The 52,698-nt window shown below is 64.6% G+C and carries 60 protein-coding genes, 1 pseudogene and 1 riboswitch (1 of these 62 only partly in view); of the genes and pseudogenes, 29 read left to right on the top strand and 32 right to left on the bottom strand.

What is annotated here, in order from left to right; all coding sequences use genetic code 11:
- The 3 genes from JQ591_RS34750 to JQ591_RS34740 all read left to right on the top strand — a co-directional run.
- Positions 1-517 carry the 3' portion of a 2-hydroxyacid dehydrogenase gene (locus JQ591_RS34750; RefSeq protein WP_211400459.1) on the top strand. It extends 410 nt beyond the left edge of the window, so 517 of the gene's 927 nt are visible here — the last part of the coding sequence; the start codon falls outside the window, past its left edge; the stop codon is at positions 515-517.
- A 9-nt stretch (positions 518-526) separates the two neighbouring features.
- Positions 527-2,395 (top strand): ABC transporter ATP-binding protein, encoded by a 1,869-nt coding sequence (locus JQ591_RS34745; protein WP_211400458.1) that lies wholly within the window; start codon positions 527-529, stop codon positions 2,393-2,395.
- Positions 2,396-2,663: 268 nt separating this feature from the next.
- Complete coding sequence (locus JQ591_RS34740) at positions 2,664-3,575, top strand: helix-turn-helix domain-containing protein (RefSeq protein WP_211400457.1); 912 nt, start codon at positions 2,664-2,666, stop codon at positions 3,573-3,575.
- A gap of 4 nt (positions 3,576-3,579) precedes the next feature.
- Here the strand turns inward: JQ591_RS34740 and JQ591_RS34735 are convergent, their stop codons facing one another.
- Together JQ591_RS34735 and JQ591_RS34730 are read right to left on the bottom strand one after the other, a co-directional pair.
- The gene (locus JQ591_RS34735; protein WP_211400456.1) at positions 3,580-4,506 is read right to left on the bottom strand and encodes a catalase family peroxidase; all 927 of its coding nucleotides are present in this window, start codon (positions 4,504-4,506) and stop codon (positions 3,580-3,582) included.
- Between the two features lie 114 nt (positions 4,507-4,620).
- On the bottom strand, positions 4,621-5,844 hold the full coding sequence (locus JQ591_RS34730) for a polyhydroxyalkanoate depolymerase (RefSeq protein ID WP_211400455.1): 1,224 nt from the start codon (positions 5,842-5,844) through the stop codon (positions 4,621-4,623).
- A 181-nt stretch (positions 5,845-6,025) separates the two neighbouring features.
- Here JQ591_RS34730 and JQ591_RS34725 point away from each other — a divergent pair, with 181 nt between their 5' ends.
- Positions 6,026-6,682 (top strand): glutathione S-transferase family protein, encoded by a 657-nt coding sequence (locus JQ591_RS34725; RefSeq protein ID WP_211400454.1) that lies wholly within the window; start codon positions 6,026-6,028, stop codon positions 6,680-6,682.
- A 279-nt stretch (positions 6,683-6,961) separates the two neighbouring features.
- Here JQ591_RS34725 and JQ591_RS34720 read toward each other — a convergent pair whose 3' ends face one another.
- On the bottom strand, positions 6,962-7,186 hold the full coding sequence (locus JQ591_RS34720) for a hypothetical protein (RefSeq protein WP_007595594.1): 225 nt from the start codon (positions 7,184-7,186) through the stop codon (positions 6,962-6,964).
- A 184-nt stretch (positions 7,187-7,370) separates the two neighbouring features.
- Between JQ591_RS34720 and JQ591_RS34715 the strand changes: the two genes are divergently transcribed.
- From JQ591_RS34715 to JQ591_RS34700, 4 genes are all read left to right on the top strand, one after another.
- Positions 7,371-7,724 carry a hypothetical protein gene (locus tag JQ591_RS34715; RefSeq protein ID WP_211400453.1) on the top strand — a complete coding sequence of 118 codons (354 nt, stop codon included), beginning with the start codon at positions 7,371-7,373 and terminating at the stop codon, positions 7,722-7,724.
- A 216-nt stretch (positions 7,725-7,940) separates the two neighbouring features.
- Positions 7,941-8,867, top strand: a complete 927-nt coding sequence (locus JQ591_RS34710; protein ID WP_211400452.1) for an SMP-30/gluconolactonase/LRE family protein — start codon at positions 7,941-7,943, stop codon at positions 8,865-8,867.
- A 117-nt stretch (positions 8,868-8,984) separates the two neighbouring features.
- The gene (locus JQ591_RS34705) at positions 8,985-9,578 is read left to right on the top strand and encodes a GNAT family N-acetyltransferase (RefSeq protein WP_211400451.1); all 594 of its coding nucleotides are present in this window, start codon (positions 8,985-8,987) and stop codon (positions 9,576-9,578) included.
- A gap of 17 nt (positions 9,579-9,595) precedes the next feature.
- The gene (locus JQ591_RS34700; RefSeq protein WP_211400450.1) at positions 9,596-11,242 is read left to right on the top strand and encodes a GMC family oxidoreductase; all 1,647 of its coding nucleotides are present in this window, start codon (positions 9,596-9,598) and stop codon (positions 11,240-11,242) included.
- A 1,856-nt stretch (positions 11,243-13,098) separates the two neighbouring features.
- Here the strand turns inward: JQ591_RS34700 and JQ591_RS34695 are convergent.
- Both JQ591_RS34695 and JQ591_RS34690 read right to left on the bottom strand, forming a co-directional pair.
- Positions 13,099-13,941: an AAA family ATPase gene (locus JQ591_RS34695; protein ID WP_007600695.1), complete on the bottom strand. Its 843-nt coding sequence runs from the start codon at positions 13,939-13,941 to the stop codon at positions 13,099-13,101.
- 106 nt (positions 13,942-14,047) lie between these two features.
- On the bottom strand, positions 14,048-14,293 hold the full coding sequence (locus JQ591_RS34690) for a GlsB/YeaQ/YmgE family stress response membrane protein (protein ID WP_007613712.1): 246 nt from the start codon (positions 14,291-14,293) through the stop codon (positions 14,048-14,050).
- Positions 14,294-14,416: 123 nt separating this feature from the next.
- Here JQ591_RS34690 and JQ591_RS34685 point away from each other — a divergent pair, with 123 nt between their 5' ends.
- The 3 genes from JQ591_RS34685 (at position 14,417) to sseA (ending at position 17,038) form a co-directional block, all read left to right on the top strand.
- Positions 14,417-15,592 (top strand): vWA domain-containing protein, encoded by a 1,176-nt coding sequence (locus tag JQ591_RS34685; protein WP_211400449.1) that lies wholly within the window; start codon positions 14,417-14,419, stop codon positions 15,590-15,592.
- A 45-nt stretch (positions 15,593-15,637) separates the two neighbouring features.
- Positions 15,638-16,051, top strand: a complete 414-nt coding sequence (locus tag JQ591_RS34680) for a rhodanese-like domain-containing protein (protein ID WP_211400448.1) — start codon at positions 15,638-15,640, stop codon at positions 16,049-16,051.
- A 132-nt stretch (positions 16,052-16,183) separates the two neighbouring features.
- A complete protein-coding gene (gene sseA, locus JQ591_RS34675; RefSeq protein ID WP_211400447.1) occupies positions 16,184-17,038 on the top strand; it encodes a 3-mercaptopyruvate sulfurtransferase in 855 nt (284 codons plus the stop codon).
- Between the two features lie 56 nt (positions 17,039-17,094).
- On the opposite strand, the gene JQ591_RS34670 is transcribed toward sseA, so the two are convergent.
- Positions 17,095-17,961 carry a hypothetical protein gene (locus tag JQ591_RS34670; RefSeq protein ID WP_211400446.1) on the bottom strand — a complete coding sequence of 289 codons (867 nt, stop codon included), beginning with the start codon at positions 17,959-17,961 and terminating at the stop codon, positions 17,095-17,097.
- A gap of 323 nt (positions 17,962-18,284) precedes the next feature.
- Between JQ591_RS34670 and JQ591_RS34665 the strand changes: the two genes are divergently transcribed.
- Positions 18,285-19,475, top strand: a complete 1,191-nt coding sequence (locus JQ591_RS34665) for a L,D-transpeptidase family protein (protein WP_211400474.1) — start codon at positions 18,285-18,287, stop codon at positions 19,473-19,475.
- A 162-nt stretch (positions 19,476-19,637) separates the two neighbouring features.
- Positions 19,638-20,606 (top strand): NAD-dependent epimerase/dehydratase family protein, encoded by a 969-nt coding sequence (locus tag JQ591_RS34660; protein WP_211400445.1) that lies wholly within the window; start codon positions 19,638-19,640, stop codon positions 20,604-20,606.
- Between the two features lie 4 nt (positions 20,607-20,610).
- Here JQ591_RS34660 and JQ591_RS34655 read toward each other — a convergent pair whose 3' ends face one another.
- Both JQ591_RS34655 and JQ591_RS34650 read right to left on the bottom strand, forming a co-directional pair.
- A complete protein-coding gene (locus JQ591_RS34655) occupies positions 20,611-21,573 on the bottom strand; it encodes a D-2-hydroxyacid dehydrogenase family protein (RefSeq protein ID WP_211400444.1) in 963 nt (320 codons plus the stop codon).
- Between the two features lie 104 nt (positions 21,574-21,677).
- Positions 21,678-21,893 carry a hypothetical protein gene (locus JQ591_RS34650; protein ID WP_211400443.1) on the bottom strand — a complete coding sequence of 72 codons (216 nt, stop codon included), beginning with the start codon at positions 21,891-21,893 and terminating at the stop codon, positions 21,678-21,680.
- A gap of 232 nt (positions 21,894-22,125) precedes the next feature.
- Between JQ591_RS34650 and ettA the strand changes: the two genes are divergently transcribed.
- On the top strand, positions 22,126-23,775 hold the full coding sequence (ettA, locus tag JQ591_RS34645) for an energy-dependent translational throttle protein EttA (protein WP_007613699.1): 1,650 nt from the start codon (positions 22,126-22,128) through the stop codon (positions 23,773-23,775).
- A gap of 7 nt (positions 23,776-23,782) precedes the next feature.
- Positions 23,783-25,009, top strand: a complete 1,227-nt coding sequence (locus tag JQ591_RS34640; RefSeq protein WP_211400442.1) for a lytic murein transglycosylase — start codon at positions 23,783-23,785, stop codon at positions 25,007-25,009.
- A gap of 85 nt (positions 25,010-25,094) precedes the next feature.
- Here JQ591_RS34640 and JQ591_RS34635 read toward each other — a convergent pair whose 3' ends face one another.
- Both JQ591_RS34635 and JQ591_RS34630 read right to left on the bottom strand, forming a co-directional pair.
- Positions 25,095-25,379 (bottom strand): hypothetical protein, encoded by a 285-nt coding sequence (locus JQ591_RS34635; RefSeq protein WP_211400441.1) that lies wholly within the window; start codon positions 25,377-25,379, stop codon positions 25,095-25,097.
- 212 nt (positions 25,380-25,591) lie between these two features.
- A complete protein-coding gene (locus JQ591_RS34630; RefSeq protein WP_211400440.1) occupies positions 25,592-25,936 on the bottom strand; it encodes a hypothetical protein in 345 nt (114 codons plus the stop codon).
- 135 nt (positions 25,937-26,071) lie between these two features.
- Between JQ591_RS34630 and JQ591_RS34625 the strand changes: the two genes are divergently transcribed.
- From JQ591_RS34625 to bfr, 3 genes are all read left to right on the top strand, one after another.
- Entirely contained in the window at positions 26,072-26,374 is a 303-nt protein-coding gene (locus tag JQ591_RS34625) for a hypothetical protein (RefSeq protein ID WP_211400439.1), read from the top strand.
- Positions 26,375-26,536: 162 nt separating this feature from the next.
- The gene (locus JQ591_RS34620) at positions 26,537-26,809 is read left to right on the top strand and encodes a (2Fe-2S)-binding protein (RefSeq protein ID WP_007600718.1); all 273 of its coding nucleotides are present in this window, start codon (positions 26,537-26,539) and stop codon (positions 26,807-26,809) included.
- Between the two features lie 131 nt (positions 26,810-26,940).
- The gene (gene bfr, locus JQ591_RS34615; protein ID WP_018454135.1) at positions 26,941-27,429 is read left to right on the top strand and encodes a bacterioferritin; all 489 of its coding nucleotides are present in this window, start codon (positions 26,941-26,943) and stop codon (positions 27,427-27,429) included.
- Between the two features lie 84 nt (positions 27,430-27,513).
- Here bfr and JQ591_RS34610 read toward each other — a convergent pair whose 3' ends face one another.
- The 5 genes from JQ591_RS34610 to JQ591_RS34590 form a co-directional block, all read right to left on the bottom strand.
- Positions 27,514-28,116: an MSMEG_1061 family FMN-dependent PPOX-type flavoprotein gene (locus JQ591_RS34610; RefSeq protein ID WP_211400438.1), complete on the bottom strand. Its 603-nt coding sequence runs from the start codon at positions 28,114-28,116 to the stop codon at positions 27,514-27,516.
- A gap of 31 nt (positions 28,117-28,147) precedes the next feature.
- Positions 28,148-28,582 (bottom strand): DoxX family protein, encoded by a 435-nt coding sequence (locus JQ591_RS34605; protein ID WP_211400437.1) that lies wholly within the window; start codon positions 28,580-28,582, stop codon positions 28,148-28,150.
- 41 nt (positions 28,583-28,623) lie between these two features.
- Complete coding sequence (locus tag JQ591_RS34600) at positions 28,624-28,968, bottom strand: hypothetical protein (protein ID WP_211400436.1); 345 nt, start codon at positions 28,966-28,968, stop codon at positions 28,624-28,626.
- A gap of 160 nt (positions 28,969-29,128) precedes the next feature.
- Positions 29,129-30,205, bottom strand: a complete 1,077-nt coding sequence (locus JQ591_RS34595) for an alpha/beta fold hydrolase (RefSeq protein ID WP_211400435.1) — start codon at positions 30,203-30,205, stop codon at positions 29,129-29,131.
- Between the two features lie 167 nt (positions 30,206-30,372).
- Positions 30,373-30,780, bottom strand: coding sequence for a nuclear transport factor 2 family protein (locus JQ591_RS34590; RefSeq protein WP_249137997.1), 408 nt, complete (start codon positions 30,778-30,780; stop codon positions 30,373-30,375).
- A gap of 142 nt (positions 30,781-30,922) precedes the next feature.
- Between JQ591_RS34590 and JQ591_RS34585 the strand changes: the two genes are divergently transcribed.
- The 3 genes from JQ591_RS34585 to JQ591_RS34575 all read left to right on the top strand — a co-directional run bounded on the left by JQ591_RS34585 (position 30,923) and on the right by JQ591_RS34575 (position 32,292).
- Complete coding sequence (locus tag JQ591_RS34585; protein WP_211400433.1) at positions 30,923-31,615, top strand: ArsR/SmtB family transcription factor; 693 nt, start codon at positions 30,923-30,925, stop codon at positions 31,613-31,615.
- A 98-nt stretch (positions 31,616-31,713) separates the two neighbouring features.
- On the top strand, positions 31,714-31,980 hold the full coding sequence (locus tag JQ591_RS34580; RefSeq protein WP_211400432.1) for a DUF2277 domain-containing protein: 267 nt from the start codon (positions 31,714-31,716) through the stop codon (positions 31,978-31,980).
- A gap of 96 nt (positions 31,981-32,076) precedes the next feature.
- Complete coding sequence (locus JQ591_RS34575; protein WP_211400431.1) at positions 32,077-32,292, top strand: hypothetical protein; 216 nt, start codon at positions 32,077-32,079, stop codon at positions 32,290-32,292.
- Positions 32,293-32,301: 9 nt separating this feature from the next.
- On the opposite strand, the gene JQ591_RS34570 is transcribed toward JQ591_RS34575, so the two are convergent.
- The 3 genes from JQ591_RS34570 to JQ591_RS34560 form a co-directional block, all read right to left on the bottom strand.
- Positions 32,302-32,820, bottom strand: a complete 519-nt coding sequence (locus tag JQ591_RS34570) for a collagen-like protein (protein WP_211400430.1) — start codon at positions 32,818-32,820, stop codon at positions 32,302-32,304.
- Positions 32,821-32,932: 112 nt separating this feature from the next.
- Positions 32,933-33,181 (bottom strand): helix-turn-helix domain-containing protein, encoded by a 249-nt coding sequence (locus tag JQ591_RS34565; protein ID WP_211400429.1) that lies wholly within the window; start codon positions 33,179-33,181, stop codon positions 32,933-32,935.
- 223 nt (positions 33,182-33,404) lie between these two features.
- On the bottom strand, positions 33,405-34,172 hold the full coding sequence (locus JQ591_RS34560; protein ID WP_211400428.1) for an SDR family NAD(P)-dependent oxidoreductase: 768 nt from the start codon (positions 34,170-34,172) through the stop codon (positions 33,405-33,407).
- Positions 34,173-34,283: 111 nt separating this feature from the next.
- Between JQ591_RS34560 and JQ591_RS34555 the strand changes: the two genes are divergently transcribed.
- Positions 34,284-34,769, top strand: coding sequence for a J domain-containing protein (locus JQ591_RS34555; protein WP_211400427.1), 486 nt, complete (start codon positions 34,284-34,286; stop codon positions 34,767-34,769).
- A 4-nt stretch (positions 34,770-34,773) separates the two neighbouring features.
- Here the strand turns inward: JQ591_RS34555 and JQ591_RS34550 are convergent, their stop codons facing one another.
- The 4 genes from JQ591_RS34550 to JQ591_RS34535 form a co-directional block, all read right to left on the bottom strand.
- Positions 34,774-35,409, bottom strand: coding sequence for a hypothetical protein (locus tag JQ591_RS34550; protein ID WP_211400426.1), 636 nt, complete (start codon positions 35,407-35,409; stop codon positions 34,774-34,776).
- A 96-nt stretch (positions 35,410-35,505) separates the two neighbouring features.
- Entirely contained in the window at positions 35,506-35,757 is a 252-nt protein-coding gene (locus tag JQ591_RS34545; protein ID WP_106945287.1) for a hypothetical protein, read from the bottom strand.
- 238 nt (positions 35,758-35,995) lie between these two features.
- A complete protein-coding gene (locus tag JQ591_RS34540; RefSeq protein WP_007613673.1) occupies positions 35,996-36,256 on the bottom strand; it encodes a hypothetical protein in 261 nt (86 codons plus the stop codon).
- Positions 36,257-36,410: 154 nt separating this feature from the next.
- Positions 36,411-36,794: a RidA family protein gene (locus JQ591_RS34535; protein WP_211400425.1), complete on the bottom strand. Its 384-nt coding sequence runs from the start codon at positions 36,792-36,794 to the stop codon at positions 36,411-36,413.
- A 469-nt stretch (positions 36,795-37,263) separates the two neighbouring features.
- Between JQ591_RS34535 and JQ591_RS34530 the strand changes: the two genes are divergently transcribed.
- On the top strand, positions 37,264-37,698 hold the full coding sequence (locus JQ591_RS34530; RefSeq protein ID WP_211400424.1) for a hypothetical protein: 435 nt from the start codon (positions 37,264-37,266) through the stop codon (positions 37,696-37,698).
- Between the two features lie 171 nt (positions 37,699-37,869).
- Here the strand turns inward: JQ591_RS34530 and JQ591_RS34525 are convergent, their stop codons facing one another.
- On the bottom strand, positions 37,870-38,580 hold the full coding sequence (locus tag JQ591_RS34525) for a glutathione S-transferase family protein (RefSeq protein ID WP_211400423.1): 711 nt from the start codon (positions 38,578-38,580) through the stop codon (positions 37,870-37,872).
- Between the two features lie 291 nt (positions 38,581-38,871).
- Between JQ591_RS34525 and JQ591_RS34520 the strand changes: the two genes are divergently transcribed.
- Positions 38,872-40,320 carry an outer membrane protein gene (locus JQ591_RS34520; RefSeq protein WP_349630428.1) on the top strand — a complete coding sequence of 483 codons (1,449 nt, stop codon included), beginning with the start codon at positions 38,872-38,874 and terminating at the stop codon, positions 40,318-40,320.
- A gap of 110 nt (positions 40,321-40,430) precedes the next feature.
- The gene (locus tag JQ591_RS34515; protein ID WP_211400421.1) at positions 40,431-41,159 is read left to right on the top strand and encodes an SDR family oxidoreductase; all 729 of its coding nucleotides are present in this window, start codon (positions 40,431-40,433) and stop codon (positions 41,157-41,159) included.
- 361 nt (positions 41,160-41,520) lie between these two features.
- Here JQ591_RS34515 and JQ591_RS34510 read toward each other — a convergent pair whose 3' ends face one another.
- Positions 41,521-42,042: a mismatch-specific DNA-glycosylase gene (locus JQ591_RS34510; RefSeq protein ID WP_211400420.1), complete on the bottom strand. Its 522-nt coding sequence runs from the start codon at positions 42,040-42,042 to the stop codon at positions 41,521-41,523.
- 135 nt (positions 42,043-42,177) lie between these two features.
- Between JQ591_RS34510 and JQ591_RS34505 the strand changes: the two are divergent.
- Positions 42,178-42,662 (top strand): annotated as a pseudogene (locus JQ591_RS34505) (DUF4262 domain-containing protein).
- An 81-nt stretch (positions 42,663-42,743) separates the two neighbouring features.
- Here the strand turns inward: JQ591_RS34505 and thiC are convergent.
- The 6 genes from thiC to JQ591_RS34475 all read right to left on the bottom strand — a co-directional run bounded on the left by thiC (position 42,744) and on the right by JQ591_RS34475 (position 48,414).
- On the bottom strand, positions 42,744-44,642 hold the full coding sequence (gene thiC, locus JQ591_RS34500) for a phosphomethylpyrimidine synthase ThiC (RefSeq protein WP_211400418.1): 1,899 nt from the start codon (positions 44,640-44,642) through the stop codon (positions 42,744-42,746).
- 289 nt (positions 44,643-44,931) lie between these two features.
- Positions 44,932-45,540, bottom strand: a complete 609-nt coding sequence (locus tag JQ591_RS34495) for a thiamine phosphate synthase (RefSeq protein ID WP_211400417.1) — start codon at positions 45,538-45,540, stop codon at positions 44,932-44,934.
- On the bottom strand, positions 45,527-46,309 hold the full coding sequence (locus tag JQ591_RS34490; protein ID WP_211400416.1) for a thiazole synthase: 783 nt from the start codon (positions 46,307-46,309) through the stop codon (positions 45,527-45,529). The genes JQ591_RS34495 and JQ591_RS34490 overlap by 14 nt, the downstream gene beginning before the upstream one ends.
- Positions 46,310-46,478: 169 nt before the next feature.
- Positions 46,479-46,676, bottom strand: a complete 198-nt coding sequence (gene thiS, locus JQ591_RS34485; protein WP_027570647.1) for a sulfur carrier protein ThiS — start codon at positions 46,674-46,676, stop codon at positions 46,479-46,481.
- Entirely contained in the window at positions 46,667-47,692 is a 1,026-nt protein-coding gene (locus JQ591_RS34480; protein WP_211400415.1) for an FAD-dependent oxidoreductase, read from the bottom strand. The genes thiS and JQ591_RS34480 overlap by 10 nt, the downstream gene beginning before the upstream one ends.
- Positions 47,680-47,808, bottom strand: a riboswitch (TPP riboswitch). Its footprint overlaps the gene before it by 13 nt.
- 51 nt (positions 47,809-47,859) lie before the next feature.
- Positions 47,860-48,414: a lytic transglycosylase domain-containing protein gene (locus JQ591_RS34475; RefSeq protein ID WP_211400414.1), complete on the bottom strand. Its 555-nt coding sequence runs from the start codon at positions 48,412-48,414 to the stop codon at positions 47,860-47,862.
- Between the two features lie 244 nt (positions 48,415-48,658).
- On the opposite strand from JQ591_RS34475, the gene JQ591_RS34470 reads away from it, so the two are divergent.
- The gene (locus tag JQ591_RS34470) at positions 48,659-48,871 is read left to right on the top strand and encodes a hypothetical protein (RefSeq protein WP_211400413.1); all 213 of its coding nucleotides are present in this window, start codon (positions 48,659-48,661) and stop codon (positions 48,869-48,871) included.
- Between the two features lie 2 nt (positions 48,872-48,873).
- On the opposite strand, the gene JQ591_RS34465 is transcribed toward JQ591_RS34470, so the two are convergent.
- Positions 48,874-50,199: an ATP-binding protein gene (locus tag JQ591_RS34465; protein ID WP_211400412.1), complete on the bottom strand. Its 1,326-nt coding sequence runs from the start codon at positions 50,197-50,199 to the stop codon at positions 48,874-48,876.
- A gap of 1 nt (position 50,200) precedes the next feature.
- Positions 50,201-50,941 (bottom strand): response regulator, encoded by a 741-nt coding sequence (locus JQ591_RS34460; protein WP_211400411.1) that lies wholly within the window; start codon positions 50,939-50,941, stop codon positions 50,201-50,203.
- Between the two features lie 180 nt (positions 50,942-51,121).
- Between JQ591_RS34460 and JQ591_RS34455 the strand changes: the two genes are divergently transcribed.
- Positions 51,122-51,682, top strand: coding sequence for a hypothetical protein (locus JQ591_RS34455; RefSeq protein WP_211400410.1), 561 nt, complete (start codon positions 51,122-51,124; stop codon positions 51,680-51,682).
- Between the two features lie 213 nt (positions 51,683-51,895).
- Positions 51,896-52,444, top strand: a complete 549-nt coding sequence (locus JQ591_RS34450) for a PRC-barrel domain-containing protein (protein ID WP_211400409.1) — start codon at positions 51,896-51,898, stop codon at positions 52,442-52,444.
- Positions 52,445-52,698 lie beyond the last annotated feature (254 nt).

The following is a 52,698-nucleotide window of genomic DNA, read 5'->3' as shown; positions in this document are numbered from 1 at the left end:
GATGGGTCTTGGCCAGCTCGGCCAGGCCGTGGCCGAACGCCTTAAGGCGTTCGGCTTTCCGCTTCTCGGCTGGAACCGCTCGCCGCGCGCGATCGACGGCGTCACTTGTTACGCGGGCATGGAAACGTTGCCGGATTTCCTTGCGCAGACCGACATTCTCGTCTGCCTGTTGCCTCTGACCAATGAGACCCGCGGCATCCTGAATACGGACCTGTTCGCGCTCCTGCCGCGCGGCGCGTCCCTCGTGAACGTCGGCCGTGGCCCGCATCTGGTCGAAGCCGACTTTCTCGCGGCGCTCGACAGCGGTGCGTTGTCAGGCGCCGTCCTCGATGTCGCCGAGCCGGAGCCGCTGCCTGCGGGGCACCCCTTCTGGAGCCACCCGCGCATCCTGCTGACCCCGCACAATGCCAGCATGACGATGCCGGATACGGCGGTCGATTTCGTGCTGGACGTGATCGCACGCCACCGCCGCGGCGAGGATTTGCCGGGGCGTGTCGACCGTAGTCGTGGCTATTAGGACATCGGCATGAGCATGGGCGCAAGCATACCTGACCACGTCGCCGCCCACGCACAGGCGCCCGTGCTGTCGGTCTCAGGCCTCACCACGTGCTTCCTGCGCGAACGGCAATGGATTCCCGTCGTCCGCGACGTGTCGTTCGATATTGCCTCGCAGGAAACCGTGGCCATCGTCGGCGAATCCGGTTCGGGCAAGAGCGTCACCGCGCTCTCGATCATGCGGCTCATTCCGAAGGAGAACGGCCGCATCGAGGGCCGCGTCACGCTTGCCGGCCGCGATCTGCTCACGCTGCCCGAAGCGGGCATGAAGGATGTTCGTGGCAACGAAATCGCCATGATCTTCCAGGAGCCGATGACGAGCCTCAATCCGGTGCTCACCATCGGCTTCCAGATTGCGGAAGCGCTGATCCAGCACCGCGGCCTGTCGCGCGCGGCGGCGGAGGTCGAGACCATCCGCCTGCTCGACCGCGTGCGGATACCTGCGGCGAAATCGCGCTTCCACGAGCATCCGCATCGCTTCTCCGGCGGCATGCGCCAGCGCGTGATGATCGCGATGGCGCTGGCCTGCAAGCCGAAGCTGCTGATCGCGGACGAGCCGACCACCGCGCTCGACGTCACGATCCAGGCCCAGATCCTGGAGCTTCTGAAGGAGCTTCAGCAGGAAGAGGGGATGTCGATCCTCTTCATCACCCACGACATGGGCGTGGTGGCCGAGATCGCGGACCGCACCGTGGTGATGTATGGCGGCCAGGCGGTGGAGACCGACGATACCTCGCGCATCTTCGCAGCCCCTTCGCATCCCTATACAAGGGCACTGCTCGCGGCCGTGCCACGCCTCGGCTCGATGGACGGGCGGACGCGGCCGATGCGTTTTCCAATCGTCGACAAGGTGACGGGGACCTCGGACGAGCCGGCGGAGACGCCCGATACGGTCTCGATTGCGGAGCGACCGCTGCTCGAAGTCTCCAATCTCACGACGCGCTTTCCAATCCGCTCGGGCTTGTTCGGCAAGGTCTCGGGCCGCGTCCATGCGGTCGAGAATATCTCCTTCACCTTGCGCGCCGGGGAGACGCTGGCGCTGGTCGGCGAATCCGGCTGCGGCAAGTCGACGACGGGCCGCTCCATTCTGAAGCTGACGGAGCCGGACAGCGGCACCGTCCTGATCGACGGGCAGGATGTGCTGACCATGAATGCCCGCACCTTGCGCGACTTCCGCAAGCGGATGCAGATCGTGTTCCAGGATCCGTTCGCGAGCCTCAATCCGCGCATGTCGGTGGGAACGGCGATCGCGGCGCCCTTGCTTGCCAACGGGCTCGCCTCGGCGTCGCAGGCGCGGGAGAAGGTCGCCGACCTGCTCGTTCGCGTTGGTCTCACCGCCGACATGGCCGCGCGCTTTCCGCACGAATTCTCCGGTGGCCAGCGCCAGCGCATCTGCATTGCCCGCGCGCTCGCGCTAGGACCGAAGCTGATCGTCGCGGACGAGGCGGTCTCGGCGCTCGACGTTTCGGTCAAGGCGCAGGTCGTCAATCTGATGCTGGACCTTCAGGCCAGCATGGGACTTGCGTATCTCTTCATCTCCCACGACATCGCGGTGGTCGAGCGCATGAGCCATCGCGTCGCGGTGATGTATCTCGGCGAGATCGTCGAGACCGGTCCGCGCGAGGCCCTGTTCGGCAATCCGCAGCATCCCTATACGAAGAAGCTGATGGCGGCCGTGCCGGTGCCCGATCCAGCGCGCCGCGGCACCAGGCGCGAGGCCGCCAACGACGAGATCAGAAGCCCGGTGCGCGCGCCCGACTACCAGCCGCCGGTTCGACATTATCGCGAGGTGTCGCCGGGCCACGTCGTCCAGGTCTGGGGCGAGGAATGGTCCGCCTGACGTGACGACTGCGCGTCATTTCCAAAATGCACGATGAAATCGCGCAGCCATCTGCCAGGCAGGTCAACGGTGTTGTCCTTCGCCCTGCCGGTCCTTTGACATCACGCTGAAATCACAATGAAATCATCGCGTCGCGGCTCGGTCGATCCGTCTGCCGCGACGGCTTCGTGTTATGCGCTGCGGCTGGACCGTCGGCCGGCGATCTCCGATAATGCGGGGATCTCGGGAAGGCCGGCGAAGACGTGCCTTTACGGATGGATTTACTAGAATGACACAAGCAGGCGTTTATGGGCAGAGGCTCGGGCAGGGCCTTCGCTCGAAGCAAGCACCGGTCCTGATCACGCGTTCGCTGCACAGCGCCGAGCTCGCGGTCACCGAAGTCCGCAACGACGGTCCGACGCCGGATATTTCCGGCTCCCTGGCTGCGGAAGATGCCTATCTCGTCAGCCTGAAACTCCGCGACTATCCGGATTGCGAATGCTGGGAGGAGGGCCGCTGTGTCACCAGGGCGGATGTTCGCGCAGGTGCGACCTATCTGTACGACCTCAAGCGCGACCCGCGCTATGTGATCGACAAGCCGTTTCACTCGCTCTTCTTCTATTTGCCGCGCTCGGCGCTCAACGGCGTTGCCAGGCAGCCCGGCGGACCGCGCGTTGGCGAGCTCAGCTACGAGCCCGGTGTCGGTCATGACGACGAGGTCGTTCGACATATCGGCGCCTCGTTGCAGCACGGACTGCGTCGGCCCGACGAGACCAACCAGCTTTTCGTCGATCACATGATGCTCGCGCTCACCGCCCATGTCGTCCAGACCTATGGTGGGCTGAAGCCAGCCGCAGAACCGAGCCGCGGAGGTCTCGCGCCATGGCAGGTGAAGCGTGCGTGTGACCGGCTCGATTCCGATCTCTCGGGCAAGATCGCGCTGCAGCTGATCGCGACCGAGCTTGGCCTGTCAGTCAGCCACTTCTCGCGCGCATTCCGGATCTCCACCGGCCTGCCGCCGCATCAATGGCTGCTCCAACAGCGCGTGAAGGCGGCCAAGCAACTGATGACGGTCCGCGACTTGCCGTTGTCCGAGATTGCCATCTCGGCCGGATTTGCCAATCAGAGCCATTTCACCCGGGTGTTCTCGTCCCTGGTCGGCGTCAGTCCGGGCGCCTGGCGCCGCGAGACGGGCAAGTAGCGTTTCAGCGGCGCTTCGCCAGCGAGATCGTGTAGGCGGTGCGGCGCGCCGCAAAGATCTCGTCCGGCGGATGGCCGATGCCGTCGGCAAGATTGACCGGATTGAAGATGGACCCGTCGCAGGCATCATTGGCCTCGAGGCTGGTGATGACGATCGTTCCCAGCCGCACCTCCTCACGGTTGTCCTCGTCCGGCCATCGCTGGGTCACGTCCATGGTGGGATCGCCGGGACGGTCGAGCAAGGCCATCACGTTGAAGCGGACATCGCCGGCTGCGATCCTCCGCGCGAGATCGTCATGCAGGAAGTCGGCGGACTTCGCCTTGGCCTCATCCTCGCTCAGCGTGATATCGCCGCCGACAGGCGCGAGCTTGAACTTGATGAAACGGGTTTCGGCCTTGGCGTTTGTCGCGGGAAAAGCGTGCACGCCCCAATAGGTCGTGCCGGCAAAGCTGCCGGGCAGCCGGCGTGCGGCGATGTAATTCGCCTGGTTCAGTGTTTCAGGATTGGCCGCGGAAAAGGCCCGGACCTTCTCGATATCAGGCTTGCCGTCCTCGCCTGGAGCGCGCGCCTTGAGGAAGGCAAGCATCTGGTCGAGCGTCCGTGCAAAATGCACCGGAGCGCTTTCCAGCAGGATGTCCGAGCGATGGGCGTCGTCGCCAAGCCTGAAGCTGAAGCCGCGCAGCACGAAATTGTTGGTGTCGGTCACCTCGGGATTGCCGCCGCCGACCGAGAAGCGCGCCAGCACGCGCGACGGTTTTGTGAAGCTCAGCGATCGCGTGATCTCTGCCGCGCGGTCGGACGGAGCATAGGTGCCGCGCACGCATCGGCCCTTGGCGAAGCTCGCACGCACCTTCGGCGGATTGCCAGCGATCGCCTTAAGTGCGTCGACGATCGCGGCCGGTGTGGCGGCAGGGTGTGGCAATTCGGACATGGCTTGGCCTCCGGCGCGAGCGGCATGTCCGTGTTCTAGGCCTGGTGCAGCGCCAGCGTCTTTCCCAAAGCCGCGCTGCTTTGTCCGATCCTGCTGAAGGAATTCGGCGGGTCTTCAGGAATTCACGTGCACGAAATCCCGCAGCAGCGGATAGATCTCGTTATTCCAGCGCTTGCCCGAGAACACGCCGTAATGGCCGACGCCGGCCTGCATGTGGTGCACACGGCGATAGGCGCGCACGCCGGTGCAGAGGTCTTGCGCGGCCAGCGTCTGGCCGATCGAGCAGATGTCGTCCTTCTCACCCTCGACCGTCATCAGCCCCATGCGGCTGACGGCCTTGGTGTTCACTGGACGTCCCCGATGCATCAGCTTGCCCTGGGGCAATAGGTGTTCCTGAAACACGTCGCGCACGGTCTCGATGTAGAATTCGGCGGGCAGGTCCATCACGGCGAAATATTCGTCGTAGAAGGTCTTGATGCTGGCCGCCTTCTCCTTCTCGCCCTTGGCGATGTGGTTGGCGAGGTCCATGTGCTGCTTGATGTGGCGCTCGAGATTCATCGAGACGAAGGCGGTGAGCTGCACGAAACCGGGATAGACTTTCCGAAGCGCGCCGCGGCACTGCACCGGCACGTAGTTGATCAGGTTCTGCTCGAACCAGTCGATCGGCCTGCTCTTGGCGAATTCGTTGACCCTGGTCGGCTGGATGCGCGTGTCGATCGGCCCGGCCATCAGCGTCAGCGTCGCCGGCCGCGAGGGATGATTGCCCTCGCACATGATCGCGGCGGCCGCGAGCGCCGAGACCGAGGGCTGGCAGATCGCGACCATGTGCGGGCGCGGGCCCAATTGGCCAAGGAAGTCGATGAGATGCTCGGTGTAGTCGTCGAGCCCGAAACGGCCCTCGCTGCGGGGAATGTCGCGCGGATTGTGCCAGTCGGTGATGTAGACGTCGTGGTCCTGGAGCAGCGTCTTGACGGTGCCGCGCAGCAGCGTCGCGAAATGGCCGGACATCGGCGCCACCAGCAGCATGCGCGGCTGCTCGCCCACGCCCTCCTTCTTGAAACGCAGCAGCGAGCCGAACGGGGTCGCGTAAGCGACCTCCTCGGTTACGGCGACCTCGCGGTTGCCCACCATGACGCTGTCGATGCCATAGGCGGGGCGGTGATAGGTGAGGGTGGAGCGGGAGATCAGCTCCAGCGCGGCCGACAGCCGGCCGACGACCTGATCCGATAAGCCCTGCGGCACCAGATTGAGGAATTTGAGCGCGGACGAAGCCCCCGACCGCCACGGCGCCGTCAGGTCCATATGGTTCTGAAAGGCCTGATAATACATCGACATCATACTGAAACGCCCACTTGTCCCGTGTTGCTATGCAATATCGAAGCCAAACCGGGATGGGCCGTCCTCGAGATTGGCACGTCGCTTGCTGCTCTTTTCGCGGGAAGCACAGGCGGTGCGCATCCCCGCAGACCGGGCGGGGTGCAGGTCACAGGCGTGAGTCACAGGCGTGAGGGAAGGCCACATGGCGAAGGCAACACTGACCATCAGCAGCAAGAACTATTCGTCCTGGTCGCTGCGTGGCTGGCTGCTGACGAAATTTTCCGGGCTCGATTTCGAGGAGATCGTCACTGCGCCCGACGACGCGTCGGCGCGCGCCGAAATCCTGCTGTTGTCGTCGTCGATCCTGGTGCCGTGCCTGCGACACGACGGCGCGACCGTCTGGGATACGCTGGCGATCGCCGAATATCTCAACGAGGCCATGCCGGATGCCGGGCTGTTGCCCGCGGATCGCGTCCAGCGCGCGCATTGCCGCTCGATCTGCGGCGAAATCCATTCCGGCTTCACCACCTTGCGCGCCTCGCTGCCGGTCAATTTGAAGGGGCACTTTCCCGGCTTCAAGATCTGGTCGCGCGCGCAGGCCGATATCGATCGCGTCTGGTCGATCTGGCGCGACTGCCTGGAGAAGTCGGGCGGGCCCTTCCTGTTCGGCGAGAGGCGCACCATGGCGGACGCGATGTACGCCCCGGTGGTGACGCGCTTCGTGACCTATAACGTCAAGCTCGAGCCGCAGCTGCAGGCCTATGCCGATACCATCATGGCCATGCCGGAGATGCGGGAGTGGATCGCGGCGGCAAGGGACGAGCCGGCCGAGATCGAGGAGCTCGAGGTCGAATATTAGGCAGGCCTGGTGCCACCTGCCTGTTTTGGGGGCGAGCATCCAACCGCCGCACCCGGCAGTCATGCCATTGAAGCCGTTAACTTTTAGCGCCCGTGGCCGGCTGGGCCTGCTCACGCGCTGCGCAGATATTGTATGCGCGTGCTGTCTCGTTGCGACATCTAGCCGTGAACAGGCGCGTACAGAACCCTACGGCTGATTCGGACGTGATTCGTTCGGGCCGCGTTCCGAAGGTTAAGGCTGGACGCGGCCCCGTTGCATTTTGAGACAGATGTCGGTGCTTCAGGCCACGCCCGAATGCTTCATGCGCGGTACGCGCCAGCCGATGACGGTGGCTTCGACCGCGACACCGGCCGTGTGGTTCTGCCAGCGTCCCTCGACATAGCGGCAGGCGAACGGCAGTTGATACGTCCCGCTGTGGTCCTCGCACAGCACTTCGACTGCAAGGCCGGGCGGCGGTTCTCCGGCGCCGTCGAATTCCGCCAGTCGTCTGTCGCGCGTTGCCATTCCAAAAATCTCCCCTAAACAAAGCCGCGGAAGGAGGGCCCATTTCCTCCGCGTGCAGATCATCGCTCCCCGTCCGAGGGAACAGCTGCAAGCTCAACGCGAGAATGCGGTGCGAGTGTGGTAACCTCGACAGGCTGCGTGCAAAAAGCGCACATTGCCGTGATTGATTTGACGGGGAACCAGCATGCAGCTTCGAAGCGCCGGCGTCTGTTTCGCGATGTTGCTGCTCGCCACGCTGGCGATTGCGCCGGTCCGCGCGCAGGACGTGCCCGGCATCGAGATCTGCACCGTCGAGAAGACCATGGAGCGCCGCACCAGCTGCCTCCAGAGCAACGTCGACTTCCTCCAGAAGACGATCACCAAGCTGAACCTCGATCACCAGCAAAAGCTGGATGCCGCGGGTCGCCAGATCGATGCGTTGAAGACGACCGTGGCCGGCTTGCAGAAGACGCTCGGCGATCTCCAGGCCGCGCAGGCGAAGATCGCGGAGGATGTGAAGAAGAAGCAGGACGCGCCGCCGCCGAAGGATGCGAAATGAATGTCGTGTCCCGGACGCGGTGCAGCCTGTAACGCTGCTCTACCGAACCGGGACCGTGAAGCAGTAGCGCGCAACGCTGGCATACCATCCCGCTTGCTTGGCAAGCCCCGGTGACTTTGTCATAACCGCTGGCAAATCTTGCCTGTGGGGCCCGTGCCGGACATCCCGTGCAAGTCATAACAACAAGTCATAACAAGCAGCCGGGAGGGTCCCCACATGTCCAACGTCCGCGTTCTCGCCACCGACCTCGAATTTCCCGAAGGGCCGGTCGTGATGCCGGACGGCTCGGTCGTGCTGGTGGAAATCCGCGGCCAGCGCCTGACCCGGGTCTATCCCGACGGCCGCAAGGAGATCGTCGCGAAGATTCCGGGCGGCCCTAACGGCGCGGCCCTCGGCCCCGACGGCAAGATCTACATCTGCAACAATGGCGGCTTCTCCTGGATCCCGACCCGCAACATGATCATGCCGGGCCCTCAGCCGGACGATTATCTCGGCGGCTCGATCCAGCGCGTCGATCTGCAATCCGGCAAGATCGAAACCGTCGTGACCAGGTGCGGCGAGCACGATCTGCGCGGGCCGAACGATCTGGTGTTCGACAAGCAGGGCGGCCTCTGGTTCTCCGATCTCGGCAAGCGCCGCGCGCGCGAGATGGACGTCGGCGGCATGTACTATCTCAAGCCCGGCATGAAGGAGATCGTCGAAATCGTGCACGGCGTGCTGCCGGCGAACGGCATCGGCCTGTCGCCGGACGAGGCCACCGTCTACATCGCGGAGACACCGACGGGCCGGCTCTGGGCCTACGAACTCTCCGCGCCCGGCACGCTCAAGCCGCGCGACGTGATCTATCGCGGTGAACGTGGAAAGCCGATCTGCGGCCTCGGCGGCTACCAGATGTTCGACTCGCTGGCGGTCGAAGCGAACGGCAATGTCTGCGTCGCCACCCTCGTCTCCGGCTGCATCTCGGTGATCGCCCCGGACGGTACCTTGGTGGAGCAGGTCCCGACCGGCGACCGCGTCACCACCAACATCGCCTTCGGCGGCCCCGAGCTGAAGACCGCCTACATCACGCTGTCAGGCAAGGGCGAGCTGATCGCCATGGACTGGCCGCGCAGCGGTTTGCCCCTCAATTTCCTAAATAAGTGAACGGTGCTAGTTACCGTCATTGCGAGCGAAGCGAAGCAATCCAGGAATGTGTCCACGGAGACAGTCTGGATTGCTTCGTCGCTTCGCTCCTCGCAATGACAAAGGAGAGAGTCCGAAATGCCCTGGCCTGATCCCATCACCCTGCGCGGACAGCATGCCGGTCTGGAGCCGCTGTCGCATCAGCACCGCGACGGGCTGATCGAGGCCGTGAAGGACGGCGAGCTCTCAACCATCTGGTACACCGCGATCCCGACGCCGGAGAACGTGGGCAAGGAAATCGACCGCCGGCTCGGTCTTCAGGCCGCGGGCTCGATGCTCCCCTTCACCGTGTTCGATGGCAGCGGCAAGATCGTGGGCATGACGACCTACATGAACATCGATGCCGCCAACCGTCGCGTCGAGATCGGCTCGACCTGGTATGGCAAGAGCGCGCAGCGCGGCCCGCTCAACACGCAGTGCAAGCTGCTGCTGCTCACCCATGCCTTCGAAACCCTGGACTGCATCGCAGTGGAATTCCGCACCCACTTCTTCAATCACCAGAGCCGTCGCGCCATCGAGCGTCTGGGCGCCAAGCAGGACGGCATCTTGCGCAGCCACCAGGTCGCGCCGAACGGCACGCTGCGCGACACCGTCGTCTACAGCATCACCGCGGCCGAATGGCCGACGGTGCGAACGCATTTGAATTATCAACTCAACGACAAGCCGCGCTGAGCGGCGGCCGAGGCACCATGGATAGATTTGATTATGTGATCATCGGCGCGGGCTCCGCCGGCTGTGTGCTTACCAGCCGGCTGAGCGAAGATCCCAACACCAGCGTCTGCGTGCTCGAAGCCGGGCCCAGCGACTGGCACCCCTACATCCATCTGCCGGCCGGCTTCATCAAGACCTTCCACATGAAGAGCATCAACTGGGCCTACCAGCAGGAGGTCGGGCCCTGGACCGGCGGGCGCAGCATCTATGCGCCGCGCGGCAAGACGCTCGGCGGCTCGTCCTCGATCAACGGCCACATCTACAATCGCGGCCAGCGCATGGATTTCGACACCTGGGCGCAGATGGGCAATCGCGGCTGGGGCTATGCCGACGTGCTGCCTTACTTCCGGCGGCTGGAGAAGCGGGTCGGCGAGGGCGAGGACACCTATCGCGGCCGTGACGGCAACCTCACCGTCACCACCATGAACTGGCGCGATCCGCTCTGCGAAGCCTTCATGGAAGGCGCGGTCTCGCTCGGTATCCCCCGCAACCCCGATTACAACGGCGCGAAGCAGGAAGGCGTCTCCTACTGCCAGCGCACCATCGACAAGGGCCTGCGCGTCTCCGGCTCGACCGCGTTCCTCAAGCCCGCGATGAAGCGGCCGAACGTGCATGTGCACACGCACGCGCATGCCACCGAGATCATTTTCGAGGGCAAGCGCGCCGTCGGCGTGCGCTACATGAAGGGCGGCCATGGCGGCACGCCGGTGGAAGTGCGTGCGAACAAGGAAGTGATCCTCTCCGGCGGCACCTATAATTCGCCGCAGCTGCTCCAGCTCTCCGGAATCGGCTCGCCCGATTTGTTGGGCGCCCACGGCATCGCCGTGCGTCACGCGCTGCCGGTCGGCGAAGGCCTGCAGGACCATTACGCCCCGCGCACGGTCGCGCGCGTCAAGGACATCAGGACCATCAATGAGCTTCGCCGCGGTCTGTCGCTCTGGGTCGAAGCGCTGAAATGGGCCACCACGCGCGGCGGCCTGCTCTCGCTGTCGCCGACCATGGTCTATTGCTTCTGGCACTCCGGCGAGAGCGCGGATTCGTCCGATCTCCAGCTCACCTTCACGCCGGCGAGCTACAAGGAAGGCGTGCAAGGCCAGCTCGAGGACGAGCCCGGCATGACGGTCGCGTCCTGGCAGCAGCGCCCCGAGAGCCGCGGCTATGTCCGCATCCGCTCGTCTGATCCGTTCGCGCCGCCGATCATCCAGACCAACTATCTCGACGCCGAGCTCGACCGCCGCGTCATCGTCGGCGGCATGAAGCTCGCGCGCAGGCTCCTGAAGTCCGCGCCGCTGTCGCCCTATTACGCCTACGAGGATTTTCCGGGGCCCAACATCAACACCGACGACGAATTCCTGGCGGCAGCCACCGAACGCGGCACCACCACCTTCCACCCCGGCTGCACCTGCCGCATGGGCCCGGCGGATTCCACCTGGGCCGTGGTCGACGACCAGCTCCGCGTCCACGGTTTGGAAGGCCTCCGCGTGATCGATGCGTCGGTGATGCCGCGCATGATCTCGGCGAACCTGAACGCCTCGACCATGATGATCGCCGACCGCGCCTCGGACCTGATCCGCGGCAAGCAGCCGATGGAAGCCGCGCGCGTCCCGGACGCCGCGGTGGCGTGAGGGCGCCGCCTGCGTAGGGTGGGTTAGCTCCGCGACTGCGCGAAGCGCTGCCGTTGGCGTAACCTGTCGCTTCTTTCGACGTGGAAACGAGCCGTGGCGGACTACGCCTTCGGCTAATCCGCCCTACGCGCTCTACTGATGGAAAAGCAGCAAATGCCCCGAACCTGCGCCGAACGACAATCCGTTGGCCAGATTGCCGTCTGCGGCCTCGTCTTTCTCTGCACCGCTATTCCAGTCGGTCTGCGGTTGCGCGTGGGCTGGCGGGATTGGACCCTCTTTGCTGGCCTCTGGGCGGCAATCTATTTCATGGGCGGAATCGGATGGTTTCCTCGGGGCACACCAGTTCAAAAGGCATTTTCATATGGCTTGCTCGTCGGCACGGTGCTTCCGGCTCTGGAGTGGGCGTCGACGCTTCACAGTCCATAGCCGTGTAGGGTGGGTTAGCGCAGCGTAACCCACCACTTCTGCCGATGCGGAAATAGAAGAGGTGGGTTACGCTACGCTAACCCACCCTACACTTCAGCTAGTAGAGAAGACACTCGACTCGACCGCACCAACTCTTCGGCTGCGCCTTCCATGTTAGCTCGCGTTACAGCGCGCAGGATGATCACGTTTGGCTCAAAGAATATTCGACCACCCGCGAGTTCGTCCTGTATTTCTTGACTGAGCCGCGCTGAATCATAGAAGTTGATCCGGTAGCGAGCGCCTGAGGCAATGACCCGGGCCTCGGAAAACCGTCCCTTTGCTTCCACTTCCCAGCCGTAGTCCTCAAAGTCGTCTGGCAACTCGAGATACGAACTTCGCACTTCGACTTCCTTTCAGATCATTTGCGCTGACTATGAGATCGTCCATTGCCACGCTATAAGGCGCTATTCTAAGTTGTCAAAGGACTAGGGAAGCTAAGGGTACGTAACTTCGATTACTTGCCGCATGGACCGCGATCTTCTCAAGTTTGCCCGTCGGGCAAAACACCCGCCACCCCGTCAATCCCTCTCCGCAAAAATATTCCACTTTACCGAAATTCGGAATTGCGGCATACATCGAAACAGCCCGGTCCGACGAAGAGGGGCGGTTCGCGAGTCGTTCGAAGCGCGGGCCGGGTTGCGGTGGACGCGGCAGCGTCGTGCGCGAGAGGCGTGGGCAGGGCAGGTAGTCCCTGTGAGCCCGAGGCTTCGTGCGGACGAGCGGCGCTGAACGCGTACGGCAAAACCGTGTGGTCCTGGCCGTCGTTGCTACGGCCAAGCCTGTCGCGGAGGTGTGAGCGAGCCCAACCGGGCGGACTGCATCGTCAATCTGCGAGGCGAGGGAGGCCAGAAGGAACTCGGCTCCCGGGAGAGCACGGCATAAGCCGTCCGACCATCGCGCAGGGAAGGCCGAGTGATTGGCTACACCTGTATGCTGCTGTGCGGTCTCCTTTGCGCTCTATTCGCGCAGCAGACCGCAGGTGCCAGTCGGCACCCGGCCTTCCCTGCGCCCTCTTTCATCGGAGGACGAGGAGTGACGCAAAGCTCGGGCGAAATGCGCCGCGAGGATGCGAAGGTGTGTCTGCAATTGAGGTGCGGGTTGGAGAGAGATGCCGCTGCCCCTAGCTCCGTCATTGCGAGGAGCCCTTGCGACGAAGCAATCCAGGCTGTCGCCGCCGAGGGATTCTGGATTGCTTCGCTGCGCTCGCAATGACGAGTGTGTTGGAGCAGCCAGTGCCAATCCGTCACCGTCACCCTGAGGCGGCCGCTTCTTCAGCGGCCCTCGAAGGGCGACGGCCCGGCTGCATCTCGGCCGTGCATCCTTCGCGGCTCCCCATGGGACGCGTTGCGTCCCATGTCTCGCACCTCAGGATGACGGGACTGGCAGCGAACCTACACTTCCCGTCGGCTCAAGAATGCCAGCCGCTCGAACAGATGCACGTCCTGCTCATTCTTCAGCAGTGCGCCGTGCAGCGGCGGGATCAGCTTGCGCGGGTCGCGCTCGCGCAGTTGTTCGACGCTCATGTCCTCGTTGAGCAGCAGCTTCAGCCAGTCGAGCAGCTCCGACGTCGACGGCTTCTTCTTCAGGCCGGGCACCTCGCGGACCTCGAAGAAGATGCGCAAGGCTTCCTCGACCAGCCGCTTCTTGATGCCGGGGAAGTGGACGTCGACGATCCGGGTCATGGTGTCGGCATCGGGGAACTTGATGTAGTGGAAGAAGCAGCGGCGCAGGAACGCGTCCGGCAGCTCCTTCTCGTTGTTGGAGGTGATCATCATGATCGGGCGCTGCTTCGCCTTGATGGTCTCGCCGGTCTCGTAGACATGGAATTCCATGCGGTCGAGCTCGAGCAGCAGATCGTTCGGGAATTCGATGTCGGCCTTGTCGATCTCGTCGATCAGGAGCACCGGGCGCTGCTCGGCGGTGAAGGCATCCCACAGCTTGCCGCGCTTGATGTAGTTCTTGATGTCGGACACGCGGGCATCGCCGAGCTGGCTGTCGCGCAGGCGCGACACCGCGTCGTATTCGTAGAGGCCCTGCTGCGCCTTGGTGGTGGACTTGATGTGCCAGGTCAGAAGCGGCGCGTTCAGCGCCTTCGCTACTTCCTCCGCCAGCACCGTCTTGCCGGTGCCGGGCTCGCCCTTGATGAGCAGCGGGCGCTCCAGCACGATCGAGGCATTGACCGCGACCTTGAGATCGTCGGTCGCAACATAGTCCTTGGTGCCGGTAAATTTCATTGCGCGTCCTTGTTGGTCGTCGGCGCGAGGCATTGCCAATTTCATTGCCCCGGTCGCGACATGGGAACGGCCGCGCGTGGCGGCCGTTCCTGGTTCGGTCAGGCTTTCAGACCCGTTTTATCAGTGAAAGGATGACGAGCACAATCACCGCGCCGATCGTGGCATCCACGATGGCCCCGACCGTGCCCGTTGCGAGCTGGATATGCAGCTGAGGCAGAATCCAGCTCGCCACGAGCGCACCGATGATGCCGACGACGATGTTGCCGATCAGCCCAAATCCCGCCCCATGGACAATCTTGCCGGCAAGCCAGCCTGCGATCGCGCCAATGATGAGCGCTGCGAGAATTCCCATTGTAAACGTCCCCAAAACAACCCCGTGAGACCGCCAATTCTAGAGCAAAAAGCCCCCCGGTCTAGCGTAGAGCAGTGGCCTCCGCCCCTTGACGTCCGCCCCCCGACGGGCAATCTGTCACCCATGTTCCTGCAATTCTTCACTTCTCTGCGCGACGCGCAGGTCCCCGTGACGCTGCGCGAATACCTCACGCTGGTGGAGGCGCTCGACGCCGATCTGGCGGACTACTCGGTCGAGAATTTCTACTATCTGTCGCGCACCGCGCTGGTGAAGGACGAACGCAACCTCGACAAGTTCGACCGGGTCTTTGGTACCGTCTTCAAGGGGCTGGAGAGCCTGCTCGACGCCATGGAGGGGGCCGAGATCCCCGCGGAGTGGCTGAAGAAGCTCGCCGAGAAATACCTGACGGACGAAGAGAAGAAGCAGATCGAGGCCATGGGCTGGGACAAGCTCATGGAGACCCTGAAGAAGCGCCTCGAGGAGCAGAAGGGCCGGCACCAGGGCGGCTCGAAGTGGATCGGCACCGCCGGCACCTCGCCGTTCGGCGCCCACGGTTACAATCCCGAAGGCGTCCGCATCGGCCAGGAGAAGAACCGCAACAACCGCGCCGTGAAGGTGTGGGACAAGCGCGAGTTCAAGGACCTCGACGGCAATGTCGAACTCGGCATCCGCAACATCAAGGTGGCGCTGCGCCGCCTGCGCAAGTTCGCGCGCACCGGCGCGCCGGACGAGCTCGATCTCGACACCACGATCCGCGAGACCGCCAATCACGGCTATCTCGACGTCCACATGCGGCCCGAGCGGCGCAACGCGGTGAAGCTGCTGGTGTTCTTCGACATCGGCGGGTCGATGGACGCGCATATCGAGCAGGTCGAGGAGCTGTTCTCGGCGGCGAAGAGCGAGTTCAAGCACATGGAGTATTTCTACTTCCACAACTGCCTCTATGAAGGCGTGTGGAAGCAGAACAAGCGCCGCTTCACCGACCGCACGCCGACCTGGGACGTGCTGCATAAATATCCGCACGACTACAAGATCGTGTTCGTCGGCGATGCCTCGATGTCGCCTTACGAGATCATGGTGCCCGGTGGCTCGGTCGAGCACGTCAACGAGGAGCCCGGCTCGGTCTGGCTCGACCGCATCATCCACACCTATCCGCATTCGGTGTGGCTCAATCCGGTCGCTCAGAAGCACTGGGACTATTCGGAATCCACCACCATCATCAAACGCATCTTTGCCAACCGCATGTACCCGATCACGATCGAGGGGCTCGAGGGTGCGATGAAGGAATTGACGCACTAGCTCGCGCTCCGCGCGCCCCGGAATGACAACAAGAGGGAGAACCACATGCCCCAGACCATCACCCGCGGCATCAAGGCGCTGATCGACGAGGCCAATGCCGAGATCGAGACGCTCACCGCCAAGGACGCCATCGAGATTTCCAAGAACGGCGACGTCGTCATTGTCGATATCCGCGATCCCCGCGAGATCGAGCGCGACGGCCGCATCCCCGGCGCATTCGCCTGCACCCGCGGCATGCTCGAATTCTGGATCGATCCGCAGAGCCCTTATGCGAAGCCGGTCTTCCAGGAGGACAAGAAGTTCGTCTTCCATTGCGCAGGCGGCTTGCGCTCTGCGCTCGCCGCCAAGACCGCGCAGGACATGGGGCTCAAGCCCGTCGCCCACATCGCCGGCGGCTACGCCGCCTGGCGCGACGCCGGCGGACCGGTCGAGCAGTGGGAGCCGAAGAAAAAGGCTTAGATTGGACGCAAGCTATCTACCACGCGTCATGCCCGGGCTTGTCCCGGGCATCCACGTCTTTGCCGCGAAGAAGAACGTGGATGGCCGGGACAAGCCCGGCCATGACGACTGAGACAACTGCCGGAGCATGCAATGACCGTCACCGATCCCCTCGTCTCCACCGAATGGCTCGCCGCCCACATCAACGATGCCAACGTCAAGGTGCTCGACGCCAGCTTCAAGCTGCCCGGCGTGCTGCCGCTGCCGAAGGACGACTATCTCGCCGCGCATCTGCCGGGCGCGGTGTTCTTCGACGTCGATGCGGTCTCGGACCATTCCAACCCGCTGCCGCACATGTATCCGAGCGCCGAGCAGTTCGGCCGCGACGCAGGTCAACTCGGCATCTCCAATGCCGACACCGTCGTGATCTACGATGCCGGCGGCTGGGTCGCTGCGCCCCGCGCGTGGTGGATGTTCCTGGCTTTTGGCCACGGCAATGTGCGCATCCTCAACGGCGGCCTGAAGAAGTGGCGCGCCGAAGGGCGTGCGACCGAGACTGGCGAGGCGAAGCCGAAGCCTGCGACGTTCAAGGCGAGCTACGATTCCAAACGCGTGCGCAGCATGCAGCAATTGATCGCCAACGTCGAAAGCCGTGCCGAGCAGGTGATCGACGCGCGCGCCGCCGACCGTTTCGAGGGTCGTGCGCCCGAGCCGCGCGCGGGCATCCGCTCCGGCCATATCCCCGGTGCGCGCAACGTGCCCTACAATCAGCTGTTCGACGCCGCGACCGGCACGATGAAGCCGCTCGACGATCTGCGCGCCGCCTTCGCGAACGCCGGCGTCAAGCTCGATGCGCCGATCGTGACGAGCTGCGGCTCCGGGGTCTCTGCCGGCGTGCTGACGCTGGCGCTCTACCGCCTCGGCATCACCGACACCGCGCTCTACGACGGTTCATGGTCGGAATGGGGTCAGGAAAAAGGCCCGGCGATCGCGACCGGCCCTGCGTGACGCCACGACGACGGTGCGCTCCCTCTCCCCGCAAGCGCGGTGAGGTGAAGAGGGCATCAGCGCGTACGCGCGGTCGTTGTGGCGTACGCCGGCTGCTGCGGCTGCCCGAACGGATCGAGCTGTTGTTGCAGTTGCTGAGGCGGCGGGCGCCGTACGATGCGATGGCGCTTCTTGGCCTTCGCCTTGCGCTTGGTCGCCTTGCTGTCCGATGCGCTGGTGTCCGCCTTGGCCTTCGCCGGCGGATCCTTCCAGGCCATGGTCGCGGGGTCATTCAGCGCGGCCACCTTGGCCGAGGCGATATCGAGCGCGGAGGAGGCGAGGGCGGCACTGGGATCGGCCGGGGCCGGCGCGCTGGCGGTCGCCGCAGGCTGGGTCTCGGGGATCGATGCCGTGGTGTCGGCCGGGGTGAGCGTGTCGGCGGGAGCCGGCGCGGCGGCGTCCACCGTCGTCTCGGTCTTGGCCGGTTCGGTCTTGGTCGTCTCGGTCTTGATTGTCTCGGTCTTGGCCGGTTCGGCCGGGGCGTCAGCCGGAGCTGCAACGGCCTGCGGCTGAACGTCGGTCTCGGTCGTCAGCGCGACGACCTGCTCTGGCGTGTTCTCGGGCTCGTTCGCCGGCAATCCGATCGTCGGCACCTGGTCACGCAGCGACGGCGTGGGCTCGGTCGCCTCCGGCTCGGCGCGGAGTGCCGCGAGCACCGGCTGGGCCGGCTCGGGAGCTTGCACAAACACCTGCTCCTGCGGGCCGTTCCGCCAGGAGGGGTTGCTGACATACTGCTCGTGGCTCGCCCGCAGCAGCGCGGCGGCGCCCAGGCCGAACACCAGGATGGAGGCTGACAGCAGGATCGCGGCAAACAGGAAGCGAAAGCCGGGAAGCATCGAGGGATTGCGAATTTCCGCCCCGGCGGCGAAGTGGCCAGGGCCCATGAGCCATCTGAACGCGGTGACGGTACTGCTTGCCGCGTTCGCCACGCGGGGGATCGAAGCTCAAAGCGGAGGCGAATCAGGCTGATTCGAACATACCGCAACGATTCCGCGTCGTTCCGCAAAAAAATGGAGCCGGCGACTCCGGCGATCTCGGGCGTGGGTTGATTTTCGTCCCGTGATGCAACGGGGCAACGGTAGTCTTGCGGATCACAAATAGGCAAATCAGGCACAAATCAGCCTGCAATGTCTTGAATGTGCCGCTATCTTCGGTCATCTGGCCGTTAACGGTCCGGACGGGGCCCGGGGACTATACAAGAGCGATGATGATCAAACATTTTCTGACGATATGCGCTGCCGCAACAGTCGCTGCGGCGGGAACTTCGCTCGCACAGGCCCAGAGCTATCCGGTCCAGCAGGCGCCGAGCTATGGTGCGCCGGCCGAATATCGGCCCGGCGACCGCGCGCCGAATTTCGACGCGCTGGAAGACGAAGACGACGCGATGCCGCAGGCCGCCCTGCCGCCGCCCGGCCCGGACCCGCGCTACGGCCGTCCGCCCGGCGCTCCCCCGGTTTATTCCGCCGCGCCGCCGCAGGGCCCGGTGATGTCGCCGGATGATCCCCGTTATGGTCGTCCCGCAGGCGCCCCTGTCTATTCGGCCGCGCCGCCGCAGGGTCCGGTGACGTCGCCCGACGATCCCCGCTACGGCCGCCCCGCCGGCCCGCCCGCGGTGATCTATGCCGATCGTCCGGGTCAGGCGCCCGGCAGTGACGGCCTGCGTCCGCCCGAGGCGGTCGGTGGTCCCGCCGCGACCGGTACGGTCCAGGCCGGGCAGCCGCCCGTTGGTGCCGACGGCCGGCCGATGGCGATCGCGTCGCTGCCGCCCGAGGAGCAGCCCGACGCCGCTCCGGCGCAGCTGCCGCAGAACCTGCGCCGCCAGGAGGTCTCGCTGGCGACCAAGGAGCCGGCCGGAACGCTCATCGTCGATACCCCGAATACCTACCTCTATTACGTGCTCGGCAATGGCCGTGCGATCCGCTACGGCGTCCGCGTCGGCCGCGACGGCTTCACCTGGACCGGCGTGCAGAAGATCACACGCAAGGCCGAGTGGCCGGATTGGCATCCGCCGACGGAGATGATCGAGCGCCAGCCCTATCTGCCGCGCTTCATGGCCGGCGGCCCCGGCAATCCGCTCGGCGCCCGCGCGATGTATCTCGGCTCGACGGTCTACCGCATCCACGGCACCAACCAGCCCTCGACGATCGGCAAGTTCGTGTCCTCCGGCTGCATCGGCATGCTGAACGAGGACGTCTCCGACCTGTTCGATCGCGTCAAGGTCGGCACCCGCGTGGTCGTGATGCCGGGTGGTCCGCCGCCGGGAACTGCGACCGCATCCGCTGCGCCGATGCCTGGTGCTGCTGCCGGGCCCGCTCCGATGGCCGCGCAGGCCGGCCCGGTCGGTGGCACCCAGCCGACAGTGGTGCCGCCGCTACCCGCGCCGGTCACCGTGCGCTGAACCGGCCTCGCGGCAATTGATCTGATGACGGCGCGTGACCTTCGGTCACGCGCCGTCATCATTTGACGCATGCGCGCATGTCTCACTTTGCGCATGCCTTACTTGAATGGCTCCGCACCTCGATTACGTCCAGGAGGATTGCAACGAATTGAGGAGCACAGGATGCGCATCTTTGTTGCGGGCGCGACCGGCGCGGTCGGTCAGTATCTTGTTCCGGTGCTGGTCGCCGCGGGTCATTCCGTGATTGGCACGACACGGAGTGCGGCAAAAACAGACTTTGTGCGTCGATTGGGTGCGGAGCCGGTCGTCACCGACGGCCTCGATGCCGACAGCATGCGCGCTGCGGTGATTGCGGCAAGGCCCGACGCGGTCATCCACCAGATGACAGATCTCGCGGCCGCCACGGACCTCCGTCATTTCGATCGGGCTTTCGCGCGAACCAACGAGCTCCGCACCCGCGGAACCGACATTCTGCTCAACGCCGCACGCGAGGCCGGCGCCAAGCGCTTCATAGCGCAAAGCTTCTGCGGTTGGACCTTCAGTCGCGCCGGGGGAACGGTGAAGACCGAGGCCGATGAACTCGACCCGCATCCGCCGCAAGAGCTGCGACGCACGCTTGAGGCAATCCGGTATCTGGAGCGAACCGTCACCGCTTCAACGAAGCCGGAGAGCATCGTGTTGCGCTATGGATTCTTCTATGGACCTGGCACCGGCACGCTCTCGCCGGCGATGATCGACCAGCTGCGCCACCGGCGTGCGCCGGTGATCGGCGATGGCGGCGGCACGTGGTCGTTCATTCACACCGAAGATGCCGCCTCTGCCACGCTTGCCGCGGTTGAACGCGGACGCGCTGGCAGCATCTACAATATCGTCGATGATCATCCGGCGCGGGTGAAGGATTGGTTGCCCGCGCTGGCCGAACTGCTTGGTGCCAAGCCGCCGCGTCACATTCCCGCCTGGCTCGGACGCCTGCTTGCGGGCGAGCATATGGTTGCGATGATGACGGAGGTGCGCGGAGCATCCAACGATAAGGCAAAGCGCGAGCTCGGCTGGCTGCCGGCGCATGCCTCCTGGCGCGACGGCTTCGCCGATGCGGCAAGGCAGCCCACCAGCCACCGCTCGGCGGCCTGAAGCTTCAGGCCAACTTCCGCGGCAGCTCGCCGCCCTTGGTGAAGGCGTCGATCGCCTCGACCATCTGGCCGTAATGGATGCGCAAGCCGTCCTCGGTGGCGTAGCCGAGATGCGGCGTCAGCACGAGATTGTCGAGCTTGCGGAAGGGATGGTCCGTCGGCAGCGGCTCGACCGAGAACACGTCGATGCCGGCGCCTGCAATCCGCTTCTGCTGCAACGCCTCGAGCAGCGCCTGCTCGTCCACGATCGGCCCGCGCGCGGTGTTGACGAGGAAGGCCGTCGGTTTCATCCGCGCGAGATCGGCAGCTCCGACCAATCCGCGCGAGCGCTCGCTCAGCACCACGTGGATGCTGACGATATCGGCCTTAGCGAACAGCTCCTCCTTGGTGGCGTAGCCGACGCCGGCGTCCTTGCACTTCTCCGGGGTCAGGTTCGGGCTCCAGGCGATCACGTTCATGCCGAACGCCTTCGCGATGCCCGCCATCTTGCTGCCGAGCTTGCCGAGCCCGACGACGCCGAGCGTCAATCCCTCGATCTCGACGCCGGCAAAGGCCTGCCAGGGCTCGCCCGCATGCATGCGCGCGTTCTCGCGGCCGATGCCGCGGGTCAGTTCCAGGATCAGGCCCATGGCCAGCGGGGCGGTCGGATCGCGCGAATATTGCGTGCCGCCGATCGTGACGCCACGCGCCTTGGCGGCCTCCATGTCGATCGAGGCGTTGCGCATGCCTGATGTCAGCAGCAGCTTCAGCTTCGGCAAGCTCTCGAACAGGCTCTTCGGGAACGCGGTGCGCTCGCGCATCGCGCAGACGATCTCGAAGTCAGCCAGCGCGCTCGCCGCGGCCTGCTCGGAGGCGAAGGGATGGCTGAACACAGTGACGTCGATGCGGTCGGACAGCCTTTGCCAATCGGCGACGTCGAGGGCGAGGTTGAAATAGTCGTCGAGAATTGCACAGCGCAGCCGCGTCATCAGCGTTCATCCATGGCGAGAGGTGGAACCAGGCCATGGTTGCGCGCAATCAGGACCGTGCGCAAGCCGTTCGGGTCTTCAAAAATCCGATAGGTGACAAGGGCTCAGAGGTCGCGGGGCTTGAGCCGGAACGGCGCATTCATGCCGTGCTTGGCGCGCCAGGCGGGGCCGGGGCCGCGCATGTAATGCAGTTCGGGCCGGTAGGGGTTGAAAGCGGTGGCGAAGAAGCGCTTCCAGAAGCCCTTGATCTCCGAGGCGAACGCGGAGGCGCTGCCGGCGTCTGCCGGAACGGGAAGAGAATTGGTCTCGATCATGGCCATGACGCTGTCTCGCTGTGCTCCCGTTCGTTCTGAGCGGGTGGCGCTGTTTCCGCGCGAAACCGAGCTTTGGCCTGATTTATTAAAAGATGGTTTCAATTGTCCGGATTGGCGGCGGGATGGTGTCCGTCCCGTATTCATCCGTGGTGAACGGAGGGAAAACATTGCCCTTTGGGGGCGGGATCGCTACATCGGCGGCAAGCAAATTTCCTCAAATCGAAGGTTTTCGGGACCGATGGCGCGCCAGTTCATCTATTTCATGCAGGGCCTGACCAAGAGCTACCCGACCCGGAAGGTGCTCGATAACATCCATCTGAGCTTCTACCCGGACGCCAAGATCGGCGTGCTCGGTGTCAACGGCTCAGGCAAGTCGACGCTGCTCAAGATCATGGCCGGCCTCGACAAGGAGTACAACGGCGAGGCCTGGGTCGCCCAGGGCGCCCGCGTCGGCTATCTCGAGCAGGAGCCGCATCTCGATCCGGCACTCAGCGTGCGCGAGAACGTCATGCTGGGCGTCGCCAAGCAGAAGGCTATCCTCGATCGCTACAACGAGCTGGCGATGAACTACTCCGAGGAGACCGCCGACGAGATGACCAAGCTGCAGGACGAGATCGAGGCCCAGGGCCTCTGGGATCTCGACAGCAAGGTCGACCAGGCGATGGACGCGCTGCGCTGTCCGCCCGACGATGCCGACGTGTCGAAACTCTCGGGCGGTGAGCGCCGCCGCGTCGCGCTGTGCAAGCTGCTGCTCGACCAGCCCGAACTCCTGCTGCTGGACGAGCCGACCAACCATCTCGACGCGGAGTCGGTGTCGTGGCTGGAAGGGCATCTGCGCAACTATCCCGGCGCGATCCTGATCGTCACCCATGATCGCTACTTCCTCGACAACGTCACGAGCTGGATCCTCGAACTCGATCGCGGCAAGGGCATTCCCTACGAGGGCAATTACTCGTCCTGGCTGCAGCAGAAGCAGAAGCGGCTCGAGCAGGAGGGCCGCGAGGACGCTGCGCATCAGAAGACGCTGGCCCGCGAGCAGGAATGGATCGCGTCCTCGCCGAAAGCCCGCCAGGCCAAATCCAAGGCGCGCTATCAGCGCTATGACGAACTGCTGAAACAGGCGAGCGAAAAGCAGACACAGACCGCGCAGATCACGATTCCAGTGGCCGAGCGTCTGGGTCAGAACGTGGTCGACTTCGAGGGGCTCAGCAAAGGCTTCGGCGATCGCATGCTGATCGAGGATCTCACTTTCAAACTGCCGCCCGGCGGTATCGTCGGCGTGATCGGCGCCAACGGCGCCGGCAAGACCACGCTGTTCAGGATGATCACCAAGCAGGAAGAGCCGGACAAGGGCACCATCACGGTCGGCGAGAGCGTGCATCTCGGTTACGTCGACCAGTCGCGCGACGCGCTCGATGGCAGCAAGAACGTGTGGGAGGAGATCTCCGGCGGCAACGAGCTGATCCTGCTCGGCAAGAGGGAAGTCAACTCACGCGGCTATTGTTCGTCGTTCAACTTCAAGGGCGCCGACCAGCAGAAGAAAGTCGGCGCGCTCTCCGGCGGTGAACGCAACCGCGTCCATCTCGCAAAAATGTTGAAGTCCGGCGCCAACGTTCTGCTGCTCGACGAGCCGACCAACGACCTCGACGTCGACACCCTGCGTGCGCTCGAAGAGGCGCTGGAGGATTTCGCCGGCTGCGCCGTCATCATCAGCCATGATCGTTGGTTCCTCGATCGCATCGCGACCCACATCCTGGCCTTCGAAGGCGACAGCCATGTCGAATGGTTCGAGGGCAACTTCCAGGACTACGAGAAGGACAAGATGCGCCGGCTCGGCCAGGACAGCATCATTCCGCACCGCGTGAAGTACAAGAAGCTGACGCGGTGACCTCACTATGATGCGGCGGGTGCTCATAGCTGCGGTGATCGCGATCACCTGCGGCCTGTCTCCCGCCCGCGCCGCCGACGCCGCCTTCACCCAGTTCATCGCCTTGCTCTGGCCGGAAGCGCAGGCCGCGGGCGTGTCGCGCGCGACGTTCGATCGAGAGACGCGCGGGCTCGAGCCGGACTACAAGCTGCCGGATCTGATCCTGCCCGGGCGGCCCGCGACGGGTGCGCCGTCGCAGGCCGAGTTCGTGCAGGTGCCGGCCGACTATGTCAGGGAAGCCTCGATCGCGCGGCTCGCGGGCGAGGGGCAGCGGCTGCTGCAAAAATATCGTCCCGCGCTGACCGAGATCGAGAACAACTCCGGCGTGCCCGCCACCGTCATGCTGGCGATCTGGGGCCGCGAGACCGACTACGGCCGCTACACGCTGCCTTACGATCTCGTGCGCGTGCTGGCGACGCAGGCCTATGTCGGCCGCCGCAAGGACACCTATCGCAACGAGTTCATCCTCTCGCTGAAAATTCTCGGCGACGGCGTGGTGACACGCAAGGACATGCGCTCGTCGTGGGCCGGTGCGACCGGGCTCACACAATTTTTGCCGTCCGAGTATTACAAGCACGGCGTCGATTTCGACCGCGACGGCCGCGTCGACATCTGGCATTCGGTACCGGATGCGCTGGCCTCGGCCGCGCAGCAGCTCGTCAACAAGGGCTGGCAGAGCGGCGTGCGCTGGGCTTACGAGGTGCAGGCTCCGCCCAAGGTCGATTGCACCGCCGGCGTGCCCGAGGTGACGAAGCCGATCGGCCAGTGGCTGCGCGAGGGCTATGTGCCGGTGCGTGGACAAAAGCTCAGTGCCGCCGAACAGGCACAGCCGGCCTCGCTGCTGCAACCGGAAGGCATCTACGGCCCGTCCTTCCTGACCACGAAGAACTACTTCGTCATCAAGGAATACAATTTCTCCGATCTCTACGTGCTGTTCGTCGGCCATCTCGGTGACCGCATGACGAGCCCGCAACCGTTCGTGACGCCGTGGTCCGCCTCGAAGCAATTGCGAACCAGGGATGTCGAGGCGATGCAGCGCGGGCTCACGCGCGTCGGGCTCTACAAGGACAAGATCGACGGCAAGGCCGGCATGCAGACGCGCGCTGCGCTCGGCGCCTACCAGAAGTCGGCAGGCCTCAAGGTCGATTGCTGGCCGAGTGAAGAGGTGCTGCGCTCGATCCAGGCGACGCGATAGGTGCGGGGCTGGAAAAAAGAAAAAGCCCGGCCGAGGTGCTCGGCCGGGCTTCGATCGCGGCGCTCTTGAACGCCGTGCGATCAGATCAGTAGCAAACGCGAACCGGGCGAACGGTCCAGCCGTAGCCGTCCCAGTACCGCTGGCGCTGCCAGTAGCAGGGCGGGGGCGGCGGGCCGGGCTCGGCCACATAAACCGGTCCGCCATAGGCGGGACGGCTCGATGCGATGGCACCGCCGACGATCGCGCCGCCGAGCAGGCCGGCTGCGATGCCGACGCCGACGCCGTCATGGGCCTGGGCGGACGGCGTGGCGGTCACCAGCGAACCGGCGATCGTCGCAACCGTAAGGGCGGCAACTAAAGTCTTCTTCATACTCTTGGCTCTCCTGAGAGATGGATGCTCCTTGTTAGGAGCGCCCGGGGTTCAAAGGTTCACGCAGACTCTGATGGAATTGGCCTTGCAGCTAGGAAGCGCGCAAATGGTCAATCCGCGGTAAACGCACACGGAGCTGTGACGAGAAAAAGCGGTCTTTTTCAGGCCCCTAGATGAACGGCGCATCTGGAATGAACCGGCTTGGGGCGTCTTCAGCCACAGACTCTGGCGCGGCGGACGCGCCAGGCATAACCGTCCCAGAAGCGCTGCTTCTGCCAGACGCAGCCGTTGCCGTAATAGTCGTCGGCGACGTAGCCCGGGCCCGGCGCGTAGTAGCGCGGCGGATAGTAGCCGGGGCCATATCCCGGACCATATGCGTAGCCGGGACCAGGGCCGGGTCCGTAATAGTACGGAGAGGCCAGCGCCCCGCCGACAATGGCGCCGCCGATGATGCCGGCTGCTACGCCCGCGGCGACGCCGCGCTGCGCCTGGGCTGGTGTACCGGACGCAAGGGCCACGGCGGCGACGGCAGCGATTGCCAGGAGCGACTTCTTCATTGGCTGACCTTTCGAGCAAAACACGCGGGAACTCTTTGGGGGTAAAGTTCCATACTTCGTTTGAATGATCAATGAACGGCACCTTTGCCAGGGGCGACCAATTAACATGGACCGCGGCTCAGCCAGGGGAGGGCGATGATGGGCAACGCGATGATAAATGCTTTGATCGCTGCCGGGGTCGTCTTCGCGATCGGCTACGGCTGGATCACCCATCTCCAGAACCGCGGCCAGCGGCGCTCCCGAGCCGGGGCCGGCGGCGACGGCGGCGACACCTCCACGGGCACGAGCGACGGCTTCTCGTTGGTGAGCTGGTTTTCCAGTGATAGTTCCGGCAGCTCGACCGACGGCGGCAGCTGTTCCAGCAGCGATAGCGGCACTGGTGGCGGGGATTGCGGAGGCGGCGGCGATGGTGGCGGAGGCGGGGGCGGGGGCGATTAGGTCCGCCGCAATCTTGATCCAGCGCAAGGCCCTATTTTAGAGCCGTTCTAGGCTATTTCCGGGGCCAGTTTGGAATAGCTTCAAATACCGCTTTTTCCTTTTGCATCCGGCCGGCCCCTTAAATATCGATGATGGCGCATCACCAAAGGGCCTGCCGCTTCCATGATCGTTTGTTCCTGTAACGTGCTGAGCGATGACGACATCCGCGCCGCCGTCGCCGAGTCCGACGACGCCGTGCGCCATGCCAAGCAGGTCTATGGGTGTCTCGGCTGTAGCGCCGAATGCGGCCGCTGCGCTCGGACCATCAAGACCATTATCGACGAGGCGCTTGGCCCTTGTGCCACGTCCTGTTGCTCCGGCTGCCCTCACAACCACACAGTGGCTGCCAATGACGAGACGGCCCAGCCGGCCGAGTTCGCCCTCGCGGCCTGCTGAAATCTTCCGCAACGCTGGCTGAGCTTTTCCCCGGTTGCGTCGCCGCAGCGGTTGCCCCAGTCCTTAAACTCATTTAGAAGCGTTCTAAATTCGGTTACGGCCGATTTGGACTGCAAGAGCTGGAGTGAACCATGCAGGGCGACGCAAAAGTTATCGACTATCTCAACAAGGCACTGCGTCACGAGCTGACTGCGATCAACCAGTACTGGCTGCACTACCGCTTCCTCGACAATTGGGGCCTGCGGGACATGTCCAAGGTCTGGCGCAAGGAGTCCATCGAGGAGATGGAGCACGCCGACAAGCTCACCGAGCGGATCCTGTTCTTCGACGGCTTCCCGAACATGCAGGTGCTCGATCCCTTGCGTATCGGCCAGAACGTCAAGGAGATCATCGAGTGCGATCTCGCCGCCGAGATGAGCGCGCGGGCGCTCTACCAGGAAGCCGCAACCTATTGCCATAGCGTCAAGGACTACGTCACGCGCGACCTGTTCGAGAAGCTGATGAGCGACGAGGAGCACCACATCGACTTCCTCGAGACCCAGCTCGACCTGATCGGCCGCATCGGCCTCGAGCTCTACACCCAGAAGCACGTCGGCGGGCTCGAGGGCGACGGGCATTAGTTTGGCGCGTTAGCGCCGCCACAAACTCCGTCCCGGCTGGTGCGCAATTGCGCACGAGGCCGGGACGATAGTCCAGGACGCCAGCTACAACTGCGTCTTGTAGAGTTCTTCCACGATCTCCTGACTCTGCGGCTCACCAAGGCCGGTCTGCTCGTGGATCACCTCGACGATGCTCGGCATCACCGAGCGCTGCACCTTCTCCGGTGACCACAGCTTCGAGCGCATCAGTGCCTTGCCGCAGTGGAAATAGACTTCGCTGACGGCGACATTCAGCACCGCGCGCGGCGACTTGCCAAACTCCACCATCGAGGCGAGCAGGTCCGGATCGGCTGACAGCGTGCCACGGCCGCCGACGCGCAGCGTCTCGTCGATGCCGGGGACGAAGAACAACAGATGCACGAAGCCCGAGCCCTCGACCACGTTCCGAAAACTGTCGATCCGGTTGTTGCCGGAGCGATCAGGCATCAGCAGCTGGTTGGGGCCGGCGACGTGGACGAAGCCAATGCCGCCGCCGCGTGGTGAGGCATCGACGCTGCCGTCGGCTCCCGATGTCGCGAGCACGCAGAACGGCGACATCTCGATGAATTTCTTGGCATGCGCATCGATCGCGGGGCGCGCTTTCGCGATCACGCGCGGGCTCGGCTTGGCATAGATGGTGGCGAGGTCTTCGGCGCAAAGATCGGTCACGAAGGTCTCCCTGATTGAATGGCTGAGAATATCATCTCTCGGCTCGATCGCTATCCCCCTTGTCGCGCCGCCACGGCCAGTCGATCACGCCAGCGCAGTACAGTGCCCACCAGATCAGGACCGGCTGAAGCGCCAGCCGCGGCCCGTGGTAGAACCAGCTGTTGGGGAGGGGCGGAAGGTCGATGCTCTCCAGGGCATGCTTGATGTTTGCCGGCCACACGCAAAGCGCATAGAGCGCGAGCGCAACGCCCGCCCACCAGCGCAGCGGCTTCGTCACCAGCGCAATCGCGCCCGCCAGCTCGCAGACGCCAGTGATGAGGATGACCTGCGTTGCAAACGGAACCCAGGCCGGCGTGATCGCAAGCAACTTGTCGGGAACCCGGAGATGCGCGATGCCAGCCGCGATGTAAAACGCTGCCAGCATCAAGCGCATCACAGCGCGCGTTCTGTCGTTCGCAGGAGCCATCGGCCGAACTAGCACGCGCGGCGCCGAGGCGCTATCGCGCGCTACACCGCATCCGCCGGCACGAAGCAACTGATGATGATGGCGCCGCGGTGATGGACGTACCACACCACGGCCTGACCGACCGGATTGCCGCGGTCGCGGATGATGGCGCGCTCGGGGACCTCCATCCATTGTCCCTCGATCGGCACCCAATAGGCGCCGCTGCGCACATCGTACTCCGTGCGATGGCCGTCGGAGACGTCGCAGCAGGGCACGCCGTTTGGTGCGATCACGCTCTTAAACCAGGCGCGGATGTCGGGCGGGACGTGATCATATTGCCCGTTGTCGAACGCGAACGCGGCGCTTGTCAGCGCCGTCAGCCAAACGCACAGTACGAGCCTGTGCATGCGATCCTCCTCATCGCGTGTCGTGCCATTGGCGCGCGATTGTCCCGCGCGTCGATTCGTATCGTTGATGCGATTAAGCCCGAGCTGTCAGCGCAATGCATGCTCAAATAATATGCGGCGTCGAGGCGCAGCATATGATGCATCGCGATATGGCTGCGAGCTACATCGTCCGCTGCGGCGCGGTTTGCAGAAACTGCCGGACCTGCTCGCTGTAGAATTTTGCATTGCCGGTGGTGCCGTGGCCGCGCGTCTCGATGCTCCCTGGAATCAGGTAGAGACGCCCGTTCTTGACCCGCGTCATCGCAGCGTCCGTGATGCCGGTCTCGGGCGGGTTGCGCTCGTCGTCGGCGGAATTGATCAGCAGCAGCGACGCTTCGATTGCCTCCAGCTTCTCGCCCGCATTGTAGTCGTGCGAGGACTCCCACTGGTAGACGAAGTCGTTGGCATCCGCCGCGATCGGCATGGCCAGTCGCTCGTCGACGATCTTGTCGGCTTTGGCCGCCGTCGGCGCCTGCGATTGATAGGCCAGCGTTCCGCCGATGCTCGCAATGCCGTAGGCGGTGATCGCGTATTTCATCATGCGCGGCTGGCTGGTGTAGTTGCCGTCGTTGTAGTCGGGGTCGCTGCGGATGGTGTCGAGCATGATCCGCCGCAGCATCCAGTTGCGCGACGCCATCTCGGTCGGCTGCGAGGCCATCGGGATCAGCGCGTCCATCGCCTTCGGATATTTCTCGCCCCACAGCCAGGTGTGCATGCCGCCCATCGAATTGCCGATGACGAGCCGCAGGTGCTTGACCCCGAGCCCTTCCGTCACCAGGCGATACTGCGCCTCGACCATGTCGTCGTAATCGTATTTCGGGAAGCTCGTCTTCATCCCGTCGGATGGTTTTGACGATTTGCCATGGCCGATATTGTCGGGGATGATGATGTAATATTTGGAGGCATCGAGTGGCTGCCCCGCGCCGAACAGCTCGCCGGCAAAGGCGGGCGACAGCATGCTCGCGCCCGAGCCGCCGGTGCCGTGCAGCACCAGCACCGGCTGGCCGCTGGGCTCACCCACGGTGGTGTAGTGCAGCTTCAGCTCCGGCATGGTCTCGCCGGTGTGGAACTTGAAATCCCTGGCGATCCAGTCGCCCTGCTTCGGCGCCGGATAATCGGCAGCCAACCCTAGCGTCGAGATGGCCGGCATCGAGAGGGACAGCAAAGCGGCGGCAAGCAGCGCGCCCGAGATTTTCATGATTTTCTCCCCGGTACGGCCGCTTTCAACCGGGCCGTTTCGTGCGCGATCTTATCAGCGTCACCTCGGGGATCGAGAGCGGAAGTGCTGCCGGCTGCCAAAACATTTCGCAAATGGTGCATCGCGCAAGCGGAATATTCTGGCGGCCAGCGAACGAGGCGGCTTGCTCATTCGTGCTTGAGAAAGCCGAGCGCGTACCAGCCCCAGTAGACCCTGTGGCGCTGGATCAGCCCCCGGTCGATCTCCATGATCTCGACCAGCTCCATCTGTTCGCCGTCGGGAGCGAGGCGCGGGTATTCCCAGGTGACGATCCGGCCGTCGGTGAAGAAACCCTGCTTGAAGCGTTTTCGCTGCGGCGGATTGGTCTGGAACACGCGGGTAACGAAGGCCCGCAGATTGTCCTTGCCTTTGACGATGCCGGTCGGGGTCTTCATGAGATGCTGGACCAACGGGCTTTCGATGGATGCGTCATCGGCATAGAGCGCGAGGGACGCCTCGAGATCCTTCTTGCCGAGGGCTTCGTCCCACAGTTTGCAAATGCGTTCTGGCTCGCTCTGGCGTACTGGGTTGGTCATGCTGTGATCCTCGGTCGGGGGTGACATTTGCGGATGATCGCAGAGGACAGGCCTCCAAAGCTTCACTGAATTCTGAAATGACCGGCGCTGGAACGATTGCGATGACGTGGCGGCGGGCCCACATCAGAGGCGGGAGTTTTTGATGGTCGCAGTCGAACGATCGGCGCAATCGGGATTTTCGCGGCTCACCGAGGCCTTGAGCGATCCCGCGCGCGAAGCCATGGTGAGCGCACTGTTCGGCGGCAAGGCCTTGCCGGCGGGCGAATTGGCATCGCTTGCCGGCGTGTCGCCGCAAAGCGCCAGCGCGCATCTGCAGAAGCTGACAGAGGCGCGGCTGCTTTCGGTGTTGCAGCAGGGGCGGTTCCGCTACTACCGGATTGCGGACGACGAGGTCGCGGGCCTCATCGAAAACCTCGTCAATGTTGCCGCCAGGGGCAATCAAGCCGAACGCGCGCGAGGTTTGCCAACACCGCTGCGCCAGTCGCGGACCTGTTACTGTCATCTCGCCGGCCAACTCGGCGTGGCGCTGAGGGACGGTCTGGTAGGCCGCGAACTCATTGTTCTACACGGCCGACAGGCCTCTCTCACCGAGCAGGGGCTTGCCTGGTGTCGTGCCGAGGCGATCGACTTCAAGCCGGGCCGCGATCCTCACATGCGCCTTTGCAATGATTGGACCGAGCGTGTCCCGCATCTGGCGGGTCCGTTCGCCAATGCGATCCTGAAGCGCCTGATCGAGACGCATGCGCTGGCCCCGCATCGCGTTCCGCGCGCGCTTCGTCTCATGCCGAAGGGACGCGCCTTCTTCGAGCGGCTCGGCGCTCCGATCCCGTTCTGACGGGCCGCGCCGGATACCGATGACAGTGGCGAAACCGGCATGTAGCATCCGGCCGCCACCGGTCGTCCTTGAACAGGATCGCCTTTGAGGAGGAGCTTATGTGCCGCAACATCAAGACGCTGTTCAACTTCGAGCCGGAAGCGACGGAGGACGAGATCCACGCCAGCGCGCTCCAGTTCGTTCGAAAACTGTCCGGCTTCAACAAGCCGTCGCAGGCCAACGAGGCGGCCTTCGATCGCGCGGTGGCGGAGGTCTCGGAGGCTGCGCGAAGGCTCCTGACGTCGCTGCACACCCATGCGCCGGCGCGCGATCGTGAGGTCGAGGCGGAAAAGGCCAAGGAACGTTCCCGGCTGCGTTTCGGTTAGGCGTCTCGGACGTCCGTTCCGTGATCTGGCTCACGGTGGCAGCGGTCTCAACGCGCCAAGATGTTCGCCGGGGTTTTGACAACCCGGAGCACCATCATGATCCGCCCTCTTCTTCCGCTGAAAGCAGGTGCCATCGTCTTCACGCTGCTGTGGACCGCGTGGATGACGTGGTGGAGCGGTTCGTTCTCGAGCGCGAACGTCGTGATCCTCGCCTTGTGCGGCGCGGCGGTCGGCTATCTCTGGTACCGCGCCATGCGCTGGCAATTCGAGCGCATGGGCATGCTGCCGCGACGCGAGAATGGGACGAAATAGATTCGCCTGTCAGTCCTTGTGGCCGTGCTTCTTCTTTTTCTTCTTTTTCCTGTGATCGTCGCCTTCGCCGCCGTCGTCCTCGTCATCGAGGAGCGCGTCGTCAGTCTCCTGCACGGCGGCCTCGAGCGCCTCGCGCTCGGCAGCTTCACGCTCGCGCTGGCGGCGGCGTTCGTCCCAGGCGTCGAAAAGCTGATCGAGCCACGGCAGTACTTGTTCGATCGACGGCAACTGGCCGGGCGGACCGGCCTCGCCGCGCGGGCCTTGCGACCCCGCCGGCCCTTGCGGCCCGACAGGCCCCTGCGCTCCGGCTGCCCCGCGCGGGCCGGCTTCGCCCTGCTTGCCTTGCGGCCCGGGCTTGCCCAGCGGTCCAGCCTTCCCGATCGGCCCCGGTTTGCCCGGCGGTCCCGGCTTGCCACGCGCGCCATCGGGCCCCCGCTTGCCCGGATGACCCTGCGGTCCCGGCCGTCCCGGTTCGCCCTGCCGTCCGCGCGGTCCCTGAGGTCCCTGCCGTTTTTGTTCGTCTGCCACGCCACTGCTCCCTTGACCGGAAGCAAGCTAATTAGCGGCGTTTGACGACAGCGGCAATTCCGCCCGGGCATGGCGTAGGGCTTGATCAACATCAATCGACGGCACGCACGCCCTAGTCGTGATAGGCAGGCACCTCGATGCCGGAAGCGGCATAGATCCTGATCTTGTTGCGCAGCGTGCGCACCGAGAGGCCGAGAACGCGCGACGCGCGCGTGCGATTGCCGTCGCAGCGGGCGAGCGTCTGGAGCACGAGCTCGCGCTCGACCTCGTCGACGGTCGCGCCGATCAGCAGCGGAACGATCTGGTTCGGTGAAAGGAAATACGCGCCCGGTTCGGACGCAGCGACATGAACAGTGGTCATCGACACACTCCCCGATCAACGCCCGCTTCCGTCTTTGGAAGCGGATCGAGAACAAACGACCCCCAAGCCGTAGATCTACGGTGGGCGGGTTTGGTTAACGAAAGGTTAACCGCGGGCGATCGCACCAATTGACCTCAGGATTGCCGCGAAGGCGCCGCGATTGGCGTGAGATGCAGCGTGATGCGGGCTTATCTCGCACCGCAGTTGCGTCGTTGCGCCCCGCTCAGACCGTCCGGTATCCGCCGTCCACCATCACGATCGTTCCCGTGACGTAGGCCGACATGTCCGACGCAAGGAAGATCGCTGGACCCACGATGTCCTCGGGCTTGCCGGTGCGCGCCAGCGGGGTGTGATCGACGAAGGCCTGCACCAGCGCCGGATTCGTCGCGCGCACATTGGCGTTGATGTTGGTCTCGATGAAGCCCGGCCCGATCGCATTGACGCGCACGCCCTCCTTGCCGAGCTCGACCGCGAGCGCCTTGGTGAAGCCGAGCACGCCGTGTTTCGAGGTGGTGTAGGCCGCCGAGCTCGGCGTGCGCAGATGCACGAAGGACTGGATCGAACCGATATTGACGATGCGGCCCTTGGCTGCGCGCAACGGGCTGAGGAACGCCTGCGTCATGTTGAAGACGCCGTTGAGGTTGAGCGAGATGATGTCGTTCCAGTCCTTCGCCACCGTCTCGGTCTCCGCGGTGAAGGCATTGCGGCGGGTGATGCCGGCGTTGTTGACGAGGATCGAGACCTGCCCGACCTTGTCGGCGACCTGCTTGGCGAGCGCAAAGCAGTCGTCGCGTTTGGTCACGTCGAGCGCAAAGCTCTCGGCCTTGCCGCCGGACCTGCGGATCTCCTGGGCTGCTTCCGCGACCGTGTCGGCGTTGACGTCGAGCAGCACCACTTGCGCGCCTTCGCGGGCGTAGCCGGCCGCGATCGCCCGGCCGATGCCGGAACCGGCGCCCGTGATGACGGCAATATGGTTTGCGAGCAACGCCATGACAATTTCCTCCCGATTTCGTTTCTAAGTTTCATGAAAGGCTAACCCGAAATTAAGGGGTCGGAAACGGCAGCCTTGGCATACTGATCTTCATTGCTAAACGTTGCGCGCATGATGGAACGGCTTGAATCCTGGAAATTGGCGCTTGAGCGCCTGCGGTCGGCGGACGGCGCCGATTGGGCCGAGGCGGGCCGGCTGGTGGCCGAGATCGCGCGGATGAGCACGGATGCCACGCTGCGGCCGGCGGCCGAGCAGGCGCTTCCGGTGCTGCGCCAGGCCGTGGACAATGACGATCACAGCGTCACGCTGGCGGCCCAGCGCCGTCTCGGCGTGGTGCTCGAGGTCGTTCACGATCTGACCGCGCCGCGCTTCGGCCGCCGCAATGCTGCGCCGAAGAAATTGTCCAGCGAGGATCGCGCCCGCAAGGTGCTCGGCCTGCCGCTCGCGGTGCAGCTCACCTGCGAGGACATCAACCAGGCCTATCGCCGCGCCGCCAAGGGCATGCACCCCGACCGGGGCGGCAGCGCGCAAGCGTTCATCGACCTCGCCGCCGCGCGCGATATCCTGATCCATCCCCGCGCGTACAAGGACGCGTGAGGGCTCAGCTCTTGTTCACGCAGCTCGGATAGGGCGCGGCTTCGCCTGACACGATCGGGCAGAGCTCGATCGGGCTGAGCGCGCGCAACCGCGCCTGCCAGCGGTCGTCGTTCACCGGCGGCTCGTCGCTTTCGGGGCCGCGCTCGGCCCATTGGATCGTGTAATAGTCGGTCGTGCCCTTGAGCGTGATCAGGAGCGCTGTTTCGCTGTGCCGGGTCGGGCCGCTGTCGACGCGGCCGCAGCCGATCACGGCGACGAAACCATCGAAGCGGCCGAACGTGGTGGCGCCGAGCGGCTTTGCCGCAAAGCTGTCGGGGCAGGCGGATTTGAAACCGCCGGCGATCGAGCCCGCGAATTTCTCCGGCGATGAACCGGGAGAGAGCGTCATGCCCTTCTCGCCGGTCACGGTGATCATCTCGGTCCAGCGTTCGAGCGTCTCACCCTTCAGCACGGCCTCGCGGATGTAGTGGCCGCCCTTGGTGTTCTCGAACACCGCGGAAAAATTCGACGGCATCGCGAAGCTGACCAGCTGGCCGAAGACCGGCGAGATCACGCGGAAGGATTGCGGGGCCTGTGCGTTCGCCGTGGCGGCGATCAGCAGCGACGCGGCCAGGACCGTTGCTTTCGTCGGTGCGCGCATCAATTGGCTCCAAAGCCGCGAGGTGGAAAAAAAGAAGCGGGCAAGGATGCTGGCATCGCATCCTTGCCCGGCCCTTGTCGTCCGCCGATCGAATTCCTACCAGGTGCAGTGGCCGTTCTTCAACGCGTGATCCTTCAGCGCGAGTGCGTCGACCAAGGTCGGCACGGTCGCGCTCACGCGGGAATAGTCGGAGGGCCACGGCGTGGTCGGGATGCTCTCGTCCCAGATCTGGCAGAAGCCGGTGTCCTGCCAGCGGATCAGGTGATAGCTGGCCTCAGCAGGGCTTGCGGCGACGAAGGCAGTGACGGCAAGGCCCGCAGCAGCGCACAGCACGGAAATACGACGCATGATCAGCTCCTCAAATGAAAGATGTGATGCGCCTCCCGACAATGAGGGGGAGGGGTGGTGCGGGACGCTTGGGGGTGCGCCCCGGACAAGATGTGAGTAGTTCCGCCAGCTGGCCAGGTTCAAAGCGCGTGCGCGGAAAATGCGTGATTTCGGCCGAAAAACCGGCGGCGCGTCCAAAAAGAAAAGGGCGGACCGCTTGCGCGATCCGCCCCTTGAAATCCGATCTGTCGCGTCAGGCCTAGAGCGTGCAGCGGCGCTCCGCGCGCAGCTTGATCTGGAGCTCCGAGGCGGCCGTGAAGGTCGGGAGCGGCTTGCTGACGACCTTGTAGGTCGACACGCCCCACTGGAACGGCTTGTACTTCAGGTCCTCGTTCCAGACCTGGCAGATGCCGGTGTTGTCCCAGCGGATCACGTAATAGCCGACCGCCGCGGAGGCGGGCACGGCGAACACGGAGGTGGCGATGCCGGCAACGGCACAGAGGGCGAGAACGCGACGCATGAAATATCTCCTGATGAGGAAGTGTGACGCAAAAATTCGTGCGGTAAAAGCAGGTCCTTTGCAAGCTGGGGAGCGGCAGTTCACGGATATGTCAGATGGAGTCGCGCACTTGGTTTGGCCGAGTGCTCGGCAAGTCACACGTGCAAGGCGTGGCTCACCTCGCCAGCGACGCCACCGCCTCGATCTCGATCAGCATCTTCGGATCGGGCAGCGCCTGGACCACGCAGGTGGTGCGGGCGGGGTAGGGCGGCGGTCCGAAGGCGCCGGCATAGAGTGCGTTCATGGCGGCGACGTCGGAGGCGCGGGTCAGCAGCACGTTGACCTTGACGAGGTCGCGGACGCCAGCGCCGGCCTCCTCCAGCACGCGCTTGATGTTGACGACGACGTTGGCGAACTGCGCATCGAAGCCGTCGGGCAACGCGCCGCCGGCGTCGAAGCCGGGAATGCCGGAGACGAACAGGAGATCGCCGGCGCGCGTGGCAAAGGACAGCGGCGGCGCCTTGACGTGCGGCGGGGGCGCGAAATGCTGGATCGGCATGGGATCACCTCCGATGGAACGGCTGGAAGCGCAAGCGTAGCGGCAGGTCGGGGCGCCTCCAACAAAAAACGTGAAAACAACCCCATGCACAGTAGGCATCCAGCAGAAATCATTGATGTTTCTTTTTGGCTTCGGGAAAAGCAAAATAACCATTTGCTCCGTCGGGCAAAACAGGGGCAGAATGGCATGATGGCAGTGGTCGGTGTTCAATACCAAACTCCGCCGTCATGCCCCGCCTTGTGCGCACTTGCGCACTGGGGCGGGCATCCAGTACGCCGCGGCGTCTCCGTATCCCACCGCGGTCTCTGGAATACTGGATCGTCCGGTCAAGCCGGACGATGACAGTTGAATGCGCTGCTGCACCTCGCGCCTTATACCCGCCCTCATCATGTTGCCGCCCCGATCCATCGGATAGATTCCGCTCGTCTGATTCGCTTTCCCCTTGAAAGATAGCCCCCGGAGATTCTTCATGAAGATCGTATCCACCTTCCGCGCCGCACTGGTCGGCATCGCCGTGCTGGCCGGCCTCTCGACCTCGGCGATGGCCGACGGCGGCACCGTGGTGCTGACGATCTACAAGGCGGGCTGGATCATCGGCGGTTCCGGTGGCTCGGGCATGCTCAACTTCCGCGGCCGTTCCTATTCGCTCTCGACCGGCGGGCTCGATTACGGCCTCGTCTTCGGCGGTTCCAAGACCGTGCTGCGCGGCCGCGTCTCCAACATCAACCGTCCCTCCGATGTCGCCGGCGTCTACGGCGCCGCCGGTGCGGGCATCGCAGTGGGCCGCGGCGCCCGTGCGATCGTGCTGACCAACCAGAAGGGCGCCGTGCTCGAGCTGTCCGGCACGCAGGTCGGCCTGATGGCGAACGCGGATCTGAGCGGGCTTGCGATCACGATGCGGTAGGGGCGGTGCCGTAGGAACTCAGTGCCGTAGGGTGGGCAAAGGCGCGTCAGCGCCGTGCCCACCATTGCGGTGTTAGACCCTCATGGTGAGGAGGCGCGCAAGCGCCGTCTCGAACCATGCAGGCCCGCGTCGCCCGCGGCCATCCTTCGAGACGATCGCTTCGCGATCTCCTCAGGATGAGGTCTGTGGTCGTGGCGACACCATCGCATGCACCCTCTCGCAATGTGCGACGAGGTTCTTCTGCGCATCGACGAACGCCTTCAGCGGCGTCGGGATCGGGAAGTAATAGATGTTGGCGATGAAGCCGTAGATGCCGGCATCGGCGCTGGTCGGGGCCTGGCCATGGACGAAGCCGTTCGCCGGCGCGATCTCGGCCAGCACCTGCAAATCGGCGAGACCTCGCGCGTAGGCCTGATCGGGCGAGTAGCGGCCGATGCCCTGGTAATGATAGCGCTGCGCATTGTAGGCCTTGGCTTTCTCGAACCCGGCCGCGTCGATCTGCGGATGCTGCGCGATGAAGCCGTCGCGGAACGCCGGATAGAAGCGATCGTCCTTCCAGCGCGAATACGACATCACCCAATAGAGATCGTCGAGCATGCGCGTCATGAGGTGATTGGTGCGGCGCTGCTCCGCGGATAACGCGGCATCGATGCCCAGGCGATACTTTGCAATGGCGTGCGCGATGATGGTCTCGCTGTCGCCGATCGTCTCGCCGTCATCCACGATATAGGGCAGCTGCCCGCGCGGGGCGGCGGAGGCATCGAACACGTGCTCGTGCACGAACGGCACGCCCGCGAGTTTCAGGAAGGCATAGACCTTGAGGCCGTAACCGTTGTTGTCGGCGACGCCGAACAGTTCGGGATAGGAGTAGAGGGTCAGCATGGGACACTCCTCGCGCTGAAGTCGTATCGCCGCAGTGACGGACTTGCAACAGTCCCGCGCTTTGTGCGCCGCCTCCTTCGATCGGAGGACGATTGCCGTCACCCGTTCGCAGTAGGGATTCGGGCTCGATATTCCTGCGGCGGACCAAGGCCTGACATGCGACATTCATCGACCCGCCGAACGACTGCCGTCCTGCGGTGTGGCACGGCACTTTTCGCCGGACTGGCTCTCGTAGCACCGGCGAAGGCCGCGGACATCGCGCCAAAACCGTACACGAAGGCGCCGCCGCTCGTGGCCTCGCCCTGGACCGGCTTCTACGCCGGGCTCGGCCTCGGCTTTCGATCGACCAGCGCCGATCTCACCACCACATCAGTGCTGCAAGACGGCGTTCCCCGTGACCTGAGCCAGAGCGTCGTCACCCAGCCGTTCGATGGCCCCGGCTTTCGCGTCAATCCTTATGCCGGCTTCAACTGGCAAGTGGCACCCAGTTGGGTTCTCGGCGTCGAAGGCGATGTCGGATTCGGTGACCACACCACGGCACTCCCCGGGTTTCGCGCCTCGCCCTGGGCCGGCTCGTCGACCTTCGGGGTCGACAGCCTGTCGGTCAAAGCCGGTTGGGACGCGAGCCTGCGCGGCCGCGCCGGTTATCTGCTGACGCCGTCAACGCTGGTCTATGCGACGGGCGGCCTCGCCTGGCAGCACTATGACGTCACCCTCGTCTGCGTCAGCGCCAGCTGTGCCAGCAACGGCCGAGCACCCAATTTGATCTCGAATTCCACGACCAGGACCGGCTGGACGTTAGGTGCCGGCGTCGAGACCGCGCTGTGGGGCAACTGGCTCGTGCGCGCCGAATATCGCTACGCCGACTTTGGCGCCGCGCCGTTCAATTTCACGCGCACGGCGACCGCAGGTCCGGCGCTCACCATCGACAATTTCGATGCGAGCTTGCGGACCCACACCGCAAGCGTCGGCCTCGCCTGGAAATTCGGCGAGCCCGTCATCGGCGGCCGTTCGCATCCGCTGGCCGCGCAGGCCGCGATCCTGCCGTCCTGGACCGGCGCGTATGTGGGCTTGGGTCTAGGTGCGCGCGCCACGCGCACCGATCTCATCACGACGTCGGAATCGCGTGCCGGCTTCCCCGAGGATCTGACGCGTCGCGCCACCATTCGCCCGATGGACAACACCGCGTTCCGCGCCAACCCCTATGCCGGCTATCTCTGGCAGTTCGCCCCGCAATGGACCGCGGGCGTCGAAGGCGATTTTGGTTTTGCCGACAGCACCACCACGCGCGAAGGCTTCACCACCATATCGCTCGCCGACTCCCAGTCGCGCGGCGAGGGCCTGGCGATTCGCACCAAATGGGACGCCAGCCTGCGGGGCCGGCTCGGCTATCTCGTGACACCGCAGACGCTGCTCTACGCGACCGGCGGCGTGGCCTGGCAGAATGTTCAGCTGACCTCGACCTGCGTCAGCGTCGCCTGCGGCTTTTTCGGGTTGACGCCGGCGATCATCACGGGGTCGACCACAAAAGCAGGGTGGACGGCCGGCGGCGGCATCGAGACCGCACTCTTCGGCCACTGGCTGGCGCGTGCCGAATACCGTTATGCCGACTACGGCAGTTCGTCCTTCACCGTCGCGAGGTCCGCCACCAACGCCGGGCGCAATCCGTCCGCCAGCACCTACGACGTCGCGATGCGGACGCACCTGGCGACGTTCGGGGTGACGTACCGGTTTGATTGAGGGGAGCGAGGGCCGCTTGCTGTGATCCCGCGGCGCTGGTTTGTCCCCGACAACGCCGCCCGAAATCGCTACACTCTGCATCCTGGTGACGTCAGCAGGATGGTGACCCCATGGCGAGAGACTTGGAAGGCAAGGTTGCGGCCGTGACCGGCGCCGCGTCGGGCATCGGATTGGCCAGCACCGAGGCGATGCTGGCCGCGGGCGCGCGCGTGGTGATGGTCGATCGCGACGAGGCCGCGCTCAACGCGCTCTGCGACAAGCACGGCGACGCGGTGATCCCGCTGCGCGTCGACCTGCTGGACCCGAAAGACTGCGCGACGCTGCTGCCGCGCGTACTGGAGCAGGCCGGCCAGCTCGACATCCTGCATGCGAATGCGGGAACGTATGTCGGTGGCGATCTGGTCGATGCCGACACCATGGCGATCGACCGGATGCTGAACCTGAATGTCAACGTCGTGATGAAGAACGTGCACGACGTGCTGCCGCACATGATCGCGCGCCGGACCGGTGACATCATCGTCACGAGCTCGCTGGCGGCGCATTTTCCGACGCCATGGGAGCCAGTCTATGCGTCGTCCAAATGGGCCATCAACTGCTTCGTCCAGACGGTGCGGCGCCAGGTCTTCAAGCACGGCATTCGCGTCGGCTCGATTTCGCCCGGCCCGGTCGTGACCTCACTGCTCGCGGACTGGCCGCCGGAGAAGCTGAGGGAAGCCAGGGACTCCGGAAGCCTGCTGGAGGCCAGTGAAGTGGCCGAGGTCGTGATGTTCATGTTGACGCGGCCGCGCGGCATGACCATTCGCGACGTGGTCATGCTGCCGACCAATTTCGATCTTTAGGGCGCGTGCTCTTGTAGGATGGGCAAAGGCGCGCGCTCTTCGCGCGCCGTGCCCACCGTTCCGTCGGTTTTGTGGAGAGATGGTGGGCACGGCGCAAGAGCGCCTTTTCCCACCCTACGAAGCTACGAGATGGGTTGTGCGGCGTAGCCAAACCCACGGTGTCGTCCCGGCCTGGTCGGAGAACGCGGTGCGGCCATGTTGCCTCCCCAACGTCGTCCCGGCGCAGGCCGGGACCCATACCGCGTGATCTACCGGTTGCGGCCGGTAGAAGTACCGAACGACGAGTCGTCGCCAAATTGCGGACTGTGGCTATGGGTCCCGGCCTTCGCCGGGACGACGATCGAGTGTGAGGGGCTATCGTTCATCCACCCTGCGCAGCAATCCACTTGGCCAGCTCGCGCCACGGCTCCAGCGTCCAATGCCCCGACGCCGCACCGGACGGCGAGGGCAGCACGAACACCTCGGGCAAACTCTCATCGCGCGGCTGCCGCCCCAGCGCAATCCCGCTCGACGGCCTGCCATAAAACAGGCTCGCCGCCTTCTTGCTCGTGAACGCAATCGTCTTCGGGCGATACATCTCGATCTTGGCCCTGAACCCCGGCACGTCGATCGATGCGGCCGCGATCTGGTGATCCATCCCGGCGCCCGACTTGGAGAGATCGGTGAAGCCGATCCCGAACTCGATCAGCGCTGCGAACTCGCCCGGCTGATAGCGCCGCGGCGTGATCCCGGCCTCATGGATCGTGCGCCAGAAGCGGTTGCCGGGATGGGCGTAGTAGTGCCCGAGCTCAGCCGAGCGCGTGCTGGCGGCGGTGCCGACGAAGACGAGGCGGAGATTGGGACGGAGTTGGTCGGGGAGGCGGTGGAGTTCATCCTCGGGCATTTTCACTTAGCTTGCCATTGAGTTACGATAGGCCGCGGATGCCCTAGTGAGCGTGATTAAGTTTAGCGCCTTAGCGGTTGTACGGTGGGCAAAGGCGCGCGAGTGCCGTACCCACCAACTTGGTCGAGGTGAAGGATGCAAGACACGTTCGAGTGGCCCGAGCCCGAGCCCGAAGCCGACGAAGTCATTCTTCGCAACGTCCGCAATCACGGTTGCCATATCGTCGGAATTCCCGATGCCGCTCCGCCGTTTGCATTCTCAATTGGCCTGTTTCTGAACTATGGTCACCCCGAGCTTATCATCTTCGGCCAGCGCTCGGAGAACGCTCACGCCATCATCAACCTTGTTCGTGATCGGGTAGCGGAGGGGCATAAATTTGTCGACGGCGATATCTCCGGCGATCTTCTGGAGAACGATTATAAGCTTGGCTTCTGGCAAGTGCCTTTCGAGGCTTACCCGAATATCTCGGCACGGCGATCTGGTTCTACTCCAAGTCCCGGCGCTCATTCCCCTGCCTGCAAGTCATCTGGCAGGACGTCAATCGGCACTTTCCCTGGGAGGTGGAATGCATATCCGATGTGAAAGAGGGCCAGCCGTTGTTAAAGAGGATGGTTTCTTGATGAAAAAGCCGGGCTGTTTGCCCGGCTTTTTGTTTCCGATGGATGCCCGGGTCAAGCCCGAGCACGACGAGGAGAAGTCTCTCACAACACCCGATTGCTCTCCTTCACCTTCTCCGCATCCAGATACAAGTTCTCGCCCATCTCCTTGAACTTCGCGCTCATCTTGGCCATGCCGTCCTCGGCAGTCCCACTCATCGACATTCCCACGCTGTTCGGATCATTCAGCGTCGCCGCATAGTCCCGCACGTCCTGCGTGATCTTCATCGAGCAGAATTTTGGGCCGCACATCGAGCAGAAATGGGCGACCTTGTGGGCTTCCTTCGGCAGGGTCTCGTCGTGGAAGTTCTTGGCGGTCTCGGGGTCGAGGCCGAGGTTGAACTGGTCGCTCCAGCGGAAGTCGAAACGGGCGCGGGAGAGGGCGTCGTCGCGCAGCTGCGCTGCCGGGTGACCCTTGGCGAGATCGCTGGCGTGGGCGGCGATCTTGTAGGTGATGACGCCGACCTTGACGTCGTTGCGATCAGGGAGGCCGAGATGCTCCTTCGGCGTGACGTAGCAGAGCATGGCGCAGCCGAACCAGCCGATCATGGCCGCACCGATGCCCGAGGTGATGTGGTCATAGCCCGGCGCGATGTCGGTGGTCAGGGGCCCGAGGGTGTAGAACGGCGCCTCGCCGCACTCCTTGAGCTGCTTGTCCATGTTGATCTTGATCTTGTGCATCGGCACGTGGCCGGGGCCTTCGATCATGACCTGGCAGCCCTTGTCCCACGCGATTTTGGTCAGTTCGCCGAGCGTCTCGAGTTCGGCGAACTGCGCGCGGTCGTTGGCGTCCGCGATCGAGCCCGGGCGCAGGCCGTCGCCGAGCGAGAACGAGACGTCATACTTGCGCATGAGGTCGCAGATCTCGTCGAAATGGGTGTAGAGGAAGCTTTCCTTGTGATGCGCCAGGCACCACTTCGCCATGATCGAGCCGCCGCGCGACACGATGCCGGTGACGCGGTTGGCGGTGAGGTGGATGTATTGCAGGCGCACGCCGGCGTGGATGGTGAAATAGTCGACGCCCTGCTCGCACTGCTCGATCAGCGTGTCCTTGTAGAGCTCCCAGGTCAGCTTGACCGGATCGCCATCGCATTTCTCCAGCGCCTGGTAAATCGGAACGGTGCCGATCGGCACCGGCGCGTTGCGCAGAATCCATTCGCGGGTGGTGTGGATGTTGCGGCCCGTGGAGAGGTCCATCACGGTGTCGGCGCCCCAGCGGATCGCCCATACCATCTTCTCGACCTCTTCCTCGACCGACGAGGTCACGGCGGAGTTGCCGATATTGGCGTTGATCTTGGTCAGGAAGTTGCGGCCGATGATCATCGGCTCGAGCTCGGCATGGTTGATGTTGCAGGGGATGATGGCGCGGCCGCGCGCGATCTCAGCTCGGACGAACTCCGGGGTGATGAAGGCGGGGACCTCCGCGCCAAAGCTTTCGCCGTCGGCGAGCGCTGCTTCCGCACGCTCGAGCTGCTCCTTGCGGCCGAGATTTTCGCGCGCCGCGACGTAGATCATCTCCTTGGTGATGATGCCGGCGCGGGCGAATTCGAGCTGCGTGATCTTGTGGCCGTCGAGGCCGCGCAGCGGCTGGTGATAGGCCGAGACGGCGCGCGCGGCCTTGTCGGTGGAGACGCTGCCATTGTCCTCCGGCTTGATCTGCCGGCCCTGATATTCCTCGACGCCGCCGCGCTCCAGCACCCAGGCCTTGCGGCCGCGCGCAAGACCGGCGTTGACGTCGATGGTCACGCTTGGGTCGGTGTAGGGGCCGGAGGTGTCGTACACCGGCAGGTTCGGCTCGCCGGCGCCTTCGGACAGGATGATCTCGCGCAAGGGCACGCGGATATCCGGCGCGGCGTCGGGCGAGGCGAAGATCTTTCGCGAGGAGGGCAGCGGGCCGGTGGTGACGGCGGGGACGGTCTTGTCGGGGTTGGAGCGGATGTTCATGGGATCCTCCGTTGAATATGGTTTTGCGTCGTCGCGTGCTGTTCGTCATCCTGAGGTGCGAGCACTTGCGAGCCTCGAAGGATGGAGCCGGGCCGTCGCCCTTCGAGGGCCGCTGAAGAAGCGGCCACCTCGAGCGACAACGGCTTCGCCGTTGCGCGGGGGTGACGGGATGGAGAGACTTGCTCCGTCATTGCGAGGAGCACTTGCGACGAAGCAATCCAGACTGTCTCTGCGGAGAGACTCTGGATTGCTTCGCTTCGCTCGCAATGACGAGTGGAGAGAGTGTGGCTCATGCCGCCTCCGCAGGTCGGCCGAGCCATTGCCGCACCCGCGCATCCGGGTCGGCATTCTGGGTGACGTCGGAAACCACGGCGATGGAATCCGCACCCGCGGCAAAGATCTCCGCGGCGTGCTCGAACTTGATGCCGCCGATCGCGACCAGCGGGATGGTGCCGATACGCTTCTTCCATTCCGTGATCTTTGGAATGCCCTGCGGTTCGAAGCGCATCGACTTCAGCGTGGTGAAGAAGATCGGGCCCAGCGCGACATAATCCGGCTCGGCGGCGAGCGCGGTGTCCAGCTCCGCATCGTCATGGGTGGAAACGCCGAGCGACAGTCCGGCCTCGCGGATGGCATCGAGGTCGGCGTCGGCAAGGTCCTCCTGGCCGAGATGCAGGTACTTTGCACCGGCGACGATCGCCGCGCGCCAGTAGTCGTTGACGACGAGCCTGGCCTGCGTGCCCTCGGTGATCGCCAGCGCATCGGTGACCATCTGGAGCGACTGCGAATCGTCGAGATCTTTTGCGCGCAGCTGGATGGTGCCGACGCCGAGCTTGGTCAGGCGCTCGACCCAGGCGAGGCTGTCGACGACGGGATAAAAGCGATCAGGATACGGCATGCCAGAACGGGGTCCCAACGACAGGGGTGGAAGGGGAGGCGAAATCGCGGGCGTTCATCAGCCCGGCTTCGTAAGCGGTGCGGCCGGCCTCGATGCCGAGGCGGAAGGCGTTGGCCATGGCGACGGGATCGGCGGCTTTTGCGATGGCCGTGTTGAGCAGCACGGCGTCGTAGCCGAGCTCGAGCGCCTGCGCCGCGTGCGACGGCGCGCCGATGCCGGCGTCGACCACCAGCGTGATATCGGGCAGCCGCTCGCGCATCAGCTTGAGCGCGTCGCGGTTGGTGATGCCCTTCGCGCTGCCGATGGGAGCTGCCCACGGCATCACCACCTTGCAGCCGGCATCGACCAGGCGGTTGGCGACCGAGAGATCCTCGGTGCAATACGGGAACACCTCAAAGCCGTCCTTGATCAGGATGGCGGCGGCCTCGACCAGGCCGACCACGTCGGGCTGCAGCGTGTCGTTGTCGGCGATGACTTCGAGCTTGATCCAGGAGGTGCCGAACAATTCGCGCGCCAGCTTTGCCGTCGTCACCGCCTCGCGCACGCTGCGGCAGCCGGCGGTGTTCGGCAGCACGGTGACGTCGAGCTCGCGGATCAGATTCCAGAACGCATCGCCGGTCTTGCCGCCGGCGGATTCGCGCCGCAGCGACACCGTGACGATGTTCGAGCCCGAGGCGCGGATCGCCGACTGCATGATCGCAGGCGAGGGATAGAGCGCACTGCCGATCAGCAGGCGGGAGGCGAAGGTCTTGCCGTAGAAGGTCACCATGTCGGAGGTGTCTCCTCAGATTTAGCCGTCGTCCCGGCGAAGGCCGGGACCCATAACCACAGAACCGGGCTGTGACGGTCGGTCTCTCCCCGCGTGCCCCAAGTGAGATCACGCGGTATGGGTCCCGGCCTTCGCCGGGACGACGAATGGAGAGAGCCTGCCATCGTCCTCACCCTCCCTGCCGCGGCGTGATGATCTCGATCTCGTCGCCGGGCTTGAGGTGGGTCTCGGCCCAGCGGCTCTTCGGCACGACGTCGTAGTTGAGCGCGATCGCGAAATGGGTGCCCTCGTAGTCGAGCTCGCTGAGCAGCGCGTCCACGCTCGCGGAATTGATCTCGCGTTGCTCACCGTTGACGATCACGCGCATTGCATCACCTCATTGTCGATCTGGCCGCGCTCGACAAAGCTGAGCGTCAGCTCGGCCAGCGCCGGCGCGATCAGGAAGCCGTGGCGGTAGAGGCCGTTCACGCTGATCGTACTGCCGCGGATGCCGATGCGCGGCAGATTGTCGGGAAAAGCGGGGCGCAGGCCGGAGCCGAATTCGACGATGCGGGCCTCGCCGAAGGCGGGATGGACGGCATAGGCCGCGCCCAGCAGCTCCAGCGCCGAGCGTACGCTGACGCCGGTGTCCTCGGCCTCGATCGAGGTCGCGCCCAGCATGAACTGATTGTCCTCGCGCGGGATCACATAGAGCGGCCAGCGCGGATGGATCAGCCGCACCGGGCGCGCGAGCTGCACCTCGGCGGTCTCGATCAGGATCATCTCGCCCTTGACGCCGCGCAAGCCAGGCTGCTCGTCGCGCGCAGAAAGGCCGCGGCAGTCGATCACGATGCCTTTAGCATCAAGTTTTGCGAGTTCGGCGGCGCTGACGTCACTGGAAAATTTGATGGTGCCGCCGGCGGCGCGGATCCGCTCGTGCAGTTGCGGCAGCACGCGGCGCGGCTCGACATGGCCCTCGGTCGGGAAGAACAGCGCGTCGCGGAAGCGGCCTTCGAGCGACGGCTCGAACTCGGCAAGGCTGGCGGCGTCGAGCCGGCGGTGGCCTTCGGTCATCCGGGCAAAACGCTCGAAGTCGTTGCGCTCGCGCGGGTGGGCGACGACCAGCGAGCCGTTGAAGGGCGTGTCCGGCAGCTCGCGCCGCCAGATGTCGAGCGAGCGCAGGCCGAGGCGGCTGATGATGGGTTCGGAAACCTCCGCCTCGCAATAAGGCGCGAGCATGCCGCCGGCCCAATGGCTGGTGGCATCGGTCATGTCGGCGTCACCGCGCTCGTGCAAGGTGACGGCGTGGCCGGCCTGCGCGAACAGCAAGGCCTGCCAGGCGCCTGCAATGCCTGCGCCGATGATGGATACCGGGGAATCCGGTCGCTTGGTCGTCTGCAACATCCCTGTCCCTTCGCCGGCATGACCCGGATCAGGTTCAAAGGGTCACCGCGGTCCTGGGCGGATTTGCCCATTTAGCGGTATCTCAGCTCCTCCTCGGAGCACCCCTCGGAACGGCTCTAATGTATGCCAGTGACGGGCTGTGTCAACGCGTTTGGCGGGAACCGCACTTACCTCGGCGCCTGCGCCCGGGCGTTGCGGACGCGCTGGGCGAGCTTCCGGTGCGGCACGGCGCCGAATATCGGCTGCGGATTGCCGTTCGGCTCGAGCCAAAGTTCGTGGCTCGTCTCCGTGCTCGCTTGTTGCACCATCCGTTGCGTCGTTTCCTGCCGCTGCCGCTTGGCGGCGTAGTAATAGCCGCCGGCGAAATAGCGAACGGCTCGGGCGTGATCGCCGTTGGCGGCGTGATAGGCGCCGGCGAGATATTTCACGGCATAGGTGAGGTTGGTGTTGGGATCGCGCAGGCCGGCGGCGTCACCGGTGTAGCCAACCCCGCGGGCGGTCGCGAGCTTGATCTGCATCAGCCCGATGGTGCCGCCATGGCCGACCAGGCCGGGCTGATAGCGACTTTCGCGCATGATGACGCGATGCACCAGCGCCTCCGGCACACCGTTGGCGCGCGCGTGGGCCGCGACCATCTCGGCATACTCCGCTTCGCCCGCGAATGCGGCCTGCGGCAACGTCAATCCGGCCGCGAGCAGCGCGGCAACACGTAAAATTTTCATCAGATATCCCGGAGGTCCCTGAGTGGCTTGAACGGCCTGCGCCCGGCTGCCGTTTAGGCCTCCCGAACGCGGCGATGATGTGACCAAACGCCGCCGTTAACGTTTTCGCGGCGCCGAGCCGCTGTTACGACTCAATGCTGGCGCTAGAGTTCCCTCAGGCGGACAACTCGCGACAGCAGGCCTGTCTATTCGCACGGGCGCACGAAAGCGAGTATGTAGCGGCCAGCGAATCGGGAGAGGTGCCATGACAAAATCAACCATGGTCAAAGCCCACACCGGCGATATCCCCAGAAACAACCCCTGTGCCCAATGCGGCGCGCCGATCCCGACGGCCGACTGGATCGAGCCGGGCGAGGGGCGCGTCTCCTATCTCTGGACTTGCCGCGCCTGCAATTATCGCTTCGAGGCGGTGGCGATCTTCGACGAGGCGCCTATAGCGCGCCCGCTCGCGGCCTGAAGTCAGGCGGCCAGCCGCGGCTGCTGCCATATCGGCAATTGCATCCGCACGATCAGCCCATGCGGCTCCCGGTCATGCAGCGACAGCTCGCCGCCATGGGCGATCGCGATCGCGCGCGCGATCGACAGACCGAGGCCGAAGCCGGTGGACTCGTCCATGGTGCGCGCATCGTCGCCGCGCACGAACGGCTCCAGCATCTCCTGCTTGCGCGCATCCGAAATGCCGGGACCGTCGTCCTCGACGTCGATGACGAGCCTGGTGCCTGACATGTCGAGGCGGATCGTCACCTCGGCGCCGAAGCGCACCGCGTTCTCGACCAGGTTGGTGACGCCGCGATGCAAATCGTCGGGCCGCGCCGCGGCGGTCGCAGATTGCGGGCCGTCATAGTGCACGACATGGCCCATGTCGCCGAACTGGTCGGCGATGAGCTGCAGCGTGCTCGCGATGTCGACCAGCGTCACCGCCTCGATCTGGCGGTCGTTGCGCAACAGCGACAAAACGGATTCCAGCATCGAACGCATCTGGTCGAGATCGATCAGCATGCGCTTGCGGTTGCCTTCGTCCTCGATGAACTCGGCGCGCAGGCGCAGCCGCGTGATCGGTGTGCGCAGATCGTGGCTGATCGCGGCGAGCATCCGCGTGCGGTCCGACATCAGCCGCGCGATCCGCTCGTGCATGCGGTTGAGCGCGCGCGCGACCGAACGGATCTCCTCCGGGCCGCGCTCGGGCAGGGGATCTGCCGCCCCGTCCAGGCTGAAATTCTCGGCGGCCTTGGCGAAGGACGACAACGGCGCGGCGAGAGCATGCGCGGCCCATACGCCGAGCAGCGTCACGCTGATCACGGCAGACAGCAGCGTCGATATCCAGGGATTGCCCCAGAACCAGCCCGACCGTCCCCGTTCAATATTGCCAGCGATCGTTGTGCCGTCGGGCAGCTGGATGCCGATCCGGGACGAGCCGCCGCTCGGCGCCAGCGTAACGACCTTGTAGCCGGGACCGAGATGGCGGCGCATGCCGTGCAAATGCGGGCCCTCGACGTCGCCGACGGGGGTCGCGGAGCCGGGCGCGATCTCTTCGACCCGCAGATCCGGAAAGGCGCGCGCGACGTCGGCGAGAAGGCGCGGCCGCTCGCTCGCGTCGGCCGCAGACAGCAGCAGCGCGGCATTGGCCAGTTCATGCTCGCTGTCCGGCGGCGCCGCCGCGCGGTCCGGCCGGGTGATCAGAAAACCCGCCGTGATGATGAGATGAAGCGCGACAATCGAAACCACGACCAGCGCGGCGATCTGGCCGCTGATGCTCCTGAGATGAAAAAATCCCAAAAGCCGCATGTCAGCTGCTCAAGGCTGCCGTGACCGCTTCCGTCCTGGGCGTGAACAGATAGCCGCCGGAGCGCACCGTCTTGATGATGGTCGGATCGGCCGGATTGGGCTCGATCTTGCGGCGGATGCGGCTGACCAGCACGTCGATCGAGCGTTCGAACGAGCCGGTGTTGCGCCCCTGCGTGAGGTCGAGCAGGCTGTCGCGCGACAGCACGCGGCCGGGCCGCTCGCAGAACGTCCGCAGCAGGTCGAACTCGGCGCTGGTCACCGCGACGCGCGCGCCTTCGGGATTGCGCAGCTCGCGCAGCCGCAGATCGATGCGCCAGCCTTCGAAGGCCAGCGTGCTGGCGCCTTCGATCGAGCTTGCCGCCTGCGCCGACGCCTGCCGCCGCAGCACCGCGTTGATGCGGGCGAGCAGCTCGCGCGGGTTGAACGGTTTCGGCAGATAGTCGTCCGCGCCCATCTCCAGGCCGACGATGCGGTCGATGTCCTCGCCGCGTGCGGTCAGCATGATGATCGGAGTCTGTCCCTCCGCGCGCACCTTGCGGCACAGGCTGAGGCCGTCCTCTCCGGGCAGCATGACGTCGAGGATGATGAGGTCGACGCGATGATCGGCCATGGCGCGCGACATCTCGCGGCCGTCGCTCACGGCGGTGACGTTGCAGGCGTTGTTGCGCAGGTATTTCGCAATCAACGTCCGGGTTTCGCGATCGTCTTCGACGACAAGGATGTTGGGATTGGGAATGGCCATGCGCTTTGTTTGTCCAAGATTCGGGCCAAATGGCGAAGATTTTTGTTTCAGATTGTTTCCGTGTCTCTTGCGGCAACACGCGGACATCACCGGGCAGTGGAGCGGCAAGGTCTCGTTAAGACCGTTAACCATACCGTGGCGTGGTCACACAAGAAACCCCGCAAAACCCACGGAGCCATCATGACCTCGATTTCGGCGGCCTCCGCCGGTAACTACCAGTCGCCATTGCAGCGGCTGCAGCAGGAATTGCAATCGGAAGTGTCCGCCGGCACGGTCTCGTCGTCGGACCAGTCGGCGCTTTCGACGGCGCTGACCGACATCGACACGGCGCTTCAGCAGAGCCGGTCGAGCGATCAGTCGAGCGGCACGCGTCCCTCCAAGGACGACATGAAGTCGAAGATCGACGACCTCATCTCGAACGAGGTGTCGAACGGGACGCTGACCTCGGACCAGGCCGAAGAACTCAAGGGCGTGTTTCAGTCCGCCTTCGCCAATGGCTCCGGCGGTCCCGGTGGCGCGGGCGGCCCCCCGCCCGGTCCGCCGCCGGACGACAGCTCCTCGGATTCATCGACGACGGACTCGACCAGCAGCACGTCGACCGACTCCACTACGGCCGAGATCCTCAAGCAGTTTCTCCAGGCGCTGCAGCAGTCGCAATCGTCGGCGTCGTCTTACGGCGCCAGCGGCAGCTCATCCTCCAGCTCCGACTTCTCCGCGCTTCTGATCGACTACAAGAGCTGACCTGAGCGACGCAGGGTCGGCGCGTTCCTCGCCGCGATGGTGTTTCTTCCCAGGGTGCAACATCGCCGGCGAGGAACCGTGCGTTCCTGCGTGACTTAGGAACTTTCATCGGCAATGCGGTGCCACAATCGCGCGACGAAATTGCCGCACGTTAGGAACTGTGAGTGATCAGAGCGGTTCTCTCCCGACGAGTTTTCTGAAGGAGAGGACAATATGTTGATGAAATCGATCGCCGCCGGTCTTGCCGGCACCGCACTGCTTGCGACCGTTGCGTTTGCGCAAAATCCGACCGCCACCACCGACAAGATGCCGGCCGCGGCGGCCGCCACGACGACGACCACGAGCGCGTCGGGACAGTGGCGGACGTCCAAGATGGACGGCATCAAGGTTTATAACGACGCCAACGAGAACATCGGCTCGATCAACGACCTGCTGATGGACAAGAGCGGCAACGTCAAGATCGCCGTGATCGGCGTCGGCGGCTTCCTCGGCCTGGGCGAGCATCTGGTTGCCGTGCCCTATGACAAGCTGAAGTTCGTCAATGAGGCCGTGGCCTACACCGGCGCCGGCACCAACCCGGGCGCCAAGCCCGCCGCGACCACGACGACAGGCGCTGCGACCGGCACCGACAACAAGCCCGCGACGACCACGACGACCACGACGACGGCTACGGCCTCGTCGAAGTGGTATCCGGACCACGCCGTGTTCAATGCGAGCAAGGACGAGCTGAAGAACATGCCCGAGTTCAAGTACTCGGAGTAATTCGGCTCTGAACGGCTAAACGAAGCGCGCCCGGTTTTGCCGGGCGCGCTGTCGTGTCTCTTTTTCGTCATTGCAAGTTGTTGACCCTCACCCTGAAGAGCGCTCTTTGCGCGTCTCGAAGGGCGAAGCCACCGGCCGGGCCTTCATCCTTCGAGACGACCGCTACGCGGTCTCCTCAGAGCCTGACCGAAAAAAGGTGAGCGGCATTGGCGGGCCTGTGATTCCTTCGGATTTGCAAAGATTCGAGGGAGGAC

This window comes from Bradyrhizobium canariense (assembly GCF_018130465.1).
GTDB lineage: Bacteria > Pseudomonadota > Alphaproteobacteria > Rhizobiales > Xanthobacteraceae > Bradyrhizobium > Bradyrhizobium canariense_C.
Note: the sequence above shows the minus strand (reverse complement) of the source record. Positions and strands in the feature narration are given on the sequence as shown.

What these genes read in the sequence shown, in the direction of transcription:
- JQ591_RS34730 (WP_211400455.1), bottom strand. Translation starts at nt 5,844, where the DNA reads ATGATGTCGATGTATTATCAGGCCTTTCAGAACCATATGGACCTGACG.
- JQ591_RS34475 (WP_211400414.1), bottom strand. Translation starts at nt 48,414, where the DNA reads ATGAAAATTTTACGTGTTGCCGCGCTGCTCGCGGCCGGATTGACGTTG.
- JQ591_RS34665 (WP_211400474.1), top strand. Translation starts at nt 18,285, where the DNA reads ATGATCAAACATTTTCTGACGATATGCGCTGCCGCAACAGTCGCTGCG.
- JQ591_RS34620 (WP_007600718.1), top strand. Translation starts at nt 26,537, where the DNA reads ATGATCGTTTGTTCCTGTAACGTGCTGAGCGATGACGACATCCGCGCC.
- ettA (WP_007613699.1), top strand. Translation starts at nt 22,126, where the DNA reads ATGGCGCGCCAGTTCATCTATTTCATGCAGGGCCTGACCAAGAGCTAC.
- JQ591_RS34695 (WP_007600695.1), bottom strand. Translation starts at nt 13,941, where the DNA reads ATGAAATTTACCGGCACCAAGGACTATGTTGCGACCGACGATCTCAAG.
- JQ591_RS34590 (WP_249137997.1), bottom strand. Translation starts at nt 30,780, where the DNA reads ATGACCAACCCAGTACGCCAGAGCGAGCCAGAACGCATTTGCAAACTG.
- JQ591_RS34460 (WP_211400411.1), bottom strand. Translation starts at nt 50,941, where the DNA reads ATGGCCATTCCCAATCCCAACATCCTTGTCGTCGAAGACGATCGCGAA.
- JQ591_RS34470 (WP_211400413.1), top strand. Translation starts at nt 48,659, where the DNA reads ATGACAAAATCAACCATGGTCAAAGCCCACACCGGCGATATCCCCAGA.
- JQ591_RS34555 (WP_211400427.1), top strand. Translation starts at nt 34,284, where the DNA reads ATGATGGAACGGCTTGAATCCTGGAAATTGGCGCTTGAGCGCCTGCGG.
- thiS (WP_027570647.1), bottom strand. Translation starts at nt 46,676, where the DNA reads ATGCGCGTGATCGTCAACGGTGAGCAACGCGAGATCAATTCCGCGAGC.
- JQ591_RS34735 (WP_211400456.1), bottom strand. Translation starts at nt 4,506, where the DNA reads ATGTCCGAATTGCCACACCCTGCCGCCACACCGGCCGCGATCGTCGAC.
- thiC (WP_211400418.1), bottom strand. Translation starts at nt 44,642, where the DNA reads ATGAACATCCGCTCCAACCCCGACAAGACCGTCCCCGCCGTCACCACC.
- JQ591_RS34715 (WP_211400453.1), top strand. Translation starts at nt 7,371, where the DNA reads ATGCAGCTTCGAAGCGCCGGCGTCTGTTTCGCGATGTTGCTGCTCGCC.
- JQ591_RS34690 (WP_007613712.1), bottom strand. Translation starts at nt 14,293, where the DNA reads ATGGGAATTCTCGCAGCGCTCATCATTGGCGCGATCGCAGGCTGGCTT.
- JQ591_RS34560 (WP_211400428.1), bottom strand. Translation starts at nt 34,172, where the DNA reads ATGGCGTTGCTCGCAAACCATATTGCCGTCATCACGGGCGCCGGTTCC.
- JQ591_RS34535 (WP_211400425.1), bottom strand. Translation starts at nt 36,794, where the DNA reads ATGCCGATCCAGCATTTCGCGCCCCCGCCGCACGTCAAGGCGCCGCCG.
- JQ591_RS34510 (WP_211400420.1), bottom strand. Translation starts at nt 42,042, where the DNA reads ATGCCCGAGGATGAACTCCACCGCCTCCCCGACCAACTCCGTCCCAAT.
- JQ591_RS34455 (WP_211400410.1), top strand. Translation starts at nt 51,122, where the DNA reads ATGACCTCGATTTCGGCGGCCTCCGCCGGTAACTACCAGTCGCCATTG.
- JQ591_RS34685 (WP_211400449.1), top strand. Translation starts at nt 14,417, where the DNA reads ATGTTCCTGCAATTCTTCACTTCTCTGCGCGACGCGCAGGTCCCCGTG.
- JQ591_RS34655 (WP_211400444.1), bottom strand. Translation starts at nt 21,573, where the DNA reads ATGACGCGGCTGCGCTGTGCAATTCTCGACGACTATTTCAACCTCGCC.
- JQ591_RS34595 (WP_211400435.1), bottom strand. Translation starts at nt 30,205, where the DNA reads ATGAAAATCTCGGGCGCGCTGCTTGCCGCCGCTTTGCTGTCCCTCTCG.
- JQ591_RS34600 (WP_211400436.1), bottom strand. Translation starts at nt 28,968, where the DNA reads ATGCACAGGCTCGTACTGTGCGTTTGGCTGACGGCGCTGACAAGCGCC.
- JQ591_RS34480 (WP_211400415.1), bottom strand. Translation starts at nt 47,692, where the DNA reads ATGTTGCAGACGACCAAGCGACCGGATTCCCCGGTATCCATCATCGGC.
- JQ591_RS34700 (WP_211400450.1), top strand. Translation starts at nt 9,596, where the DNA reads ATGGATAGATTTGATTATGTGATCATCGGCGCGGGCTCCGCCGGCTGT.
- JQ591_RS34625 (WP_211400439.1), top strand. Translation starts at nt 26,072, where the DNA reads ATGATGGGCAACGCGATGATAAATGCTTTGATCGCTGCCGGGGTCGTC.
- JQ591_RS34450 (WP_211400409.1), top strand. Translation starts at nt 51,896, where the DNA reads ATGTTGATGAAATCGATCGCCGCCGGTCTTGCCGGCACCGCACTGCTT.
- JQ591_RS34650 (WP_211400443.1), bottom strand. Translation starts at nt 21,893, where the DNA reads ATGGCCATGATCGAGACCAATTCTCTTCCCGTTCCGGCAGACGCCGGC.
- JQ591_RS34550 (WP_211400426.1), bottom strand. Translation starts at nt 35,409, where the DNA reads ATGCGCGCACCGACGAAAGCAACGGTCCTGGCCGCGTCGCTGCTGATC.
- JQ591_RS34740 (WP_211400457.1), top strand. Translation starts at nt 2,664, where the DNA reads ATGACACAAGCAGGCGTTTATGGGCAGAGGCTCGGGCAGGGCCTTCGC.
- JQ591_RS34635 (WP_211400441.1), bottom strand. Translation starts at nt 25,379, where the DNA reads ATGAAGAAGACTTTAGTTGCCGCCCTTACGGTTGCGACGATCGCCGGT.
- JQ591_RS34540 (WP_007613673.1), bottom strand. Translation starts at nt 36,256, where the DNA reads ATGCGTCGCGTTCTCGCCCTCTGTGCCGTTGCCGGCATCGCCACCTCC.
- JQ591_RS34720 (WP_007595594.1), bottom strand. Translation starts at nt 7,186, where the DNA reads ATGGCAACGCGCGACAGACGACTGGCGGAATTCGACGGCGCCGGAGAA.
- JQ591_RS34525 (WP_211400423.1), bottom strand. Translation starts at nt 38,580, where the DNA reads ATGCTGACCCTCTACTCCTATCCCGAACTGTTCGGCGTCGCCGACAAC.
- JQ591_RS34640 (WP_211400442.1), top strand. Translation starts at nt 23,783, where the DNA reads ATGATGCGGCGGGTGCTCATAGCTGCGGTGATCGCGATCACCTGCGGC.
- JQ591_RS34495 (WP_211400417.1), bottom strand. Translation starts at nt 45,540, where the DNA reads ATGCCGTATCCTGATCGCTTTTATCCCGTCGTCGACAGCCTCGCCTGG.
- JQ591_RS34680 (WP_211400448.1), top strand. Translation starts at nt 15,638, where the DNA reads ATGCCCCAGACCATCACCCGCGGCATCAAGGCGCTGATCGACGAGGCC.
- JQ591_RS34515 (WP_211400421.1), top strand. Translation starts at nt 40,431, where the DNA reads ATGGCGAGAGACTTGGAAGGCAAGGTTGCGGCCGTGACCGGCGCCGCG.
- JQ591_RS34490 (WP_211400416.1), bottom strand. Translation starts at nt 46,309, where the DNA reads ATGGTGACCTTCTACGGCAAGACCTTCGCCTCCCGCCTGCTGATCGGC.
- JQ591_RS34575 (WP_211400431.1), top strand. Translation starts at nt 32,077, where the DNA reads ATGATCCGCCCTCTTCTTCCGCTGAAAGCAGGTGCCATCGTCTTCACG.
- JQ591_RS34670 (WP_211400446.1), bottom strand. Translation starts at nt 17,961, where the DNA reads ATGGGCCCTGGCCACTTCGCCGCCGGGGCGGAAATTCGCAATCCCTCG.
- JQ591_RS34465 (WP_211400412.1), bottom strand. Translation starts at nt 50,199, where the DNA reads ATGCGGCTTTTGGGATTTTTTCATCTCAGGAGCATCAGCGGCCAGATC.
- JQ591_RS34580 (WP_211400432.1), top strand. Translation starts at nt 31,714, where the DNA reads ATGTGCCGCAACATCAAGACGCTGTTCAACTTCGAGCCGGAAGCGACG.
- sseA (WP_211400447.1), top strand. Translation starts at nt 16,184, where the DNA reads ATGACCGTCACCGATCCCCTCGTCTCCACCGAATGGCTCGCCGCCCAC.
- JQ591_RS34745 (WP_211400458.1), top strand. Translation starts at nt 527, where the DNA reads ATGAGCATGGGCGCAAGCATACCTGACCACGTCGCCGCCCACGCACAG.
- JQ591_RS34710 (WP_211400452.1), top strand. Translation starts at nt 7,941, where the DNA reads ATGTCCAACGTCCGCGTTCTCGCCACCGACCTCGAATTTCCCGAAGGG.
- JQ591_RS34545 (WP_106945287.1), bottom strand. Translation starts at nt 35,757, where the DNA reads ATGCGTCGTATTTCCGTGCTGTGCGCTGCTGCGGGCCTTGCCGTCACT.
- JQ591_RS34660 (WP_211400445.1), top strand. Translation starts at nt 19,638, where the DNA reads ATGCGCATCTTTGTTGCGGGCGCGACCGGCGCGGTCGGTCAGTATCTT.
- JQ591_RS34605 (WP_211400437.1), bottom strand. Translation starts at nt 28,582, where the DNA reads ATGGCTCCTGCGAACGACAGAACGCGCGCTGTGATGCGCTTGATGCTG.
- JQ591_RS34565 (WP_211400429.1), bottom strand. Translation starts at nt 33,181, where the DNA reads ATGACCACTGTTCATGTCGCTGCGTCCGAACCGGGCGCGTATTTCCTT.
- JQ591_RS34630 (WP_211400440.1), bottom strand. Translation starts at nt 25,936, where the DNA reads ATGAAGAAGTCGCTCCTGGCAATCGCTGCCGTCGCCGCCGTGGCCCTT.
- JQ591_RS34530 (WP_211400424.1), top strand. Translation starts at nt 37,264, where the DNA reads ATGAAGATCGTATCCACCTTCCGCGCCGCACTGGTCGGCATCGCCGTG.
- JQ591_RS34725 (WP_211400454.1), top strand. Translation starts at nt 6,026, where the DNA reads ATGGCGAAGGCAACACTGACCATCAGCAGCAAGAACTATTCGTCCTGG.
- JQ591_RS34585 (WP_211400433.1), top strand. Translation starts at nt 30,923, where the DNA reads ATGGTCGCAGTCGAACGATCGGCGCAATCGGGATTTTCGCGGCTCACC.
- bfr (WP_018454135.1), top strand. Translation starts at nt 26,941, where the DNA reads ATGCAGGGCGACGCAAAAGTTATCGACTATCTCAACAAGGCACTGCGT.
- JQ591_RS34705 (WP_211400451.1), top strand. Translation starts at nt 8,985, where the DNA reads ATGCCCTGGCCTGATCCCATCACCCTGCGCGGACAGCATGCCGGTCTG.